Origin of the sequence: Methanobrevibacter sp. (genome assembly GCF_017406825.1) — an archaeon.
Classification (GTDB): Archaea; Methanobacteriota; Methanobacteria; order Methanobacteriales; family Methanobacteriaceae; genus Methanocatella.
In genome coordinates this window covers 1-56,337 of the sequence record NZ_JAFQXT010000043.1, presented here as the reverse complement: position 1 = coordinate 56,337, position 56,337 = coordinate 1, and the positions used below count along the sequence as shown (strand labels likewise).

68 protein-coding genes (1 of these 68 only partly in view) are annotated in these 56,337 nt (G+C 35.7%); 50 read left to right on the top strand and 18 right to left on the bottom strand.

Annotated features, from left to right (window positions below; translation table 11 throughout):
- Nucleotides 1–184 carry the end of a hypothetical protein gene (locus tag IJF99_RS07690; RefSeq protein WP_292793844.1) on the top strand. It extends 296 nt beyond the left edge of the window, so 184 of the gene's 480 nt are visible here — the last part of the coding sequence; its start codon lies off the left edge, out of view; its stop codon occupies nt 182–184.
- Here IJF99_RS07690 and nucS read toward each other — a convergent pair.
- Nucleotides 181–963, bottom strand: a complete 783-nt coding sequence (nucS, locus tag IJF99_RS07685; RefSeq protein WP_292793842.1) for an endonuclease NucS — start codon at nt 961–963, stop codon at nt 181–183. The two genes, IJF99_RS07690 and nucS, sit on opposite strands and share 4 nt — an antisense overlap.
- Before the next feature lie 122 nt (nt 964–1,085).
- Here nucS and IJF99_RS07680 point away from each other — a divergent pair, with 122 nt between their 5' ends.
- The 3 genes from IJF99_RS07680 to IJF99_RS07670 all read left to right on the top strand — a co-directional run bounded on the left by IJF99_RS07680 (nt 1,086) and on the right by IJF99_RS07670 (nt 3,362).
- Nucleotides 1,086–2,030 carry an alpha/beta fold hydrolase gene (locus IJF99_RS07680; RefSeq protein ID WP_292793840.1) on the top strand — a complete coding sequence of 315 codons (945 nt, stop codon included), beginning with the start codon at nt 1,086–1,088 and terminating at the stop codon, nt 2,028–2,030.
- Nucleotides 2,027–2,299, top strand: coding sequence for a DUF5750 family protein (locus tag IJF99_RS07675; protein WP_292793838.1), 273 nt, complete (start codon nt 2,027–2,029; stop codon nt 2,297–2,299). The genes IJF99_RS07680 and IJF99_RS07675 overlap by 4 nt, the downstream gene beginning before the upstream one ends.
- Nucleotides 2,300–2,414: 115 nt before the next feature.
- Nucleotides 2,415–3,362: a hypothetical protein gene (locus tag IJF99_RS07670; RefSeq protein ID WP_292793836.1), complete on the top strand. Its 948-nt coding sequence runs from the start codon at nt 2,415–2,417 to the stop codon at nt 3,360–3,362.
- A gap of 15 nt (nt 3,363–3,377) precedes the next feature.
- On the opposite strand, the gene nadA is transcribed toward IJF99_RS07670, so the two are convergent.
- The 3 genes from nadA to rnz are packed head-to-tail and all read right to left on the bottom strand — an operon-like array spanning nt 3,378 to nt 5,951.
- Nucleotides 3,378–4,295, bottom strand: a complete 918-nt coding sequence (nadA, locus tag IJF99_RS07665; RefSeq protein ID WP_292793834.1) for a quinolinate synthase NadA — start codon at nt 4,293–4,295, stop codon at nt 3,378–3,380.
- Entirely contained in the window at nt 4,288–5,043 is a 756-nt protein-coding gene (locus tag IJF99_RS07660) for a mechanosensitive ion channel domain-containing protein (RefSeq protein ID WP_292793832.1), read from the bottom strand. The genes nadA and IJF99_RS07660 overlap by 8 nt, the downstream gene beginning before the upstream one ends.
- Nucleotides 5,044–5,048: 5 nt before the next feature.
- Complete coding sequence (gene rnz / locus IJF99_RS07655) at nt 5,049–5,951, bottom strand: ribonuclease Z (protein ID WP_292793830.1); 903 nt, start codon at nt 5,949–5,951, stop codon at nt 5,049–5,051.
- A 69-nt stretch (nt 5,952–6,020) separates the two neighbouring features.
- Here rnz and nadC point away from each other — a divergent pair, with 69 nt between their 5' ends.
- Nucleotides 6,021–6,851 carry a carboxylating nicotinate-nucleotide diphosphorylase gene (gene nadC / locus IJF99_RS07650; protein ID WP_292793828.1) on the top strand — a complete coding sequence of 277 codons (831 nt, stop codon included), beginning with the start codon at nt 6,021–6,023 and terminating at the stop codon, nt 6,849–6,851.
- Here the strand turns inward: nadC and IJF99_RS07645 are convergent.
- Nucleotides 6,846–8,366 (bottom strand): DEAD/DEAH box helicase, encoded by a 1,521-nt coding sequence (locus tag IJF99_RS07645; RefSeq protein WP_292793827.1) that lies wholly within the window; start codon nt 8,364–8,366, stop codon nt 6,846–6,848. The genes nadC and IJF99_RS07645 overlap by 6 nt on opposite strands.
- Nucleotides 8,367–8,566: 200 nt before the next feature.
- Between IJF99_RS07645 and carA the strand changes: the two genes are divergently transcribed.
- From carA to IJF99_RS07610, 7 genes are all read left to right on the top strand, one after another.
- Nucleotides 8,567–9,649, top strand: coding sequence for a glutamine-hydrolyzing carbamoyl-phosphate synthase small subunit (carA, locus tag IJF99_RS07640; RefSeq protein ID WP_292793825.1), 1,083 nt, complete (start codon nt 8,567–8,569; stop codon nt 9,647–9,649).
- A 16-nt stretch (nt 9,650–9,665) separates the two neighbouring features.
- Nucleotides 9,666–12,842, top strand: a complete 3,177-nt coding sequence (carB, locus tag IJF99_RS07635) for a carbamoyl-phosphate synthase large subunit (RefSeq protein WP_292793823.1) — start codon at nt 9,666–9,668, stop codon at nt 12,840–12,842.
- Between the two features lie 133 nt (nt 12,843–12,975).
- Nucleotides 12,976–13,128 (top strand): hypothetical protein, encoded by a 153-nt coding sequence (locus IJF99_RS07630; RefSeq protein ID WP_292793821.1) that lies wholly within the window; start codon nt 12,976–12,978, stop codon nt 13,126–13,128.
- Nucleotides 13,129–13,542: 414 nt separating this feature from the next.
- Nucleotides 13,543–14,166, top strand: a complete 624-nt coding sequence (locus IJF99_RS07625) for an FtsX-like permease family protein (RefSeq protein ID WP_292793819.1) — start codon at nt 13,543–13,545, stop codon at nt 14,164–14,166.
- Nucleotides 14,154–14,357 carry a hypothetical protein gene (locus IJF99_RS07620; protein WP_292793817.1) on the top strand — a complete coding sequence of 68 codons (204 nt, stop codon included), beginning with the start codon at nt 14,154–14,156 and terminating at the stop codon, nt 14,355–14,357. The genes IJF99_RS07625 and IJF99_RS07620 overlap by 13 nt, the downstream gene beginning before the upstream one ends.
- Nucleotides 14,358–14,378: 21 nt before the next feature.
- Entirely contained in the window at nt 14,379–14,732 is a 354-nt protein-coding gene (locus IJF99_RS07615) for a hypothetical protein (RefSeq protein ID WP_292793815.1), read from the top strand.
- On the top strand, nt 14,681–15,352 hold the full coding sequence (locus IJF99_RS07610) for an ABC transporter permease (RefSeq protein WP_292793813.1): 672 nt from the start codon (nt 14,681–14,683) through the stop codon (nt 15,350–15,352). The genes IJF99_RS07615 and IJF99_RS07610 overlap by 52 nt, the downstream gene beginning before the upstream one ends.
- A 59-nt stretch (nt 15,353–15,411) precedes the next feature.
- Here the strand turns inward: IJF99_RS07610 and IJF99_RS07605 are convergent, their stop codons facing one another.
- Nucleotides 15,412–16,005 carry a zinc ribbon domain-containing protein gene (locus tag IJF99_RS07605; RefSeq protein ID WP_292793810.1) on the bottom strand — a complete coding sequence of 198 codons (594 nt, stop codon included), beginning with the start codon at nt 16,003–16,005 and terminating at the stop codon, nt 15,412–15,414.
- A 128-nt stretch (nt 16,006–16,133) separates the two neighbouring features.
- Between IJF99_RS07605 and IJF99_RS07600 the strand changes: the two genes are divergently transcribed.
- From IJF99_RS07600 to IJF99_RS07585, 4 genes are read left to right on the top strand one after another with little or no spacing between them, the layout of a single operon-like run.
- The gene (locus tag IJF99_RS07600) at nt 16,134–17,288 is read left to right on the top strand and encodes an amidohydrolase family protein (RefSeq protein WP_292793808.1); all 1,155 of its coding nucleotides are present in this window, start codon (nt 16,134–16,136) and stop codon (nt 17,286–17,288) included.
- Nucleotides 17,289–17,328: 40 nt separating this feature from the next.
- Complete coding sequence (locus IJF99_RS07595; protein WP_292793806.1) at nt 17,329–17,751, top strand: universal stress protein; 423 nt, start codon at nt 17,329–17,331, stop codon at nt 17,749–17,751.
- A 40-nt stretch (nt 17,752–17,791) separates the two neighbouring features.
- Complete coding sequence (locus IJF99_RS07590; protein WP_292793804.1) at nt 17,792–18,631, top strand: CBS domain-containing protein; 840 nt, start codon at nt 17,792–17,794, stop codon at nt 18,629–18,631.
- Nucleotides 18,632–18,641: 10 nt separating this feature from the next.
- Nucleotides 18,642–19,100: a hypothetical protein gene (locus IJF99_RS07585; protein ID WP_292793802.1), complete on the top strand. Its 459-nt coding sequence runs from the start codon at nt 18,642–18,644 to the stop codon at nt 19,098–19,100.
- Between the two features lie 168 nt (nt 19,101–19,268).
- Here the strand turns inward: IJF99_RS07585 and IJF99_RS07580 are convergent, their stop codons facing one another.
- The 3 genes from IJF99_RS07580 to IJF99_RS07570 are packed head-to-tail and all read right to left on the bottom strand — an operon-like array spanning nt 19,269 to nt 21,769.
- On the bottom strand, nt 19,269–19,922 hold the full coding sequence (locus IJF99_RS07580) for a TfuA-related McrA-glycine thioamidation protein (protein ID WP_292793800.1): 654 nt from the start codon (nt 19,920–19,922) through the stop codon (nt 19,269–19,271).
- A 4-nt stretch (nt 19,923–19,926) separates the two neighbouring features.
- A complete protein-coding gene (locus IJF99_RS07575) occupies nt 19,927–21,126 on the bottom strand; it encodes a YcaO-related McrA-glycine thioamidation protein (RefSeq protein WP_292793798.1) in 1,200 nt (399 codons plus the stop codon).
- 1 nt (nt 21,127) lies between these two features.
- The gene (locus tag IJF99_RS07570) at nt 21,128–21,769 is read right to left on the bottom strand and encodes a site-2 protease family protein (protein ID WP_292793796.1); all 642 of its coding nucleotides are present in this window, start codon (nt 21,767–21,769) and stop codon (nt 21,128–21,130) included.
- Between the two features lie 40 nt (nt 21,770–21,809).
- Here IJF99_RS07570 and IJF99_RS07565 point away from each other — a divergent pair, with 40 nt between their 5' ends.
- The gene (locus IJF99_RS07565) at nt 21,810–22,835 is read left to right on the top strand and encodes a M24 family metallopeptidase (RefSeq protein ID WP_292793886.1); all 1,026 of its coding nucleotides are present in this window, start codon (nt 21,810–21,812) and stop codon (nt 22,833–22,835) included.
- A gap of 34 nt (nt 22,836–22,869) precedes the next feature.
- Here IJF99_RS07565 and IJF99_RS07560 read toward each other — a convergent pair whose 3' ends face one another.
- Entirely contained in the window at nt 22,870–23,463 is a 594-nt protein-coding gene (locus IJF99_RS07560; RefSeq protein WP_292793794.1) for a 4'-phosphopantetheinyl transferase superfamily protein, read from the bottom strand.
- 140 nt (nt 23,464–23,603) lie between these two features.
- Here IJF99_RS07560 and IJF99_RS07555 point away from each other — a divergent pair, with 140 nt between their 5' ends.
- On the top strand, nt 23,604–24,458 hold the full coding sequence (locus IJF99_RS07555; protein ID WP_292793792.1) for an alpha/beta hydrolase: 855 nt from the start codon (nt 23,604–23,606) through the stop codon (nt 24,456–24,458).
- A gap of 1 nt (nt 24,459) precedes the next feature.
- Here the strand turns inward: IJF99_RS07555 and IJF99_RS07550 are convergent, their stop codons facing one another.
- Complete coding sequence (locus IJF99_RS07550; protein WP_292793790.1) at nt 24,460–25,503, bottom strand: acyltransferase; 1,044 nt, start codon at nt 25,501–25,503, stop codon at nt 24,460–24,462.
- Between the two features lie 149 nt (nt 25,504–25,652).
- On the opposite strand from IJF99_RS07550, the gene IJF99_RS07545 reads away from it, so the two are divergent.
- From IJF99_RS07545 to IJF99_RS07515, 7 genes are all read left to right on the top strand, one after another.
- Nucleotides 25,653–26,363 carry a DUF4013 domain-containing protein gene (locus tag IJF99_RS07545; protein WP_292793788.1) on the top strand — a complete coding sequence of 237 codons (711 nt, stop codon included), beginning with the start codon at nt 25,653–25,655 and terminating at the stop codon, nt 26,361–26,363.
- A 26-nt stretch (nt 26,364–26,389) separates the two neighbouring features.
- Nucleotides 26,390–27,157, top strand: coding sequence for a Cna B-type domain-containing protein (locus IJF99_RS07540; protein ID WP_292793786.1), 768 nt, complete (start codon nt 26,390–26,392; stop codon nt 27,155–27,157).
- A 69-nt stretch (nt 27,158–27,226) separates the two neighbouring features.
- Nucleotides 27,227–28,183: a bile acid:sodium symporter family protein gene (locus IJF99_RS07535; RefSeq protein WP_292793784.1), complete on the top strand. Its 957-nt coding sequence runs from the start codon at nt 27,227–27,229 to the stop codon at nt 28,181–28,183.
- A gap of 240 nt (nt 28,184–28,423) precedes the next feature.
- Nucleotides 28,424–28,615, top strand: coding sequence for a hypothetical protein (locus tag IJF99_RS07530; protein WP_292793782.1), 192 nt, complete (start codon nt 28,424–28,426; stop codon nt 28,613–28,615).
- Nucleotides 28,587–28,799: a hypothetical protein gene (locus IJF99_RS07525; protein WP_292793780.1), complete on the top strand. Its 213-nt coding sequence runs from the start codon at nt 28,587–28,589 to the stop codon at nt 28,797–28,799. The genes IJF99_RS07530 and IJF99_RS07525 overlap by 29 nt, the downstream gene beginning before the upstream one ends.
- Nucleotides 28,800–28,988: 189 nt before the next feature.
- Complete coding sequence (locus tag IJF99_RS07520; protein WP_292793778.1) at nt 28,989–29,915, top strand: type II secretion system F family protein; 927 nt, start codon at nt 28,989–28,991, stop codon at nt 29,913–29,915.
- The gene (locus tag IJF99_RS07515) at nt 29,915–30,097 is read left to right on the top strand and encodes a class III signal peptide-containing protein (RefSeq protein WP_292793776.1); all 183 of its coding nucleotides are present in this window, start codon (nt 29,915–29,917) and stop codon (nt 30,095–30,097) included. The genes IJF99_RS07520 and IJF99_RS07515 overlap by 1 nt, the downstream gene beginning before the upstream one ends.
- Here IJF99_RS07515 and IJF99_RS07510 read toward each other — a convergent pair.
- Both IJF99_RS07510 and IJF99_RS07505 read right to left on the bottom strand, forming a co-directional pair.
- Complete coding sequence (locus tag IJF99_RS07510; RefSeq protein WP_292793774.1) at nt 30,090–30,653, bottom strand: TMEM175 family protein; 564 nt, start codon at nt 30,651–30,653, stop codon at nt 30,090–30,092. The genes IJF99_RS07515 and IJF99_RS07510 overlap by 8 nt on opposite strands.
- Entirely contained in the window at nt 30,643–31,224 is a 582-nt protein-coding gene (locus tag IJF99_RS07505) for a TMEM175 family protein (protein ID WP_292793772.1), read from the bottom strand. The genes IJF99_RS07510 and IJF99_RS07505 overlap by 11 nt, the downstream gene beginning before the upstream one ends.
- 49 nt (nt 31,225–31,273) lie before the next feature.
- Here IJF99_RS07505 and IJF99_RS07500 point away from each other — a divergent pair, with 49 nt between their 5' ends.
- On the top strand, nt 31,274–32,686 hold the full coding sequence (locus IJF99_RS07500) for a lactaldehyde dehydrogenase (RefSeq protein ID WP_292793769.1): 1,413 nt from the start codon (nt 31,274–31,276) through the stop codon (nt 32,684–32,686).
- A 229-nt stretch (nt 32,687–32,915) separates the two neighbouring features.
- Here the strand turns inward: IJF99_RS07500 and IJF99_RS07495 are convergent, their stop codons facing one another.
- Nucleotides 32,916–33,638 carry a tRNA-binding protein gene (locus tag IJF99_RS07495; RefSeq protein WP_292793767.1) on the bottom strand — a complete coding sequence of 241 codons (723 nt, stop codon included), beginning with the start codon at nt 33,636–33,638 and terminating at the stop codon, nt 32,916–32,918.
- A gap of 170 nt (nt 33,639–33,808) precedes the next feature.
- Here IJF99_RS07495 and IJF99_RS07490 point away from each other — a divergent pair, with 170 nt between their 5' ends.
- From IJF99_RS07490 to IJF99_RS07475, 4 genes are read left to right on the top strand one after another with little or no spacing between them, the layout of a single operon-like run.
- Nucleotides 33,809–34,213, top strand: a complete 405-nt coding sequence (locus IJF99_RS07490) for a PRC-barrel domain-containing protein (RefSeq protein ID WP_292793765.1) — start codon at nt 33,809–33,811, stop codon at nt 34,211–34,213.
- 49 nt (nt 34,214–34,262) lie between these two features.
- Entirely contained in the window at nt 34,263–35,027 is a 765-nt protein-coding gene (locus tag IJF99_RS07485) for an aspartate dehydrogenase (protein WP_292793763.1), read from the top strand.
- Nucleotides 35,028–35,750 carry a tRNA(His) guanylyltransferase Thg1 family protein gene (locus IJF99_RS07480; RefSeq protein WP_292793761.1) on the top strand — a complete coding sequence of 241 codons (723 nt, stop codon included), beginning with the start codon at nt 35,028–35,030 and terminating at the stop codon, nt 35,748–35,750.
- Nucleotides 35,747–36,433, top strand: a complete 687-nt coding sequence (locus IJF99_RS07475; RefSeq protein ID WP_292793759.1) for a Mov34/MPN/PAD-1 family protein — start codon at nt 35,747–35,749, stop codon at nt 36,431–36,433. The genes IJF99_RS07480 and IJF99_RS07475 overlap by 4 nt, the downstream gene beginning before the upstream one ends.
- A gap of 27 nt (nt 36,434–36,460) precedes the next feature.
- Here the strand turns inward: IJF99_RS07475 and serA are convergent, their stop codons facing one another.
- Nucleotides 36,461–38,035 (bottom strand): phosphoglycerate dehydrogenase, encoded by a 1,575-nt coding sequence (gene serA, locus IJF99_RS07470; RefSeq protein ID WP_292793757.1) that lies wholly within the window; start codon nt 38,033–38,035, stop codon nt 36,461–36,463.
- Nucleotides 38,036–38,482: 447 nt separating this feature from the next.
- On the opposite strand from serA, the gene IJF99_RS07465 reads away from it, so the two are divergent.
- Entirely contained in the window at nt 38,483–38,821 is a 339-nt protein-coding gene (locus tag IJF99_RS07465) for a heavy metal-binding domain-containing protein (protein WP_292793754.1), read from the top strand.
- 7 nt (nt 38,822–38,828) lie between these two features.
- The gene (locus IJF99_RS07460) at nt 38,829–39,623 is read left to right on the top strand and encodes a hypothetical protein (protein ID WP_292793752.1); all 795 of its coding nucleotides are present in this window, start codon (nt 38,829–38,831) and stop codon (nt 39,621–39,623) included.
- On the opposite strand, the gene IJF99_RS07455 is transcribed toward IJF99_RS07460, so the two are convergent.
- Entirely contained in the window at nt 39,620–40,006 is a 387-nt protein-coding gene (locus tag IJF99_RS07455) for a hypothetical protein (protein WP_292793750.1), read from the bottom strand. The two genes, IJF99_RS07460 and IJF99_RS07455, sit on opposite strands and share 4 nt — an antisense overlap.
- 9 nt (nt 40,007–40,015) lie before the next feature.
- Nucleotides 40,016–40,948, bottom strand: a complete 933-nt coding sequence (locus IJF99_RS07450) for a transcriptional regulator (protein ID WP_292793748.1) — start codon at nt 40,946–40,948, stop codon at nt 40,016–40,018.
- Nucleotides 40,949–41,003: 55 nt separating this feature from the next.
- Between IJF99_RS07450 and IJF99_RS07445 the strand changes: the two genes are divergently transcribed.
- The 11 genes from IJF99_RS07445 (at nt 41,004) to IJF99_RS07395 (ending at nt 50,363) form a co-directional block, all read left to right on the top strand.
- Complete coding sequence (locus IJF99_RS07445; RefSeq protein WP_292793746.1) at nt 41,004–42,272, top strand: tRNA(Ile)(2)-agmatinylcytidine synthase; 1,269 nt, start codon at nt 41,004–41,006, stop codon at nt 42,270–42,272.
- A gap of 192 nt (nt 42,273–42,464) precedes the next feature.
- Complete coding sequence (locus IJF99_RS07440) at nt 42,465–43,376, top strand: DUF3100 domain-containing protein (protein ID WP_292793744.1); 912 nt, start codon at nt 42,465–42,467, stop codon at nt 43,374–43,376.
- The gene (locus tag IJF99_RS07435; protein ID WP_292793742.1) at nt 43,366–43,857 is read left to right on the top strand and encodes a hypothetical protein; all 492 of its coding nucleotides are present in this window, start codon (nt 43,366–43,368) and stop codon (nt 43,855–43,857) included. Before IJF99_RS07440 ends, IJF99_RS07435 begins: the two co-directional genes overlap by 11 nt.
- Nucleotides 43,858–44,009: 152 nt before the next feature.
- Nucleotides 44,010–44,909: a DUF3100 domain-containing protein gene (locus IJF99_RS07430; RefSeq protein ID WP_366931261.1), complete on the top strand. Its 900-nt coding sequence runs from the start codon at nt 44,010–44,012 to the stop codon at nt 44,907–44,909.
- Nucleotides 44,902–45,393 (top strand): hypothetical protein, encoded by a 492-nt coding sequence (locus IJF99_RS07425; protein ID WP_292793737.1) that lies wholly within the window; start codon nt 44,902–44,904, stop codon nt 45,391–45,393. Before IJF99_RS07430 ends, IJF99_RS07425 begins: the two co-directional genes overlap by 8 nt.
- A 70-nt stretch (nt 45,394–45,463) precedes the next feature.
- The gene (locus IJF99_RS07420; protein ID WP_292793734.1) at nt 45,464–46,873 is read left to right on the top strand and encodes an MmgE/PrpD family protein; all 1,410 of its coding nucleotides are present in this window, start codon (nt 45,464–45,466) and stop codon (nt 46,871–46,873) included.
- Nucleotides 46,874–46,878: 5 nt separating this feature from the next.
- A complete protein-coding gene (locus IJF99_RS07415; protein ID WP_292793732.1) occupies nt 46,879–47,781 on the top strand; it encodes a peptidase in 903 nt (300 codons plus the stop codon).
- Nucleotides 47,782–47,785: 4 nt separating this feature from the next.
- Nucleotides 47,786–48,658 carry a fumarate hydratase gene (locus IJF99_RS07410; protein WP_292793730.1) on the top strand — a complete coding sequence of 291 codons (873 nt, stop codon included), beginning with the start codon at nt 47,786–47,788 and terminating at the stop codon, nt 48,656–48,658.
- Between the two features lie 56 nt (nt 48,659–48,714).
- Complete coding sequence (locus IJF99_RS07405; RefSeq protein WP_292793727.1) at nt 48,715–49,509, top strand: citryl-CoA lyase; 795 nt, start codon at nt 48,715–48,717, stop codon at nt 49,507–49,509.
- Between the two features lie 4 nt (nt 49,510–49,513).
- Complete coding sequence (locus IJF99_RS07400) at nt 49,514–50,023, top strand: nitroreductase family protein (protein WP_292793724.1); 510 nt, start codon at nt 49,514–49,516, stop codon at nt 50,021–50,023.
- 1 nt (nt 50,024) lies between these two features.
- The gene (locus IJF99_RS07395) at nt 50,025–50,363 is read left to right on the top strand and encodes a hypothetical protein (RefSeq protein ID WP_292793721.1); all 339 of its coding nucleotides are present in this window, start codon (nt 50,025–50,027) and stop codon (nt 50,361–50,363) included.
- Here the strand turns inward: IJF99_RS07395 and IJF99_RS07390 are convergent.
- Nucleotides 50,356–50,682, bottom strand: coding sequence for a hypothetical protein (locus tag IJF99_RS07390; protein ID WP_292793718.1), 327 nt, complete (start codon nt 50,680–50,682; stop codon nt 50,356–50,358). The genes IJF99_RS07395 and IJF99_RS07390 overlap by 8 nt on opposite strands.
- A 63-nt stretch (nt 50,683–50,745) precedes the next feature.
- Between IJF99_RS07390 and IJF99_RS07385 the strand changes: the two genes are divergently transcribed.
- The 7 genes from IJF99_RS07385 (at nt 50,746) to IJF99_RS07355 (ending at nt 56,255) form a co-directional block, all read left to right on the top strand.
- Entirely contained in the window at nt 50,746–51,096 is a 351-nt protein-coding gene (locus IJF99_RS07385) for a hypothetical protein (protein WP_292793716.1), read from the top strand.
- Nucleotides 51,097–51,260: 164 nt separating this feature from the next.
- Nucleotides 51,261–51,575: an HrpE/YscL family type III secretion apparatus protein gene (locus IJF99_RS07380; protein WP_292793714.1), complete on the top strand. Its 315-nt coding sequence runs from the start codon at nt 51,261–51,263 to the stop codon at nt 51,573–51,575.
- An 11-nt stretch (nt 51,576–51,586) separates the two neighbouring features.
- Complete coding sequence (locus tag IJF99_RS07375; protein WP_292793710.1) at nt 51,587–53,590, top strand: V-type ATP synthase subunit I; 2,004 nt, start codon at nt 51,587–51,589, stop codon at nt 53,588–53,590.
- A gap of 64 nt (nt 53,591–53,654) precedes the next feature.
- Nucleotides 53,655–54,140, top strand: coding sequence for a V-type ATP synthase subunit K (locus tag IJF99_RS07370; protein ID WP_069573492.1), 486 nt, complete (start codon nt 53,655–53,657; stop codon nt 54,138–54,140).
- A 13-nt stretch (nt 54,141–54,153) separates the two neighbouring features.
- Nucleotides 54,154–54,771, top strand: coding sequence for a V-type ATP synthase subunit E (locus IJF99_RS07365; RefSeq protein WP_292793703.1), 618 nt, complete (start codon nt 54,154–54,156; stop codon nt 54,769–54,771).
- 15 nt (nt 54,772–54,786) lie between these two features.
- The gene (locus IJF99_RS07360) at nt 54,787–55,941 is read left to right on the top strand and encodes a V-type ATP synthase subunit C (RefSeq protein WP_292793700.1); all 1,155 of its coding nucleotides are present in this window, start codon (nt 54,787–54,789) and stop codon (nt 55,939–55,941) included.
- Nucleotides 55,938–56,255, top strand: a complete 318-nt coding sequence (locus IJF99_RS07355; RefSeq protein ID WP_292793697.1) for a V-type ATP synthase subunit F — start codon at nt 55,938–55,940, stop codon at nt 56,253–56,255. Before IJF99_RS07360 ends, IJF99_RS07355 begins: the two co-directional genes overlap by 4 nt.
- The last annotated feature ends 82 nt before the right edge of the window (nt 56,256–56,337 follow it).

Here is a 56,337-nt window from a genome sequence, read left to right as displayed (position 1 = left end):
CCTTGAAGAATTGGAAAGTCTGGATCTTTTAAGTGATGATGAAACTATTCCTCTTGAAAATGAGGAGTATCTTATTTATAAATTGGAAAAGGACTGTCATGTAACAACTTCAATTCCTGCAAATGAATTCACTAAACAGTTTTATGAAGCGGAATTGAAAAGAATTGAAGAGGCTTTAGATTAAAAGAAATCTAAAGTCACTTTCTTATCTCTTTTTAACTCACGAGGAGGTTCGACAGATACGAATTCAATACCTTCCTCTTCAATCATCTCCAAGGCGTCATCCATTATTGATGGTGCAACAAGCAAACCCCTTATTTTTTTCTTTTCAGCCTGACATTCCCTTAAGTAATCATTATCTGTGTTTTCCATATCCTGAATATATCTTCTAAGCTGTTTTACTGCTGTTACGCCTGCTTTACGTGCCTTAAGCTCCAAAATCATTAGATTGTTGTCACTGTCCTTTCCTAAAATGTCAATGAATCCATGCTCAACGCTATATTCCCGGGTGGTTGGTTTAAACCCCTCTTCGATAATATGAGGTTTTTCCATTATCATGTCGCTCATGTCCTTTTCATATCCTGCCTGTTCAAGCTCTTCGAAGTCCTCAACATTAGCATAGTTGATAAATTGAATCTGCTTTATCTCAACGGTCAACAATTCTTTAGGGGTTCTCCTGTGACTTTCCAGGAATAGGTTATCATTTTTAATGTAAGCTCTTGTTCGTGATTTTGGCGGTTGCCAGTTTACAGGCTCTACCTTTTTTTCCTGATGTATCAAAAACGCACCATCCGGCTTAATCATTATTATGCGTTCCCCCCAGTTCAATTCACTCAGGGCTCTTCCTTCATAATTTACTTTACAGCATGCAAAAATAAGTATTGTGGCTCTTTTTCTGAGAGCTTCTTCGATTAAATCATATGCTTCTTCGCAATTAGGTTTTTCTAAAATTTTATATTTCATCACAATTTACATTGTCTAGTTTAATTTAAATATTTTGTTCATTAAAAGAATATACAAGGTATTCTGGAGGAATTTAAATTTACGACGAGGAATATTTTGAAAGTCAAAACGAGTATTATACCATGGATTCTTTTGAATTTGAAAATGGTAAAGTTTTAAAAGATGTTAAAGTCGAATATATGACATTTGGAACTCCGAAGTATGATGGTAATGGAGTAATTGAAAATGCAATCATATATTGCCATGGTTCATTGGGAAATTATGCATCAATGAAAAAGGTGGCGCCACTGGTGGGCGAAGGTGATGTTTTTGATGAAAACAAATATTATTTCATTTCTTTAACAGCATTGGGTTCTCCAAATTCATGTTCTCCATCAACCACCAACTTAAAAAGTAAATTTCCAAAATATACCATATTGGACGTAGTCAATTTTCAAAAACAGTTCCTTGAAGAAAAATTCGGCATCAATCACGTATTGGGTATGATTGGCAATTCAATGGGAGGTTTTGTCGCCTTGACTTCAGCCATCAATTACCCGAATTTCGCCGATTTCATAATAACCGGAGTTAGCAGCTATAAGGTGGCCGGGCATGATTTCATTCTTTCAAAATTTGTAGATGAGATTATCACCTCTGATCCCGATTACGCTAAAGGCGAATTGACCTATTCGTTAATCAGAACGTTAAGATTGGCCAATCTGGCTGAATTCAATTTTGGACTTTCAAAGGAAGCTTTAAGGGCTATGTCTAATGATGAGTTGGCTATTGAATTCGAAAACTATGGAAATGAGATGCTGGAAACAGATATCTATGACCTTAAATACTGTAATGAATCCTGCATGAACTATGATGTGGAATCTGATTTGAATAAAATCCAATCCAAGGTGCTGATTATATCATGCAAACAGGATCCTCATTTCCCGACCAGTCTTGATGGAATTCCAATGGCTGAAATGATTGAAGGGTCAGAATTGATTGTAATGGATTCTGAATTGGGTCATTTATGTTTCAATGAACTTGAATCCATATCTGATGAACTGAAGGGGTTCATGGAGGATTTTTCATGATTGTCGAAATCACGGACTATGGTTCAGGGGAAGTCAATTTTGTCGAGTATTCAGTTTTTGGATTATCCGGCGAACAGATGAGTTTTCTTGATGAAAATCTGGATGAAAAAACATGCATTGTTGATGATAAGCTGCTAATTAAAGCATATTTCGATGAAAATTTATATCCTTTCGCCAGCGATGTCGCTCAATTCAGATTGGATGATTTCATCGCACGCGAAGAAATAGAAATGAGCGTCTTCCTATTGAGTTTTTTGGAAGATATGTAAAACTTTTGTTATTCTTCGGTTAATTTTCCATCTAATGGATTTAAATACTTTAAATTAATATTATTACATAGGTGATATTATTTTTAATGTAGCAACTGAAAGCGGAATTCATGTTATGGACTCTTTTAGATTTGAATATGGCAGGGTTCTTGAGAATGTTGCAGTTCAATATGTCACTTACGGTTATCCAAGATATGATGAAGACGGGTTTATCACAAATGCAATCATATTTTTCCCTACTTTTCAGGGAGTCTACTCCTATTTAAGGGAAGCCCACAAATATATAATGGACAATAGTGATTTTACAGACGAATTCTTTTTCATTGTAATTACTTCATTAGGTATTCCGGATTCCTGTTCCCCTTCAACAACAGGCCTGGATTATAATTTCCCATCCTATTCCTGTCTTGATTTGGTGAATTTTAAAAGGCAATTTCTCGCCGAAAAATTCAAAATCAAAAAAATCTTAGGTTTGATAGGTGAGGGAATTGGAGGATATCAGATCTTAACATGGGCATGCGAATATCCCGACGAAATGGAATTTATCACAGTTGTCAATTCTTCCGCTAAGCTTTCAGGTTATAAGTTTATAATATCAAAGATTTTCGAAAATATTATAGAATCAACAGAGGATTATTATACCGATGGCTACAGTGCTTCCAAAACAAAAAGCATTATTGCAATAAATTCATTATTGTTCGCCCACACCGCTTCTAAAAAAACTTTCAACAATCTTGACAATGATGAAATATCAGTTATTTTTGAAGATTTCAATGATGAATGTATTTTCAATGATTTATACGATTTTAAATTTAGAAATGATTGCGATATGCAATTTGATGTTGTAGACCAGCTGTCCAGTATCAAGGCTAAATCATTATTCATAGGCACTAATGATAATTATTATCATTCTGAATTAGACACAATGCCTTTCAGAGAACTGGTTAACGGCGCCATTGTTGTAACACAAAAAGATGAAAAGGACGACTACTATTTCAACAATGACGATTATTTTTACATTGGAGAAAAAATAATCTCTTTTTTAGTAAAATTTAAAAAATAGAAAAATAAGAAGAAGCTATTTTGATACATCAAGCATATGCTGTACTGCTTTTCTAGATTTATCAGCAACTTCTTTTGGTAATGTGACTTCAGGAGCTTCGTTAATTAATGAATCCCTTATTTTTTCAAGGGTATGCAATTTCATGGTCTTACAGATTGCTCCTTCAAGCAAAGGATATAATTTTTTTCCAGGAACTTCTGAGTTGATTCTTGTAATCATGTCTATTTCTGTTCCGATTACAAATTCTTCCTTGTCGCTTTCAGCAATGTGTCTTAACATTCCCCCGGTTGACATCACGACATCACATGCTTTTTGAACTTCAATGTTGCATTCAGGATGGCAGATTATCTCCGCATTAGGATATTCCTTTCTTTTAAGTTCAACATCTTCAACATGGAACAGTCTGTGAACATAGCAGTGGCCGTCACTTGGAACAGGGATTATCTCTTTATCGATTTTTTCCGCAACATGGGTCCCCAGGTTCTTGTCAGGTCCGAATAGTATCTTGTCATGAGGCAAGCTCTCAGTAACTTTTACTGCATTAGCAGAGGTGCACAATGTGTCAGCATGTTGTTTTGCTTCTGCAATACTGTTCACATAAAGGATTACTCCCGCATCAGGATATTCTTCTTTGGCTTTCAGCAACTCTTCTTCAGGAAGCATATGCGCCATAGGACATTCTGCCTCAAGTGTAGGTATGACAATTTTCTTATCTGGATTTAATATGAACGCTGTTTCTGCCATGAAGTCTACTCCGCAGAAGATTACCAAATCTTTATCCTCAATTTCAGAAGCTTTAATGCATAATTCTAGTGAGTCTCCAAGAAAATCCGCGATTTCTTGAACTTCTTTTGGTTGGTAGTTATGTGCGAGGATTATAGCATTCTTTTCCTCTTTTAATTTCAAAATTTCATCTTGAAGTGCACTATTCATCTTTTTCACCTATTCCATTAACGTATTTCCTAATTTCATTAGTGATTATTATTTTATATTTGTCTTTATCATTAAAGTCTTTTACCCAAAAGGATACTTTTACCTTGCTTTGTTTAAAGCTGATTTCCCTTCCATAAACATTTGGTTTAGGATTATCGGATATTTCAGGGTAACTTTCCATTCTAGTTATAATATATTCTCTAAAATTCACGACATCAATGTTCAACGGCAGCCCTGCCATGATATCCACCCTATACATTTCAGGGAGTTTGTATTGGAGATATTCATTGTTTGTCAACGTTGAATTGGGGACATGGTTTTTAACGCCGTAATCATCAGTGATTATGGTTGACCTAAGGGAAATTTTCTCAACATAACCTTTCATGCCGTTTATTTCCATAGTGTCTCCGACTTTGACACTTTTTCCTAAAATCAGTAGGATTCCTGAAAATAGATTTGAGATAATGTCTTTTGCCGCAAAACTCAGAGCAATACCTACAATACCTAAACTTAATAGGGTTCCTGCAAGATTAATTCCAAAGAACTGTAAGATTGCCACTAAAGCTATGAAATAGATTAAATAACATATAATGTCTCTTACAAGATAGATTGCGGTCATGTCTTTTTTATATCTCTTCATTTTATTCATTAAGAATGCAATTAATCTAGTTAGAATAAACACAGCTATTATAATGGCAAAAATGGAGATAAATGTTGTTGAGGGGTCATTGATTATTGTAGGTTCCATATTAATCATCTAACTTCAATTTCTAATAAATCATAAGCCAATTCGGTATTTTCAAAGATTTCTCGAGCTTCATCCAGCATTTTGTCTTCATACTCTTTGGTGTATCTTGTACTTATGTGGGTCAAGATTAGCTTTTCGCTATTTGATTCCCGAGCAATATATGCAGCATCCACTGAAGTGGAGTGAGCATGCTCTTCCGCATTAACTTTATCCTCTTCTACAAAAGTAGATTCATGAATGAGTAATGTTGAGTCACGAGCAAGCATAATCATCTCTTCGCAGGGTCTTGTATCTCCTGAATATGTGATTTTAGCTCCTTTTCTTGGTTCTCCAAGTACCTGTTCCGGTTTAATTATTTTTCCGTCAACTTCAACTTCTTCGCCATTGTGCAAACGTCCGAAAGCAGGACCGACAGGAACTCCCAATTCAATTGCCTTTTCTCTTAAAAACCTTGGTTTTTTCTTTTCTTCTATTGAATAGGCTAATGTGGGGACATTATGTTTAACCCTTTCGGCTTGGATGAAATATTTTTCATTATCCTCGATTATTCCGGAGTCTATTTCGATAAATTCAATAGGATATTCAATTGTACAATAACCCATGGAATAAATGGCATTTTTCACTTTATCCAATCCTTTTGGTCCGTAAATTGTTAATTCGGATTCTCTGCCATTCAAGCTCATTGACTGCAAAAGTCCGGGAAGGCCTAGAATATGGTCTCCATGATAATGTGTGACGAATATCTTCGATACTTTCATTGGGCTGATATTGCTTGACAGCATCTGTTTCTGAGTCGCTTCACCACAATCAAATAATATGGTCTCGCCAAACGCCTTAATGGCAATTGACGGATGGTTTCTTTCAATCGAATGAACTGCAGATGAAGTTCCTAAAAATGTTATTTCCATAATGTAATCACGTTTATATTTATGAATTACTATATATTCATAATAATATTAAATAATTTAGGTGATTTTTTGGATAAAATTATTGAATATATGCTATCTGAAGATGAAGGATTTGGAGATGTTACATCCAATGCCGTGGTAGAAGAGGGTAAAATTGTTAAGGCATATATTAAATCTAAAGATGAAGGAATTCTCGCAGGTATTGATGTCATTCGAGATTTGTTTGAAGAATATGGCGTCAATGTTTTGTTCTGGCTTAAAGACGGGACAAAAATATCAAATAATGATGTGCTTATATCACTTAAAGGAGACGCTAGAACCATTTTGCTTTTAGAGAGAACTGCCCTAAATCTGCTTATGAGAATGAGTGGGGTGGCAACCGCCGCCTGTCACTATGTGGATATTGTTAAGGACTTCGATGTTAGGGTGGCAGGAACACGCAAAACTTCTCCGGCAATAGGAAAATTCGATAAATATGCTTTAAAGGTTGGCGGAGCAGATCCTCACAGGTTCGGATTGGATGACATGATTCTGATTAAGGATAATCATATCGCGACATGCAAATCCCCTCTCGATGCACTTTTAAAGGCAAAGGAAAATACAAGCTTTTCTAAAAAAATAGAAATTGAAGTAGAAACACTTGAAGATGCAATAGATTGTGTTAAAAATGGGGCGGATATTGTAATGCTTGATAATATGGGGCCTGATGAAGTTAAAGAAGTAATTGAAGAACTTGAAGCATTGAACATTCGTAAAAATTCATTAATTGAAGTTTCAGGAGGAATCACTCATGAAACAATTTTGGATTATGCTTCCTTAGGTGTGGACATCATTTCAATCGGTGCCCTGACACATTCCTCAAGAAGCCTAAATTTCAGTTTGAAGATAGAAGAATCATAATCTTAGGGTTAAAACCTCTTTCAATTCCTCATTTGTCATTTCAGTAAGGAAGGTTTCATCATTGCTGATTGATTTTTCAGCCAGATCAACTTTTCTTTTGCTTATTGCATCTATGGCCTCTTCTAGGGTTCCTTTTGTAATGAGCCGATACACCATCACGTCCTTATCCTGTCCGATACGGTGAACCCTGTCGGTTGCCTGATTTTCCACAGCAGGATTCCACCACAAATCATAATGAATCACATTTCTGGCGGCGGTCAGATTCAAACCTGTTCCTCCAGTTTTAAGTGTTGCAACAAATATCTTATAGTTTTCATCCTCTTGGAATGTGTCGATAATTCTTGTTTTCTCTTTCATTGATTGTGACCCGTGCAGGAACAGCACGTCTCGTTTAAACTTTTTAGAGACAAGTTCTTTAATGAGCTTGCCCATTTCAACGTATTGTGTAAATATTATCACTTTCTCATCATTGTCAAGAATGTTTTCCAGAATATTGATCAGCAGTTCCATCTTTCCCGATTCGGAAATCTTAGGATTTTTAATATCCAAAAACTGCGCGGGATGATTGCATGTCTGCTTTAATGCGGTCAATATCTTAAGGATTATTCCCTTTCTTTGAATCCCCTTTGAATTTTCTATATCAAAGAAAATCTCTTCTAGAATTGCAGTATATAATTTCACTTGCTTTTTGGTTAAACTGCAGTAAATGTCATTGACGAATTTTTCAGGCAATTCCTTTTTGATGTCCTCGTCGGTTTTTAAGCGTCTCATTACAAAGGGTTTGGCTATTGTTTTCAGGTTTTCCAAAACTTCCTCATCTTCCAATTTTTCAATCGGAATAATATAATTTCGTTTAAAATCATCTTTAGTTGACAAATATCCTTTGTTTACAAAATCAAATATGGACCAGTAATCCATTAATTTGTTTTCGATTGGAGTACCGGTTAATGCAATTTTGGTTGAAGCCGGCACTTCCTTAATTGCTTTTGTCTGCTCGGTATTCGGATTTTTAATGTTTTGAGCTTCATCAATAACGCATAAAAACCAGATTCTGTCTAGAAACATGTCCAAATCAAGTCTCACAACTCCATAGGAAGTCAAAATGATATCATAGTTTTCTAATGGAAATGTCCTGTTGGATCCGTGATATATAAAATAGGTCAAATCCGGTGTGAATTTCTTTATCTCATTTTCCCAATTTGGTATCAGTGTGGGCGGCACAATGATTAATGTTGATTCATCTTCCAGCTGGCTGTTTTCTTTGAAATATAATATTGTGGACAATACCTGGATTGTTTTTCCAAGACCCATATCATCAGCCAATATGCTTCCGAATTTGAATTTAATATTTTGAACTAGCCAGGAATAACCGATTTTTTGATAGGGCCTCAAATCACCGGTTAATGATTCCGGGGGATTATAAACCTTGGCCTGATTGACCAACTTTTGAAATCTCGCATAGTCCTTTGGATTTTTCAGATGTCTTTTAGCTAATTTTTCAACATTAGTGCCCATATTCACTCTCTTTCAGATTTGATGTGTATAATTTAGTTTATAATTTAATATTAATTTAATTGTTCATTCATTTATCGTATTTTTTTTTCAAATTTTTTGAATGAATTTCTTTAAAATCTCTAAAAAAACAAAGTTTAATAATATATTAAAATAAAATATAATAAAGATAGTAAATTTTTATATCTTATTATGGTGATTAAATGGTAAAAATAGCTAAATTGGCTTTGGAAGATGGAACTATTTTAAAAGGTGAAGCATTTGGTTATGAAACCACCAAATTAGGAGAACTTGTTTTTTCTACAGGTATGGGTGGTTACACCGAATCTTTAACTGATCCGTCTTTTAAAGGAGAAATATTAATGTCCACTTATCCTTTAGAGGGCAATCATGGGGTAAGTGAGGAATGGTATCAATCTGATAAAGTTCAGGTTGAAGGATTTGTTTGTCGTGAGGTCTGCCGTGAACTTTCTAATTTTGGACCTCAAAAAACTTTAGATGAATTTTTAACAGAGTTTGAAACTCCGGGAATAAGCGGAATTGATACTCGTGATTTAACTTTAAAAATCAGGGAAAGAGGTTCACTTAAGGCAGCCATTACAACTGAAGACATTGATGATGAGGAACTGCTTGAAATGGCAAAAGCCCAGCCAAGCATTGAAGACGTTGATGTGGTGCCGTTGGTATCAACAAAGGAAATAAAAATATTCAATGAAGACGCTGAAAAGAAAGTTGCTTTAATCGACTGCGGAGTCAAAAGGAATATCATCAACTCATTTTTAGAAAGGGATATTGGAGTACTATTGTTCCCGTATGACACTGATTATAAGACTATACTTGATTACTCACCAAACGGTTTGATGATTACATCAGGGCCTGGAAACCCGGATAGGGTTACTGAGACCATTGAAACCATGAAAAAACTATCCAACAGATTGCCAATCTTCGGAATCTGTATGGGCCAGCAGTTAATTGCCAAGTCTTTCGGTGCAAAATCATATAAAATGAAATTCGGGCACCGTGGTGAAAACCAGCCGGTAAAAGATTTAAACACTGGAAAAGTATTCATCACATCCCAAAATCACGGATTCACAATTGATAAGGAATCTTTAAAAGAAACAGACTTAGTATTGACTCATGTTAACTTAAATGATGGAACTCCTGAAGGTATTTCACATAAGGAATTGCCAATGCGCTGTATACAGTACCACCCTGAAGCGGGACCGGGTCCAAATGATACAAGAAATACTTTTGACGAGTTTAGCCAAATGATGGATGATTATTAGAAAGAGGGATTACATTATGCCAGTAGATAAAGATATTAAAAAAGTATTGATAATCGGGTCCGGACCTATCCAAATCGGACAGGCAGCTGAATTCGATTATTCAGGTTCACAAGCATGTAAATCATTAAGAGAAGAAGGTATTGAAACAGTACTTGTCAACAGTAATCCTGCTACAATTCAAACAGACCTTGGAATGGCCGATACTGTTTACACTGAACCATTAACTCCTGAAGTTGTTGCAAAAATTATTGAAGAAGAAGATATTGATGCTATTTTACCAACTATGGGTGGACAAACCGGATTGAATATTGCAACAGGACTTGGAGATCTGGGATTACTTGAAGGAATCAAAGTCATCGGATCTGACGTTCAGACAATCAAAGATGTGGAAGACCGTGACTTGTTCGCAAACCTCATGGAAGAAATTGGAGAGGAAATTCCAAAATGTCATGCTGTTGAAAGTGTGGATGAAGCGCTGGAAGCTGTAAAGGATATCGGTTATCCTGTAATTGTCAGACCGGCATTCACATTAGGTGGAACCGGTGGAGGAATCGCCCACAATGAAGAGGAATTGATCGAAATTGCTAATCACGGATTGGATATGAGTTTCATCAATCAGGTTCTCATAGACGAATCAGTTCTCGGATGGAAGGAAATAGAATTTGAAGTAATGAGAGACAAGGAAGATACCTGTATCATCGTCTGTACAATGGAAAACATTGATCCTATGGGTATCCACACAGGAGACAGTGTTGTAGTCGCTCCGATTCAATGTTTATGTGATGAAACCATCCAAAAAATGCGTGACGCATCCATTAAGATTATCAGAGCATTAGGTATCCGCGGAGGATGTAACATTCAATTTGCCCTAAACCCCGAAACCGATGAATATAAGGTAATTGAAGTAAATCCTCGTGTATCAAGAAGTAGTGCGCTCGCATCCAAAGCGACAGGTTATCCTATTGCTAAAATTTCATCCAAAGTAGCATTAGGTTTGACATTGGATGAGATTAAAAACGACATCACAAAAGAGACTCCAGCTTCTTTTGAACCTGCAATCGATTATGTAGTTATCAAAATCCCAAGATGGCCATTTGACAAATTTAAAGGAATCAGCCGTCAAGTTGGAGTACAAATGAAAGCAACAGGTGAAGTAATGGCTATTGGAAGAACCTTTGAAGAAGCATTCCAAAAAGCATTAAGATCACTTGATATGGGCTTTGACGGATTTGAATATGTTGAATACACAGAAGATGATCTAGCCAATCCGACTGATTTGATTTACTTCCAAATCTATTCTGCAATCAAGGATGGAATGGACATTGATAAAATCCGTGAACTTACCAAAATTGACAATTTCTTCTTATACAAAATCAGAAACATAGTTAACTTTGAAAACAGCGTAACTGCCGAAAAACTAAATGATGAGGAGTTCTTAAGAAAAGCAAAACAGATGGGTTGTTCCAATAAACGCCTGGCAGATTTATCAGGCCAGACTGAAGAATATGTCAGAAACCTGCTTTCAAGATATAACATCAAACAGTCATATAAGATGGTAGATACATGTGCTGCTGAATTTGAAGCAAAAACTCCTTATTACTACAGCAGTTATGATGAAGGTAATGAATTAATCTCCACCAACAAGAAAAAAGTTGTAATTTTAGGTGCAGGACCAATCAGAATCGGTCAGGGTATTGAATTTGATTACTGTTGCGTACACTCTTCATTGGCTTTAAAAGAAGATGGAATTGAAACAATATTAATCAACAACAACCCAGAAACCGTAAGTACCGACTATGACATTTCAGATAAGCTATTCTTCGAACCGTTAACCTTTGAAGATGTAATGGGTGTAATCGAACAGGAAAAACCTGACGGCGTCATTGTGCAGTTCGGTGGTCAGACTTCAATCAACCTGGCAGTGCCGCTTGCAAATGCAGGAGTTAAAATACTCGGAACTCCATATGAAAGTATTGACAGGGTAGAAGACAGAGAACTCTTCGCAGAGCTTTTAGAAAAATTACATATTCATCAGGCTCCATATGGGACCGCAAACTCATTTGAAGAAGCAAAAGAAATTGCAGAAAGAATCACATTCCCTGTTCTTGTACGTCCATCATACGTTATCGGTGGAAGAGCAATGGAAATTGTTTATGACATGAATGAACTCGAGGAATATATGAAAGAAGCCGTAAAGGTATCACCGGACCATCCAATCTTAGTGGACAAATTCCTTGAAGATGCAATTGAACTTGATGTGGACCTTTTATGTGACGGCGAAAACGTATTCATTGCAGGAATCATGGAACACATTGAAGAAGCAGGTGTCCACTCAGGTGATTCCGCATGTGTAATACCTCCTCAAACCATTCCAAAACATATTCTGGATACCATCCGTGAAAACTCCACCAAATTAGCTTTGGAGTTGGATGTCAAAGGTTTAATGAACATTCAATATGCCGTAAAACTTGATGAAGAAATGGTTTACATTATCGAAGCAAACCCTCGTGCAAGTAGGACAGTTCCGTTTGTAAGCAAGGCTATCGGAGTTCCACTCGCCAAGGTTGCAACATGGATCATGCATGGTGCCAAATTGAAAGACTTCGGTTTAACAAAAGAAATCAAAATAGACCATGTGGCTGTAAAAGAATCAGTATTCCCATTCCTGAAATTACCGGAATCTGACACTGTTCTTGGACCTGAAATGAAATCCACCGGTGAAAGCATAGGTATAGATGAAAGTTATGGAATGGCATTTTATAAATCTCAGCTATCTGCAGGTATGGAATTGCCTAAAGAGGGTAAGATATTCATCAGTGTCAAGGAATCTGACAAGAAAAAAATCAGACCAATCGCTGAAAAAGCGGCTAATTTAGGATTTGAGATTATGGCTACTGCAGGCACAGGCGATGCAACCGGTCTTGATTCAGTCGAAAAGGTCTTAAAAGTATCACAAGGTTCACCTAATATCAGAGATGCTATTTTAAACAAGGAAGTTGATTTAATCATTAACACTTCTGAAGGTAAGCAGTCTGCTAAAGACGGTTATATCATCAGACGTTTGGCTATTGAATTAGGTATTCCTTATGTTACCACTTTGGCTGGTGCAAGAGCTGTTCTAAATGCTATTGCGGCTGTTCAGAATAATGAAATCAATGTCAAATCTTTAAATGAATATGTTGATGGGGAATAATTGTTCTCAATCACATACTCAGAATGTGAGGAATCCAGCATTCCTTACCATTTTTTTTTATTTGCTTGTTATGCTTTTAGTTCAATAGGGTAATTTTGGTTATAGACAGTATAATCGAAAGTGTGGTGGTTTAATGAACTCTAAAAGTAGTATTAAGTTTCGATTTGAGGTTAATCTAATAAATAACGACATCTTGAACAATATTTTCAGTAAACTCGATTCTTTATTGAATATCCGTTTTGATGAAAATTCAAATCCTTATGTTTTTGCCAACAATGAGATTTGAGTTCATGGATTTTTCCGGTATCAATCAGGAGGATATCGAAGGTAAAATAGATTCCTTTTTTTCATTTACTTTTACAGAAACTGTTGATGTATCTTTGTATAAATTTCTGGTTTTAAAAAATGATGGCCGGTTGGATATTCGCCACAAATATTGATGATGATTTTGTTGATAATGTAGATAATCTAACCCAAACCATTGAAGTCAAAGGCAGCTGGTATTAAGTTCGCAAGCCGACTTTTCGGATAATCCTGAGGTTGAGCTGCATTTTATAGAGGACAATACCATATCCAAATTCTATTTAATTGAAGGAAAATAATTCAATCCAAATGATGAAGAGGGAGTATGGTTGGATAAGAGTTTTGCAGATGCAGAGGCCTTAAATTAGGATATAAAATAACCTTTGAATTCAATGGCATGGAAATTGAAAAGGAAATAAAAGGATTAGGTTATTCTCCTGAATACGTTTATAGTGTGCCTTATTATGGAATAAAACCAGACCATAAAGTATTTGGTTTTGCTTACATGTCCTATAAGGTATTTCCAATGGACAATGTTCCGTATAATGTTTTAAATGTTAGATTTGATGGAGACACAAATGATTATGGAAATCTGTTGGCCAATAAATTAGGTGATGATTATAATTCATTCTTGCCAAGGCAAGACCATGCTAGTGTAAGCGTTTACCAGAATATGATTGACCAATTTAAAATGATATCAAGTCTTCTCCCATTAGTTTTTATTCTAATTTCAATGTTGATGCTCTTAACATCAATGAAAAGAATAATTTCCCATCAAAGGACTCAGATAGGCATTCTTAAGGCTAATGGTTTTAAAAGTAGAGATATTCTGATTCATTATTTATCCTATGGCGTCATAGTGTTATTGGGATCTATATTGGGGTTATTTTTGGGTCCGATTTTCATACATGGTGTAGCTTATCCTCTTTGGAAAAGTTATTTGTCTTGCCTTACTTTAATCTGGTTGGAAGCGCGAACTTTTTATATATTATCGTTTTCATGGTTTTATTGTCAATTATAGTAATCTATTACTCAATAAGAAATATTGTCAATGAGCACCCTTCAACAATAATAAGGCCAAAAGCGCCAAAGGCAACAACTTCCGCTTTCATTGAAAGATTCAAATTTTGGCAGTACATGTCATTTAACTTCCGTTGGAATTACAGGGATGTCAAAAGACATAATTTCAGAGCAATCATGACAGTTTTATGAGTGCTGGGCTGTACCGTGCTCTTGATTTATGCATTTGGATTGCATGATGGAATGGCCGGTGCGGAGCATTGGGAATTTGATAAAATCAATCATTATGAGTCAAAACTAATTGTAGATAATGGCGCAAGCGCATCCCACATCAATAATGTGGTTAAAAAAGTCGATGGGGACAGGATAATGGAATCCGGTATTGAAATAGAAGCAAATTCCACTAAAAAATCGGCTTCGCTGCTTGTTCTGAATGATACGGATTTGATTACACCGACAAATATACATCAGATGAGATTGAAATTGGCGATGATGAATTTGCAATCTCACAAAAAATGGCTGATTTGTTGGGTGTGGGCATTGGAGACATTGTCCGGTTCCACATAATGGGTTCCGATAAATGGGTCAGTGCAAAAATCGATAAAATCTATGGTCACCCTTCACTTCAGGGGATAATCATTTCTCCTGAAAAATTAGATGATTTAGGTTTGAATTTTACTACAACAAGCATTCTTACTTCAAAACATGTTGATGAAGATTATAATGGCATCAAATCAGTTTTCTATCATCAGGATATGATCGATAGTTCTAGAGAACTTAACCAATCACTGTGGGTAATGATTTTTGATTTGATTGGATTTGCAATTATCCTGGCATTGATTGTTCTATATAATCTAGGTCTGCTTAGCTTTCTGGAGATGGAACGTGATATCGGAACGCTCAAGGTTTTAGGTTTCAGTTCGGCTTCTTTAACAAAACTGTTGCTGACACAAAGTTTAGCGTTCATAATCATCGGAGGTTTGTTGGGCATTCCTATAGGGTATCGTGTTTTAGAAACGGTTTGGTCATCTTCAAGCGAGCAATTCTATATGGTGCCTTCAATATCATTGATGAACGTATGCTTTACATTTTTAATAATTTTGGCAGTGTCAATACTCATAAATATTTATTTCTCTTTCAAAATTAGGAAGCTAGACATGGTGGATGCACTTAAAATCTTGGAATAGTTCTAGGTTATTTCAGGAGCCATATCTGCATCTGCAGTCTCACCAGCCAGATAATGGTTTCAATTATTATATAGGTAATCTTTAATGTTAATACCGCAGGATGGACATTCTTCAGCATTGGCCTTTAATTTGCTTCTGCAGTTAGGGCAGTAATTTAATTCAACTTTATATGTTTTAGTCGGATCAATAACAATATTGACTTCAATTCTCTGTGTGATGTTTGTTTTTAGGACACTCATGTCCCAATTGTTGTCCATTAACATTTTCTTGTAATAGAACGCTTCAGTCATGGTGTCATAATTGCCGATGACATCATCACCTTTCTGAATGTAAAATTTTCTAATTTTATGGTTGAAAAGAATTTCCCCTTCCCTTTCCTTTTTGTTAACTTTGGTTCCTTTTATCCTGCCTTTCGGCCGCTTTTCAGGAAATGGAGGCAATTCCATATTTTCATATTTGTTTTCAAGGTCGCATTCAACAAGCAAATCGTAATCAAAATTACAAAAGAACAATGCATCTCTTTCATATAATGCATCGGATAATTTCCTAAACTCTCCATAGTCTTTATTATTGTATTTAACCCGGTATACATCACCTGTTTTTACAATGTTCCTGTAGAAGTATCTTATTTCTTGAGAGTTAATAGGAATCACCTTTATGGTTTAAAAAGAAAATTATTATCGTAAATCATTTTTCACGATTTCTGATTTATAGTATTATTTTTGGATTAAATAAATGTAATGAAAAATTATTTTAGTTAAAAAAATTAGAGTTAAATCTGATGTTTACTATCTCAAATGGAATCATATTGAAAGGTCAAGATTTAATTCCGGTTCGTGAAAATATTGTCGTTGAAAATGGCAAAATCATCGAAATTTCAAAAGAAGCGAAGGAAGGAAAAATTATTGATGTAGATGGTGCGGCAGTTTGCCCTTCTTTTATTAACGGCCACACACATATTGGAGATTCCATAATCAAGGACGAAGGTTATGGCCTTTCTTTAGGCGAGATGGTCAGGCCTCCAGATGGTGTTAAGCATGTTGCCCTGTCAAATGTGGAGGATGATGAGCTAATCGAAGCAATGAGGCAGTCAATGCAGGAAATGATTGACTCAGGAACAACACACTTTATTGATTATAGGGAAGGGGGAGTTAAAGGAGTTAAACTTCTAAAAGAAGCTTCAAAAGACCTTCCAATCAAACCAATTATTCTGGGCCGTGATGATAGTTTTTACGGTGATGACCCTGATTTAAGCAAAGTTAGAATTGCAGTTCGCAAACTTTTAAAAGTCGCTGACGGCATAGCGCCAAGCGGCTTTGGTGAAATCACAGCTGATGTTGCCGATATAATAGTTGAAGAATGCAATAAGTGCGGTAAAATATCATCAATCCATGTGGCTGAATCCGAATCTAATCAAATAGGGTCCTTAAATAATACTAACAGTACTGAAATCGCCAAAGGAGTTAAAAGCAATTTCAATCAGCTGGTTCACTTAACAAATCCCAAATCCGATGATTTGGAATTAGTGGCCGATTCAAATCAGAATGTTGTTGTTTGCCCAAGAGCAAATGCAACTTTAAGCGTTGGCGTGGCTCCATTAACTAAAATGCTGAGCTTAGGAATGAAACCATTGCTTGGAACCGATAATGTGATGCTCAACTCACCAAATATGTTTAGGGAATTGGAGTTTGCCTTAAAAATCATGTCTGTTTATTATAAAACTTATATCAATCCAGTTGATTTGGTAAAAATGGCAACAACCAATATTTGCGGATTTGAAATCAACAATATTATTCAAAAATCTGTAATTTCAGAGGATAATTATGCTGAATTCATTGTTTCAAAATCTTTTTCTAAAAATCCCTACCTTAATATATGTAATCGCATAGAAACGAAAAATATATTATATACCATTAACAAAAAAGTTAATGTATAATATCATGGGTATAATCTATACGATAATGGGTGAGATTTAAATGTATAACAAAATATTAGTCCCAACTGACGGGTCTGAATTTGCAAAAAAAGCTCAAAAGCATGCTTTATTCTTATCTAAAGTTAGTGGAGCAGAAATAATTGCTGTGAGCGTTACGGAAAATAATTTTGTTAATGGACTCCCATTAGATGATGAAGTATACCAGTTAAATCAAATCCTAAAAGAGAGATCTGAAGAAAATCTCAAGGAATTTGATGAGTTAAATGAAGAAAATTTAAAAATTACTCATGTGATTAGAGAAGGTTCACCTGCTAAAGTTATTTTAGAGGTTGCAAAAGAAGAAGAAGTTGACTTAATTGTAATGGGTAGTTCTGGTAAATCTGGCTTCGATAGATTTATTATGGGTAGTGTGGCTGATAAAGTTGTAAATTCAGCGAAATGTGCAGTACTCGTAGTTCATTAATTTTACCATTTTATTATTAAAGTTTACAAAAGGTGTTTTTATGTTAGTTAAAAGAACAATGTCTAAAAATGTTGTCAGCGTTTCCGTTCCGGGAAATCGTGAAAAAGTTTTAGACTTAATGAGAAAAGAAAACAAAGCGGTACTTCCTGTAGTTAAAGAAGATACTGATATTTTAGTAGGACTAGTAACTCGTTCTGATTTAATTAATAATCCTGATGAAGAACAAATTGCAATGTTAATGACCAGAGAATTAATCACCATTAAGCCTGGTGATGATGTCGTAGACGCAGCTCGTGTCATGATGGAAAACAATGTTAGAAGAGTTCCTGTAGTTAATGATGATGGTGAACTAGTCGGAATTATCACTTCCTTCGATTTAGTATCAAAAGCTTTAACTAAAATCGAAGTTGATGATGCTGTTGAAAATTATATGATTACTACTGTCCCAACTACTTGGGAAAAAGCTCCATTAAATGTAGCTTTTGAAACAATGAATCAATTTGGACTAAAATCTATTTTAGCACTTGATGATGATGCAAAATTATCAGGTATTCTAACTGAAACTGATTTTATCTCTGAAATTGAAATTATCTCTGAGAGAAGTGAACACAGTTCCACTGTCGGAACCGAAGGGGACAAATGGTCATGGGACAGCACTTCAGTTCTCTACATCGAGAAAAACAGTTTGAAATTTGCTGACAAAACTGTAAGTGATGTTGCTGTAAGCAATGTTGAAGTAGCTAATTCCAAAACCAAAGTTTCTGATTGTGCTAAAAAAATGAAATCCTTAAACATCGAACAAATTCCTGTTATTGGTGTTGAAGGGGATTTGGTCGGACTTGTAAGAGCAAGCGATTTAATTAAAGCATTAGTCAAATAATTGGGATAAGATGGCTGTTAGTCCGGTTTTAGTTGTTAAAGTAGATGATAGTACAGTTCGTGTTCGTGCAAGATTATATGATGATTTTTCCGAACACGCAATTGTATTGAATTCTGTTTTAACTTATTGGTGGACTAATAATATGCCCCCGGCTATAAAATTTTTAGAACTTCTTGATTCAGTCATTAAAAGAACTATCAATGAGATAATGCCTCATAAGGTATTGAAATTGAAATATGATGTTAAGGCTAATGGGGTATTGGAAAAAGCTTCTGAAATTGAAATTAATCTAGTGTCTGTTTCTGCTGATGATGTGGGTTTTAAAATCGATGGAAACAATATTTCCTTAAATGGAATTAGAAAAGTTGAAGAAGATTTTGAAGCTCATGAATTTTCAACTACTTTTGATCAGTGCATTGAAACACCTGATATCGTTTTGAAAAAATACATGGAAATGAAAAAAAATTAATGTTTCATTTTCATCTCACTTTTAAAGTTTATTATTTTAACATTCCTTTCGATTAAATTGCTGTTGATGATGATATTTCCAATTTAATCAATCATTATTTTTATTAAAACATTGAATATTAATTCTCAAAGTGAAACAATTTAATCAGTATATATGCATTCTTTGAAATTAGTTTATTTCTGCCTTAATTGTTTCAAGCAATTCTTTAGCATCCTCTTTTTTGATGTCCGGTGAGGTTCTAATAAAATCAATGAGTTCACTCTTCCTTTCGTTATCTAAATCAGACTCACTTATTGTTCTTGCATAATTTCTTTGAGGATAATATGTTTTTTTAGTGATATCCAATAACTCATCTTTTTCGTCGCTGGTAATGATGCCTTCGGATACGGCATTTGTAAAAACATATTTCATATTGATCAATGGAACGGAAAGTGCTTCAAGAGTCTCGCTGTCAAGCATCACGGCAACATCATCATCCGAATCAACTTCACCGGTAGTGTACTGGGAATAAACATAACCCACGCCGGTCATTCCCAATGTATCCAGTTCGGATGCTCTTAAAGCTCCCATGCTTGAAGCGCCATATACTTTTATTCCCTCATTAATAACATTCAGAATTTCCTTGTGGCCCACTGCAGAGTTCTGGTGAAACACTCCGTCAATAATGGCAATGATGTCGGGATGTTCCTTCAGTGCCTGGCTTAAGTCCCCTCTTTGAATTGGTCTTTTGTAGACTACTTCAATGCTGTCGGTTGAGTCCAAAATCTCTTTTGCCTCATCAAAAGGAATTGATAATCCTGCATAAACTATAATCTTCATCATTTTATCATACTTTCAGGAATCTGTATCCTGCTCTTGAAGGGTCAAGTGCAAAAAGTTCCATTTCAGGAATAACGACTCGAACAACGCTGACATCAAGTTCAGGCCGTGTCAAATCGTAATATAATATCTTATCAATATCATTTGCCAATAATTCTTCTTTAACAATTTCCAAATCTTTTGTAATTGAAGTTGTTGCATTATTCTCGATACTTGAAAGGCTGATTTTTTCATCTTCTTCTCTAAAGTAGTATTTATTTATCCTTTTCATCCGTTCGTAACCGGCTTCACGGGCAAAATCTGCTCTGACAGTGTCTTCACGAGCACCATTAATTTGTGTTGCCCTGCTTTGAGCCACTTCCGTTAAAGCTCTAAGGATTGCAACTTCAGGATCCAGATGTGTCCCCATGCCCAATGTTAAAAGTCCGGCATCCTTTGTAACGGTGTCGTCAGCTGAAGCCGCAATGGTAGGGACGTTGATATCGGCAGTGAAATCCATTAGTTTGATTTTTATTCCTTCGGATTCAAATTTATCTATGGTATCATTAACAATATCACTTTCGATACTGTCCAAATCAATCTGAGCATAATTTTTATGAGTTAACTCGAAAATGCTCCAAGCGTCGCGTTCAATTACTTCAAAAATCCCATGCAAAATAGCCTCTTCCAATATATTTCCTGAAGCAAGGCCATTGGTATTGGATTTGAATAGGCTTTCAGAATCATTATTGATGTAGGGGTGGTAAATTGCATTTGTAGGAATGTAGTAATCTTTATCTGTTATTATGTCTTTTGCAAGGCTCCATTCTAATTTCATTGAATCCAGATTTTCTTTCTTGAAGTCTTTAGGCAGATTTAAACTTTCGGGATTTATGTAATCCCCCAAATCTGAAATCTCATTTAGAGTAGCTATTGTGGTTTCATCACTTTCGTGTCTTTCGGCGGAATATCTCTCAAAGCCTTCCATCATTGCGGATGCCTTTGCATGGTCTCTAGTAATTCCCTTCCCGCCGTAAATGCTGATGGCACCTTCTTCAGCAGTTGGCCTGATTGCGGTATAAATAGGAAGACCTATTCTATCCAAATCAGTAATGTCTGCAATACGGGTGATTCCAGCTACTTTCAGTTTCTCTTCGTTAATTTCTATTGTTTTTGAAGGAGCAATTACTCTGTGAGTTCCTTTAAAGTATGTCAATTCGTCTGTCATTTTACATTCCTATAATTAATCTAACAATATTTTCAACACCGATTGTCATGGATGCCAAGGTCAATATTGCTGCAATGGCTATTGTAACAATCCAGATTCCAATATTCCAGTTCAAAACTTTTGATCCGTCCAGGTTTCCAATCGGAAGCAAATTGAACACGGCCAAAAAGCTGTTTACTGAATAACCGACAGAACAGATTATAAATATCAATAATGAAGTTTCTGAGGTAAATGCGGAATGATAAACTGAAGTGGCAATTGCCAGGAATACTAATGCGAGAATTATATTGACGATAGGTCCTGCAATTGAGATTTTGCCGTTTATCTCATCAGTCATATAGTTTGCATAGGTGTAGACTTCACCAGGCGCTGCAAATACGAATCCGAAAAAGGAAGTGATGAGTGCAAATATTAATCCTTGTGGCCATAATTTGAATTCGGCCCAGTAACCATATTTCATTGACACGAATTTGTGTCCGAGTTCGTGTAGGATAAAACCGGCTCCCACACCAACCATTACAATCGGCAAGATTGATAATACTGCATTTGTATCTCTTCCACCATTCACTATTGCAAAACAAAGTGAAATGACGAAAAATGCAATTATCAAGTCTCTTACTTCACTGCTTGTAAATCTAATCATAATGTTAAAATATCTAATTTTATATATAAAGTTTTTTCTAATATTAATTATGGACTTGCATGTTAACAATATTTTGAATGATTTGAAAAATGACGGCTTTCAGGCTTACCTGCTTACACAGTTCACAAATGTCGAATACATATCAGGTTATAGGCCGACCAGCTTCGCATTTTGCATAATTAAAGAAGAACCAATAATTTATGCATCTGGAATGGATATGGAATTGGCTAACAGGGATTCCAGCATTGAAGTTAAGGAATATGAATCTTTTGAAGGCATTGTTAAGGAATTGAAACGTGAGGGCATTAAGAGATTGGCAATCGAGCCAACTTTACCATTCAGCTCTTATGTTAGATTCAGGGATGATTTTGAAATAGATTCCAAGACTTATATAGATAAACAGAGAATGATCAAATCTCCTCAAGAAATTGAGAAAATCACACAGGCAACTGAAATCGCCCAGAAATCATTTTTACAATTGGACATTCTGAATAATGATGGAACTGAAAGGGAAATCGCTTTTGATTTGAACCGTTTAATGATTGAAAATGGGGCATCCAAGGAATCATTTGACACGATTGTTACAAGCGGTCCGGATTCAAGCCTTCCACATGCGGTTCCTCAGGATAAACAGTTGTCACAACCTATTCTGATTGATTGGGGAGCTATTTATGGAGGATATTGTTCCGATAACACTCGTACAATGGTTTACACAGAATCACAGCATGAAATCTGGGATATTGTGGCTGAAGCACATGACAAAGCAATAAAAGCCATTGAACCGGGTATCAAATGCTGTGAAGTGGATAAAGTTGCAAGGGACATAATTTCAGATTATTGCTATGGGGATAAATTCATCCACTCGACAGGCCATAGCTTGGGGCTTGACATTCATGAAACCCCAGGATTTTCATTACGTGATGAAACAGCTGTTGAAGAGGGCATGGTCATAACTGTCGAACCGGGGATATACCTTGAAGGTGAATTCGGAGTCCGTTTGGAAGACACTGTAAGCATATCAAAAAAAGCCGAGGTTATTGGAAATCTGCCATTGAAAATAGATTAACATGAAAGACCTAATCTATTCACTACATCATTAGTTAATATAACTCATCAATAGTGTAGTTTTCAGCGTTTTTCACATGGTATTTTGAACAGATTGCTAACTTATAATCATCAATGTCAAATAGGTTAAATTTTAAATCGTTTTTGTCATTTTTTAGTTTGATTTCATCATTAATCATTATTTCAAACTCGTCCAATCCAATATTAAATCCTAATCCTGTATATTTCATGTAACTTTCTTTTAAAACCCAATATCTGAAGAATTCTTCAGAGGAGTTTTCGGATTTCATTATGTTTTCATATTCCGTGTTGAAGAAGTACTGTTTGGCAATGTTCAAATCAATTGCAGGGTCGCTGTATTCAATGTCAACACCGACTTCCCCATCTGATATTGCGCAGGCAACGAAGTTTCCTGAGTGACTTATGTTAAAATAAACATTTTCAAAGTTTGCCACGTATGCCTTGCCGTATTTTCCGGTTCTAAAAATGGGGGATGCGATATCTTCTTCATCCAATAGTTTTTTCAAAAGCAGATAGGCTCCCTCACTAAGCTTTTTATCTTTGAGAAATTTGAAATTATCAACTTTTCCTTTCCTTTCCTCGGATAACCGTTGGTATGATTTGGCCAAATTCTAATCACCAACATCGCAATAAGCCAGTTTAACCCTGTTTATCATTATTCATAATATCTGTTTAAAGTTTAAATATTTTTTTAAACAAGAATATATTGTAGACATAGTTTAGACAGTAATTTTCCAAGGTTATTCCAATGAGTGCAGATACATCACTAATTGCAAAAATTGAAGGATTCATTTTAAAGTCCACAAAACCTGATTATATGGATTTTCAGGATAAGATAAATGATTTTTTATCTAAAAAACAGCAGGATGATGGGCCGGTTAAAAGTATTTTCAAAAGCATTGACATCCATGGATTCCAGGTCTTCACTTTTGGAAGTGAAAATGCGGGAAATACAATCCTCTTTATGCATGGCGGGGCTTTCATAAATGAAATCAATTATCAACATTTGTTGTACTGTCTTTTACTTTCCCGAAAGTTGGACGCATTTGTACTTGCACCCGTTTATCCGCTCGCCCCAAAACACAATGCAGCCGAAACATTCGACATGATGAGTGAATTCTATAAACGCCTAATAGAAAGGGAAAATCTGATATTGATGGGAGATTCGGCAGGAGGCGGATTCATACATTCGTTCTGCCAGTATATCAAAACAATAAACCTCCCGCAACCAAAAAAGATTATAACCTTTTCGCCATGGGTGGATATTTCAATGAGCAATGCTCCATATGACAGTGAGGATGATCCTATTTTAGGCGAAGTCGGGCTTAAGCAAATCGGCAAATCATGGGCAGGCAATCTTGATACTAAAGATTTCAGGGTCAGCCCCTTATTCGGAGACAATACAAATCTCCCAAGGACACTAATTTTTGCAGGGACTAATGAAATATTTTACGAGGATATCGAAAAATACGTTGAAAATCTGAAAAAGGATGGCGTTGATGTAAAATTCATCACAGGCGAAGGGTTATTCCATATCTATCCAATGTTTCCAATTCCTGAAGCAAAAGAGGCATTCAAAGAAATAAAAAAAGAGATTATGTGAATTATCTCATGTATAATATATATTTTCCAAATCTTGGGATTCTATAGATTATTGCAGCTGCAATATAACTAAAGAATATTAATAAAACCCAAAGAATTAAAGCTTTAACAGGCTCTGTATACGGCAGTTGGACTATAACTGGGAGTAAAGGCAGTCTGAATAAGTTGTGTATTAAAAATACTGCAAATGAATATTTGGACAATACTGAAATCAAAGGAAATGCCCTCACATGTTTCATTCTGGAACACAATTCAAATAATGCAAATGATCCTGTTAGAATGAAGGGGAATTCATACCATAAGAAGAAGTTATATCCTCTGATGTATGAATAGTATTGGAACACTACACATATTGCAAATGACACGATGGCCAGTAATCCAAGCTTATTTGAGGAATATTTCTTAAATAAATCTTTTTTGACAAGGTATCCCAAAATAATGTAAATCCCATAAACTCCCCCACTGAATCCGAGGCAGTATTGTATGGTTACATTTTGAACGCCATGCATATCGCATAATACTGTAATGAACGGCAGCAGGAATGCCAAAAATGCAAATACGATTGTGGCCTGATTTATTGTCTGCGGACTGAAATTCTTAAGCGCATTTGAAACAAACGGCATTGAAAGATACATTCCAATAATCATGGGCATGTACCACATGTGGCTGAAAAACAGGTTTCCGGCTTCTGTATAGTTGACCTGTCCGCTTCCGACAGTGACAAACTGCAGGCTAATCGCGTAGATTGCGGCCCAGATTATTGTAACAATTATCAGTCCTTTACAATTTTTTTCCCAAAACTTACGGATTCGCTCATCGTTGTATGTCCTATCGAGTAACAAATAACCCGTAATCATTAAAAAGAATGGGACTCCAATACGTCCAATAAATAGTGATACAAATTGGAAAATCCTTGAATAGATAGTGTAATTCATTATTGCATCTGATGAGATGATATAAATTCCATCGGTTGCATGAATATACAAAACAGTCAGAATTGCTATGGCACGTACAAAGTCAATCCATTCCACTCTATTTTTACCCATTGATTTATGTCTCCAAATGTTTTTTTATATATTATTTATTTTTTTTTGAATATTCTTAAATTTTTCTTAATAGTTTAAATACAGTTATGAATATAAATAAAAATAACTCAAATTTGAGTTTTTTTCATTCAATCAAAAGGTGACAAAAAATGGAATTGATGGAAATATTTAAAGATGCTTTGGCATATCCAGTAAATAATATCAAAGCATTATTGATTTATGCTGTTTTGGGTATAATTTTAGGGATTGCAACCATAGGTACTGTTACTGCAATCTCAGTAAGTTATGCTGCCGAAAATATATTGGCACTTATTGGGTCAGGCATTCTTGGAATTATTGTTGCACTTATTATAGGATTTTTGATTTCCGGTTATGAATTGGATATTGTAAAATATGGTATTCAAAGGGATGAAGGTGCTCCTGCAATAGATTTCATAAGACAATTCATCAATGGGGTCAAATACTTTGTTGTAAGTATTGTGTATATGATTATTCCAATCGTCGTTGCTTCACTTTTGGCGATTTTCTTCCAAAATTGGATTTCCCAATTAATCTTAGTAATTTTAACAATAATCTTTTCTTTAGCTCTAATAATGGCTCAATGCAGATTGGCCAAAACCGAAGACTTAGGTTCTGCTTTGGCAATTGGCGAAGCAATTGGTGATATAACCAGAGTAGGTGTTGTTAAACTTATTTTGTTTATCATCGCTATGTTCATAATTCTTTTCGTTTTATATTTCATCGTGATGCTTATTGCTCAGTGGAACTCTACAATCGGTGGTATCCTAATGGGTATTTTAGGTGTTTACACTACTTTCTTCATGGCCAGAGCAACAGGTTTATTGTACTCTGAGGTATGAACGTATTCTAATCATAGAGGGATAATATGAATAAAAAAATATTAATGATAATGTTAATTGCAATAAGCTTAATAACTTCGGTGGGAGTTATTTCAGCGGCTGACGATTCAATTTCCATTCCTGTTAAAATAGTTTGGAATGGTGTGGACGATACACCGGATCATGTTGTTGTACAGCTTTTAAAAGATGGAAAAGTTGTCGATAAAGTCACTTTAAGTGATTCAAATTCCTGGAAAGCGGTCTTCAAAGTAGATGACAATGGAAACTATAAAGTTAATGAAATAATCTCTGATGATTATTCATCTCAAATAAGTGGAAATGTTAAAAATGGTTTTGTGATTAAAAACAGTAAAATTGTTTTAGATGATGTTTTGGGCGTACTTGACGACGAATCTGAAATGGATGATGTAGTGTCTGACACCAATGATACTGTTATAGGCGATGATGAAGCGCCTTCTGCTGACGGTTCTGGAGAAGATGCTGCTGATGGCAGTGCAGATGATGATGCTGATGGCAACTCAACCGATGATTCTAACTCTACTGATGATTCTAACTCTACTGATGATTCAAATTCAACTGATGATTCTAACTCAACCGATGATTCCACTGATGATTCAGATGATGGAAAAACAACTACCACTAAAACAAAAACCACAACTACGACCAAAATAATCAAACAAAACAAAAAACCGGTTAATGCTACAAGTAACCATAAAAATACTGGTTTCCCAATTGTTGTTTTGGTTATTGCAGTGTTTGTAGCGGCATTTATTCCATTCTCACGTAGGAAATAGTTAAAGTAGATGGCCCGCCATCTACATTTCTTTTATTTTTTTTACATTAATTTTATTTAGAGAATTATTATGAAACTGGTTTTTAAAGCTATTGAAAAATATTTTTTCATAATTATCATATTGGCGGCTGCAATATCATTACTCTTCCCTAATGCCTTTCAATGGGTTTTAAGTGAAGTGAATGGAGTCAATATCATAAATTTGCTTTTAAGCATTGTCCTTTTCACTATGGGCACTACATTAAAATTAGAAAACTTTATCAATGTTTTCAGACACCCTCAGGAAATTGCGCTGGGAATATCCATTCAATATATCTTAATGCCTCTTTTAGCATTGTCTCTTGCGAGCTTATTTTCCCTTGATGTAGGTTTGACAGTCGGAATTATCCTAGTCGGAACAGTTCCTGGAGGCACGGCATCTGATGTTATCACGTTCCTGTCAGGAGGGGATGTTGCATTATCCGTTTCGCTTACTGCAGTGTCTACTGTGATTTCACCTGTTTTGACACCTATGATTACACTCTTGTTAATAGGCAATCATATTAATTTCAATCCACTGGACATGTTCATATCCATTGTTCAAATCGTGATTATTCCAATCGCATTAGGTTTGATTTTAAATTATAAATTCCCTGCTTTCTGTGAGAGATTGAAAGATTATTTGCCGGCAATATCCTCAATTGTAATTTGTCTGATTGTTGCAGGCGTAATGGGTGCAAATCAGCAGGCAATATTAGGGTCATTTGAAATAATTATGGTTGTTGTTATTTTACAGTATTTCATTGGAATGTCATTCGGATTCGTTGCAGGATATCTGACTGGAATGAATAGAAAACAAATGATTACGGTGGCCATTGAAATCGCATTTCAAAATTCAGGGCTGTCAACCAGTCTTGCAAAGACACATTTTCCAGGCTTAACTCAGGCAACTGTTCCAGGAGCCCTGTATTCTGTCTGGCAGAATTTCGCAGGATCGATTCTGGCACAGATTTTCAAAAAATATGTAAATGATTCATATATGGAATAACTCCTGTGCCATCAAATAATTTTTAGGCGTAAGACTAATTTTTAAATTTCTTGATTTTTCGTTCAAGGATAAGTAGTGGAGTTAAATCATGTAAGATTTCATAGTCAAATAGGTAATTTTATTAGTTATTGTTAACCTCAAGGATGAAAACGGAAATCCGATTACCGGTGTTAAGGTCAGCATAAGATTACATACAGTTGCTGGGTTGACAAAAACGGAAATGCAAAGTTAGTCATAAGGTTGAGACCAGGCACTTACACCGCTAAATTATCCTTTGAAAACAATAACTACGTCAAAACAACAAACAAAACCAAAATAACTGTTAAAAAGGCAACTCCTAAACTGACTGCAAAGGCAAAGAAATTCAAACAATCAGTAAAAACCAAAAAAATACTCTGTTGTCTTGAAGGACAATGTAGGAAAGGCATTTAAAAAAGCCAGATTAACCTTGAAGATTAAGGGAAAAACCTACACTGCAAAAACAAACAGTAAAGGTAAAGCAATCTTCAAGATTAAGAAATTGACCAAAAAAGGCAGATTCAAAGCAACAGTTACTTTCAAAGGCAATAATCTCTACAATAAAGTAGTCAAAAAAGTTAAAATAACTGTCAGGTAGATGGATTATTCCATCTCCACTTTTTCTTTTTTTTTAAATCTCTTAAAGGATTGGCATCAACTGTTTTTCGATTTGCTAAATGTCCATTCATCAAGTCAAATTTCATTTGCTCCAATTTTGTTTTAGCTCTGAAAAATTGTCTTTAAAAGCAACCAATATTTTATATCCTTTAAAGTCCAATCAAATCTTATGAAATTAAAAATAATCAATGATTTAGCATTAGTTATTGACAATATTGTTTCTAAAAAATATTTATCTAAAATACAGGAATTTTTGTTAAGTGGTGCGATTTTTACAGATGCTTCACAATTTTTGGCCATGCTCATAATTGTTATTCTGGTAAGTGAATTGATTTTAGGAATCTTGATAAACATTTTAGGTTTGCCAATTTCTGTTCTGATCCTGCCGTTATTTGTACTTCCTGGATTGTTCACATATGTTGTCGTACAACAGGAAAGGAGGGCACAGGAAATCGAGAGAACAGCACCGGATTTTTTAAGACAACTTTCAAGCATGCTGCAGGTAGGTTTGAGCTTTGAAAATGCTATGGAGGACATGTCACAATATGGCGAGGGACCTATGTACGACGAGATGCGCAGGACAATCCTTGAAATCCGCATGGGTCGCAATTTCGATGATGCATGGAGAGCAATGAGCAAACGCCTGAAATCACGGGAGCTGGAAAGGATATTCGGCATTATTTTAGATGGCCGCAAAAGCGGATCAAGCATATCGAAGGTGCTGTCCGATGTTTCCGATGATTTGCGGGAATTGCTTGCACTCAAAAGAGAGAGAAAATCCACAGTAATGATGTCTGTCATGTTTCTGTTGATATCTGCAGTCATTGCAACGCCATTTGCGGTTGGAATGGTGAGTGTGTATTCGGGATTCATTCAGGGTTATGGAATTGAATCTCAGATAATTCTAACCGCGCCAATTGCAGGGGAGTTGTATTTAATTATTCATTCTGTTCTTGTGGCGTTCATCATCAGCATCATAATGTATGGCGAGCTTAAGAAGGGAATTAAGTTTTCATTGCCTATTGCCGTTGCATCATTTGCAATATTTTATTTCATATCAGCATTCGGCGGAACACTGCTTATGGGAGGATTATGATGGATAATAATGGTCAGGCAGCAGCGGAATTTATTTTACTGTTTGGCGGAATACTTGTAGTGGTTTTACTTGTGATTTATATGTACAATAATTACATAAACGATTTGTCCGGTGAAATATCATCAAAAGAAGTAAATGAATTCAATACGGAGTTGAAATCGTTGGGAAAATATTTCAGTTAGTTAGTTTTGGAATTATCCAAACCCCAAAAATTGAAATCAGGCAGCATAACATTATGGCTGGAGGAAAAGCAAAGTATCCGATTACCATTCCAATCAAAACCAAACCTATTGTAAAATACATAGGATAATTGTTGCTTAAAACGACTTGAAGAGCGATATTTCCGGGATCCGCATCTTTTAAGAAATTGCCTATTGCCAATGAGAATATTGCGGTTATAATAAAAATCAAACCATATAAAAATTGTGGGAAAAATACATAAAAGTTTTCAGCAACGAACGTTGTCAGGTAAGGCAATAAAGAAAATATGAATAATGTAATTCCCATTGTCCAGATGACATTAGGGTCGATTTTATTAACGATACTGAATACGTTATTGTTGAAATTCCAGAAATTGAAACAGACCATGAAGCTTATTGCATAGATTATAAATTCATATTTGATATCTATAAGGGCTTGCCAGCTTCCATTGCTTGCAAGCGGAATCTCCAGCACGATAATTGTAATTATGATGGCTAAGACGGCATCTATCAATGCTTCAAATCTTTCAGTTTCCATTACTGTCCCTCCTAATCAGTCTGCCAATTGCAATCCATAGGATAATTGATATTAAGCAGGTAATGTAAATCCCCGGACGATATATTGTGTATGTCAAAACAAATCCAATCAGAATCAAGACCAATGGCAGATTCATATAATAGGAATCATGATTGATTTCCTGCAGATTTTTGTTATAGGGATTATTCCTGTAAATGGATTTAGTGGCTAATGTATTCAGGATGTGGGTTGCAATGAAAATTAATCCAAACATTGTTTCGGCAGGAATTGAATTAATGTTATTTGCAAGCCAAATTGTAAAATATGGTATTAAGGATATTACAAAAGTCATAATTCCATAAATCCAGACTGTCGTATTGTCTATGGTCTCAACGAGCTGGAACAGGTTATGATTGGCATACCATAAGTTATATAGGATTAGGAAACTTATGAAATAAGCAACATACATAGTATTAAGCTCTAAAAAAGCACTTAGGGTTGGACTGGCAGGTTGCGGAATTTTTAAAACAAGCACTGTTATTACAATTGCGATGATTGCATCGATAAATGTTTCAAATCTTGTCGTTTCCATAAAACAATATTTATTATTTTTAGTATAAAATATTAATCAAGGTGATAAAATGGACATGTTGATAGGCGGAAAACATATTTCAGGTGAAGATTTGGCGGAAATTAAAAACCCATATAATGGTGAAGTAATCGATACAGTTCCGATTGCTCATAGGCAAACTGCAGATTTGGCCATAACAGAAGCAAATAAAGCAAAAGAATCATTACTGGAAATGTCTGCTTTTAAAGTTTCAAATAAACTGTTGAATGTGGTCAAAAAATTGGAGGAAAAACGTGAGGAATTTGCCAAATCGTTGACATTGGAAGTCGGAAAACCTATTAATGAATCATTAGTTGAAGTGGACAGATCCATTGAAACTTTAAGATTGTCCGCTGAGGAAGCTAAAAGAATATATGGAGAAAGCGTACCGCTGGATGCGGGATTGAACGGCAAGGGATTTTTCGCATTTACTCAAAAGTTGCCTGTAGGTGTAGTTGCAGCGATAACCCCGTTCAACTATCCTTTGAACCTGACAATTCACAAGATTGCACCTGCCATCGCATGCAAAAACACAGTAATTGTAAAGCCGCCAACCGAAGCGCCACTCACAGTAATGAAATTCTGTGAGCTGTTGAATGAGGAATTTCCTGACGGGGTTGTAAATGTTGTTACAGGTTACGGATCTGAAGTTGGGGACTATCTGGTATGTTCGGCGGATGTTGATAAGATTTCATTTACTGGGAGCGTAACAACAGGAATGATGATTTCACAAAAGGCGGGCATGAAAAAGGTTACTTTGGAACTGGGCGGAAACGATCCTGTAATCATATTAAAAGATGCGGATCTTGACAAGGCAGTTAAAGGCATTGTCAACGGTGCATTCCTAAATGCGGGACAGGTCTGCATGGGTGTTAAAAGGGTGATTGCTGAAGATGATATTGCTGATGAGCTTGCCAGCAAATTAGTTGATGAGACTGAAAAATTGGTTAGGGGAAATCCTATGGATGCTAACACTACTTTAGGCACTCTAATTAGTGAAAAGGCAGCGATTCAAGTTGAGGAAACAGTAAGGAATGCTGTTGAAAAAGGTGCTGAAATCTTAACTGGGGGAGTTCGTGATGGCGCATTCTATTCTGCAACAGTAATGGATAATGTTTCTCGGGATATGGATTTGGTTGTAAGGGAAACATTCGGACCAATCGCGCCGATTATTCGTGTTAAAGATTTGGATGAAGCGATAAGTGTTGCAAACGACACCGAATATGGATTGCAGGCAGGAGTATTTACTTCCGATTATTCATCTGCAATGAGATGTGCCCAGGAAATTGAAGCAGGAACAGTATTCGTCAACAAACAATCCACATTCAGAACAGATAACATGCCGTTTGGAGGATTTAAAAATAGTGGTGTTGGAAAAGAAGGAATAAAATACGCGGTTGAAGAAATGACAAAAACAAAATTGATAGGATTGAATTTAAGATAGAATTGATTGTACTATTTGGATTGATTTCTTACGCCAGGCTTAAAGCAATTTCTGTAATTAGATTAAGTTTTTTTCTGTAGAGGCAATATCTTAATGTTTACATGATGAATCTTAAGTCTAAATCCATTATTGAATGTGTTATCATCCACATGAATATTCACGAGCAAGGAGTGTTCTCCTTCCCCACTTAAATCACAAAAAACTTCTAATCCAATATTGGTTGATTATTTTATTTTAAATAATTCTCAACAAGGTTACGTGTTTCATTTAAGGATTCCATCGGTATGCCTTTTGGCATTTCACCAAGGTCTCCTCCAACATCTTTAAGAATGCTTCCGTTCATTCCAAGAAACATTCCTTCACTTACAATGTCACTGAATGATTGTGGAGGCAATAGGGATACTCCTACTTTATTGTCATCTTTCACGTTCAAATCATTGGTCACAACTGTTATTGCACGTTTTCCGAGGTTGACATTACAAAGCATTAGCTTATCGTTTTTCGGGTGTTGTGTAACGCTCATTATCTCTCCGACTTTAATGTCCACGCCCATAATCGGGTCATTTATCGGACCTAAAGCCAATCTGTTTTTCAAACCTAAGATCGTATCGAGGAAGAATCTCACTTTGGCAATGTTTTCCTGGGTTTTTTCACGGTCTTCTTTTGGAGCATTGCTTAAGAATTTTTTGTTCCAGTCGTCTCCTCCCAAACATTCAATAATCTTTTCAGTTTTTTCAGTTAATGCTGCAACATCAGGAGAATTAACCAATTCATCTCCTTCTAAATAAGAATAAGTTAAGGATTGAAAATCACTATTCATCTGTTTTCCCAATTCAATTGCTTGCTTTTTATTCCAGCTTCCCCTAAAAGAAGCAGTTGGAATAAGATTCAGGTAATTTTCTCTTGCTTTGCTTGCCACTAGAATTCTGTAATCTTTTGTTGTATCCCACATTTAAAGCCCTCTTTGTTGTCTAAAATATATTTTTATTTTGGAATTTAATAAGTTTTTTGTAAAAAACTCATTTTTTTTAAATTTATAAAACATAAAGTATTTATATTAACAATTAAATAAAATTATACATATTTATTTAATATTTATATTCATAATAATGTGGTGTAAACATGGTAGAAGTTTCAAAATTACGCAGTTTAGATATTTATACCAACACTGGTCACTATGTTGGTCGTGTAGAAGACGTTGTTCTTAATATCAGATTAGGAACTATCTCAAAATTACAAGTTAGAGCTATTGAACAACAACCAAAACCTGCAGGGTTCGTAAATTCATTTTTAGGAAGCATTCGTGGAGAAGTTCCTGAAGACAACAATATGAGATCTTTCCAAAGTGATTTATTAACCGTTGACTTTGATAAAGTTCAAGCTATCGGGGATATTATGCTAATCAATCCTAGGGATATTAAAAAAGTAAACCCTGAACCACCAGTCCCTGAAGTTGCAGCTCCAAAACCTGAAACCCCACAACCACAAGGCGAAACTCAAAGCCAATTCGACACTGAAAGATTATAAGTAATCTTTCATATATTCTTTTTTTTAAACTTTTTTTAGTGTGATAACTATGAAAGTAGGTATTATAGGATGCGGTGCTATTGCTAACATTATAACCACCAGCATAGTTCCGGAAAATAATGGAATCGATATTGCATATTTTTTCGATAAGGATATTGAAAAAGCTGAAAATCTGGCAAGTTTGGCCGGAGGAGTGGCAGTACTCAACTTTGATGACATGATGAATGATGTTGACCTGATTCTAGAATGTGCTGCGCCAGTTTCAGTTAAGGAATATGCGCCAAAGGTTTTAGAACACGGTATTGACATGATTATAATGAGTATCGGCGCATTGATGGATAATGAATTCTATAATGAACTTGAACAGTTAGCTAAAAATCATGGTGCAAAGATACATCTTCCTTCAGGCGCTATCGTGGGCTTGGATGGAATCAAAGCTGTTGCAAAGTTCGGTCTTAAAAATGTCACTCTCACAACAAGGAAATCTCCAAAATCCCTTGGAAAGGACATTGATACTGAAGAGATATTATTTGAAGGAAAAGCTTCAGATGCAGTAAAGGAATTCCCGCTAAATATAAATGTGGCGGCAACCATAAGCATTGCCTGTCAGAAGGATATTGATGTTAAAATCATTGTTGACCCAAAAGTCGATAGGAACGTTCATGAAATTGTGGTAAAAGGTGATTTCGGCGAATTCAAAACAAGAACAGAGAATCTTCCTTGCGAATCCAATCCGAAAACAAGCATGCTGGCAGCACTTTCAGCAATCAGATTGCTCAAAAGCTTTAATGAAACCATCAGTGTGGGAATGTAAATGAAAGAGTATGAAGTTTATTCATCCTTAAAAGTTCCAAAAAACTCAAAAATTATAGTTAGACTGGATGGCAGGGCTTTTCATAAGTTGTCTTCTGATCTGGACTTGGAAAAGCCTTATGATAGAACTTTTTATGAGGCAATCGTAAAAGTTTGTGAGGATTTATTCAGCGAATTCTCACCGATTTTTCTTTATGCCTTTTCTGATGAGATAAGCCTGCTTTTGGACAATGTTCCTTTTGACGGCAGAGTTGAAAAGATCAATTCTGTTGTACCCAGTTTCGCATCCGCATCTTTTGTAATGAATTATGATGTTGATTTTAGAAAGCCTCCTTCTTTCGATTCAAGAATCATTCCAATCAATGACGAAGATGTCTTGAAATATTTCAAATGGAGACAGGATGAGGCCTGGAGAAATTGCGTAAACTCATATGGAATTTCATACCTCAAAACTAAGTATTCAAATAATGAAGCCAACGATAAAATAAAAGGTATGAAGCTAAATGAAATTCATGAATTATTGTTCCAAAATGGAATTAACTTGAATGACATCGAAACATATAAAAAGCGCGGGATAGGAATATATAGGAAAGATAAGAAAGTTGAAGGTTTCAATAAAAAAGAGAAAAAGAATCAAACATCCTATAGAAGTTACGTTTACACAGATTGGGAACTTCCGATATTCAGTGAAGATTTCCTTAAAGATATCGGAGCGATAAAATGAGTTTCATCTCTAAGCTATTTGGAAATGACAATGAAGAGTTTGGAGAGGTCCGTGTTGACCGTGAAGTTCTCGATTCAGTTATTTATTATTCAAAAAAAGCATATCCAAATGAATTTTTAGCATTTTTCGATGGACAAATAATCGATAAGGTACTCTACATCACAGGTTTGATATTCCTTCCGGGTGAAACTTGCGAAACTGGAGCTGTAGTGCACACTGAATTAATGCCGATGAATACAAAATATATGGGATCTGTCCACAGCCACCCAGGACCAAGTGCAAGACCATCGGACGCGGATTTGAAGACTTTCTCAAAACATGGATACTTTCACATGATTGTCTGTCTTCCTTATTCTTTAGAAACTTTTAAATCTTACGACCGTTACGGTCAGCATATGGATTATACAATAGGGGATTACGGATATCTGGCCGATGATAATCCGGACGAATTTTTCGATGCAAGTGATGTGGTCACCGATGATGATGAGTTCAAACCGGGATTTTTCGATGAGGAAGATGATGAATTTTTCAAAACACTCGATGATGAAAGGGTTAATCATTATGAAGAATTCGAAAAGCAGAATCGTGTTCAAGTGATATCCAATACCCAAATGCCTCAGTTGATTAGAATCGAGTTAAATCCTGATGGCTCTGTTAAAAGAATAATAAAAAAAGAAAAATAAAAAACAATTATGGTGAAATTGTTTTTATTATAAGTTTAATCCGATAGCTTCATAAACATTATCTAATTCTCGGATTTCATTAATAACGTCTTTTGGAATTTCCTTATCTAAAGTTAGAACCATGATGGCTCTTCCGCCTTTTTCATCTCTTCCAACTTGCATAATTCCAATGTTAACGTTATGTTCTCCTAATTTGGTTCCTATTTTACCGATACTTCCAGGAACATCTTCATATTTTGCAATGAACATGTTTCCTTTAGGGATAACATCTACCCAGTAGCCGTTCACTTTTAAAATTCTTGATTCGTGTAAATGAGTACCTTCAGCAGAGAATGTATCGTTGTCACTGACTGCAATGACATTAATTAAGGAGTCATATCCTTTATCGGAATCTTTTCTGCCTTCAGTAATGCTTATTCCTCTTTCTTTTGCAACAAGTGAAGCATTTACTTCATTAACAGGAGAACTTAAGAATGGGTTAACAACACCTTTGATAACGTTTCTGGTTAAGATTTCAAGGTTATCGATTTCAGCCAGTTCGCCGCTGTAGATAATGCCGATTTCCCTGATTTTACCGTTCACTCCTTGTGATACGAAACTGCCTAATTTTTCACATAGTTCCATGTATGGGGTCAATTCCTGATATGTGTTATTATCGATACGTGGCATGTTCAAAATGTTTTTAGGGTTGTTTCCTTTGATTAATTCAATAATTTCATCAGCCACAATTATGGCGGCATCCCTTTGTGCCTCTTTAGTTGAAGCAGCAATATGAGGAGTTAAAACGATATTGTCCAATTCGAATAATTTTGAGTCTTCAGCAGGTGGTTCGTCTTCGTACACATCCAATGCAGCTCCACCTATTTTATTGTTTGCTAATGCATCATATAATGCTTCTTCATCAATAATTCCGCCACGAGCGCAGTTAACAATATATGTGGTGTCTTTCATGATTTCAAATTGCTCGGTTGAAATTGAATGTTCAGTTTCCGGAGTCAATGGAACATGTATTGTGATGAAATCAGCATTTTTAAGAACAGTGTCCAAGTCAGTCAATTCAACACCCATCTGTTTTGCAACTTCTTCCGGAAGGTATGGATCATATGCCATGGCATCCATTCCAAATGCTTTGCATCTGTTTACAACTTGTGAACCGATTCTTCCCATACCTATTACACCGAGGGTTTTGTTTCTAAGTTCAACGCCCATGAACTTTTTCTTTTCCCATTTGCCTTCTTTAACGGATTTGTCAGCAATGGATATTTTACGGGCCATGCTTAGGATTAATCCCATGGTATGTTCTGCAACGGTCACTGAAGTTGATTCAGGAGAGTTTACAACCATTATACCTTTTTCAGTTGCAGCGTCAATGTCGATGTTGTCCACTCCAACACCTGCTCTTGCAATTATTTTCAAATTGTCCGCTTTTTCAATGATGTCTTTGGTTAGTTTTGTCCTACTTCGTACAATTATTCCACCATATTCGTGGATGGTATCAGCCAATTCTTCAGGAGTGATTTCAGTGTCTACAACAACGTCAGCCACTTCCTTCAGATTTTCGATACCTTTTTCATTAATAGCATCAGCAATAAGTACTTTCATTTTTTCACCATAATTATTGAATATTTAATCATAAATATTAGTTAAATATCTATTTTTTATTATATTTAAAATATATTATATTTCATACATTAACCACTATTTTGCAAATTTTAAAAAAATATTACTTCTTTTTAATTAAATGAGATTATTTAGCTTAATGTGTGCAATATTACCTTAACTTATTAATTTAAGGCATTGAACAAATGGAATTGGTGGGATTAATTTCAAAAATTTTTCTATAATATTTAAAATGTTGAATAAATAAAATACAATTAGCGATGAAAAATTAATTATTTTTCCAATGAAAAGTTAACAGTAATATTCATTGTTTGAACCCCTTGAACTATGGATATGCCTAAGATAACCAACGGGTTTAAAAAACTTAGGAATCCTCCAGTTTGAGGTTAATATAGTTTAAGATGACTCAAGTAATAATCGGTGATTTTTATGGTAAGTATGGATGAATTTCCAATTTCAAGTGCAAATTACATTGTAGGATACAAGATTGTTGAGAATAAAGGATTTGTATATGGTTTGACCGTACGTGCAAGAGGCCTTGGTGGAGATATAGGAGCAGGTCTCAAAGGAATTCTAGGTGGAGAAATCAAACAGTATGTTAAAATGATGGAGGAGTCAAGAGAGGAATGCATCGAACGATGCATTGAACATGCAAAGGAATTAGGTGCAAACGCAATCATTTCAATGAGAATGGACTCTGACAGCATATCCCAAAATATGCAGGAAGTTTTAGCATACGGAACTGCTGTTGTTATTGAAAAAGAATGATGATAATATGTTTCTTGAGGATTTTGAGTATAAAGGAAAAGTAATTCCGCAATGCATTTTAGGATATGGTCCATTTATGGCTGAGCTTTATTATGGGCACAGATCAAGACTTTACTTGGATGATTTATACAACAATCCTCAAAACACTTCCGAGGTTATCATGGAAGCATATAATCGGGGTGTACGTGCTATAAACCTGGTAAATGATTCAAAATTATTGCAGGCCTATGATATTGCACTGTCTGAAGGATGTGAGATGAAAGTAATCGCAACTATAGGCAAAAGCGATGTCGATTATCTGAATCCGAATTATGAAGTTGCAAAGGAAGCCGACTGGGATGAGGATATAGAGCTGTTCAGCCAATATGACTGTCCCTTAATGATTGTTGATGAATTCATAACCGACGCATATGACTGGAGGTTAACCTCAAAGATTTTAAATAGGATTAATGATTCAGGTTCCCTTTCAGGTCTTTGCACTGCATTTCCATCAAGAACTTCAGATTTGCTCGCCGATAATCTGGATATGGATCTGTTCGATTTTTATATGATTCCATATAACAGCCTTTCCTATATGATGGATATCAGTGCTTTCAATGCTTCTCAAAGACAGGAATTCATCGAAAAAATAGCTAATCTAAATAAGAAAATCATCGCCACAAGAATACTTGCGGCAGGAGTCCTAAAACCAAAAGAAGCATTCACATTCTATAAGAATGCCGATTTTGTGGATGCGATTTGCATGGGCGTTGCCAAAGTTGAAGAGGCACGTGAAGACTTTGAATTGTTGAAGGAATATTAAAGTTTTACAACTTCATATTCTTCAAATGGAACGTGTCCGTCCTGTTCAAGGGATTGGTTCAAGTCAGCCAGTCCGTTAATCAGGTCTTTTATATTTTTATTTGAGGGTTTCTTGCCGGTAATCTGCAGATATTGTCTAGGGGAAATCTCACAAAGTTCACATTCAAAATTGCAGCATCTGTCCTTTTCTTCACAGCCATATCCTTCCTGTTCCTCATCGGTTCCTATTACAATATCATCAAGAATTCTGGATACGCGTTCGTCTGATGCAAACATTGCTATTTTCTGGGTTTTTCCACAAATCCCAATAGCTTTTTGACCTTTAAAGTTACAAACCCATTTAATAGGATAGTTTTCCATATCAGTTATTTGCAAGTTTTCCATATTACCACTTTAGTTTTCTTTTCTTTCTCTAATCATCTTCAATAATTCTTTTGAATTTTCAAACTCTTTCAATTCCCATGATTTGATGACAGGTACGGTTCCAAGGGATTCTTTTATTTTTTCATTGTTAATAATGAATACTGGTTCTGAAGTCGTAACCATTGATAAATCTTTTAATGGAATGGCCATTCTTTTCAATGTTTTTTCTGTTCTGTTTTTCTCGACATTGGCTATTAATGGGGAATGTTTATCAGAACTTTTCATTTTTGCAACGGCATCAAATGGGCTTTTATTCGTGGATATCACGCCATATCCAAGTTTTGATAAGTCATTAACATCATCGCTATATTCAATGTTTTCCTTTTGGGGTTGCTTCAACAGATCAATGTCCAATGTCACTTTGGTATTCAGGATCTCTTCTAAAATCATTGCAGTTTCCGTATTCGCCCTGACAATTCCATTTTCGTATTTGTACATTGTGGCGCGAGATACATGCGCAAGACTTGCCAAATCCTTAAGGGACATTGAGTATTCTTCGCGGTATTGTTTGATGACATTTCCGTCGATTTTAACAAAGTAACCTCCGCGGTCAGCCAGTATTTCAGGGTATTCACCATATGCAATCATATTTTTCAGGGTTTCAAAGCCGATTGTCGGAATTTCATATCTTTCATAAATCACGCCTTCCTCCAAAAAGCCGTTCCTTGATTTTTCACCGATTATGATTGGGGAGGCAAGAAATATATTTGCCAATTGTTTCATTTCATGCGCATTATGTTCATTAATGCTGTCAATGTTTTGAAATGTTTTCAGAAGTAAAATCTGTAAGTTTTTTCTTGCTACAATATCAAAAGAACCCTGGTCATAAATGTCTGAGGTTTTAAAACCATTTGAGGTTAGTAAGTTTTCAATATTGTGTAATAGTTGGCTTCGGGTTAACATAGTAAATACCTCTCTTAAACTATATATTAATTTAACATTAAATATATTTTAGTAGGTGATTTTGATTAAGTATTTATACATTGGAATAGACGATACGGATTCTCCGGATGGGATGTGCACAACATATCTCGCAAGCCAGATTATCAATAAATTCAGGGATAATGGCATAGGTCTAGTTGATTATCCCAGGCTGATAAGATTGAATCCATTTGCCAGACATAAAACCCGTGGAAACGGAGGGGTTGGATTAAAAATCATAAATGATTCAAAAGCCGATTTGGCAAAAGAAATCGTTCTGGAATCTGTTGAAAAACTGTCCATGTTTGACTGTGACAATACAAATCCCGGCGTAATCTTTTATGAGGGGGATATTACAAAGGAAATGGAAGATTATGCATTCAAAGCAATTTATGAGTTCATAACAATTGATGAGGCTGAGGAGTTTGGCAAATCCGTTGGATGTGAAATTCATAAGTTCAAAAAGGGAAGAGGAATCATCGGATCCATTGCAGCAATCAGTTTGCCTTTATCCGATTGCACCTATGAATTACTTGCCTACCGGGCACCTGAAAACTTTGGAACCAAACGCCAGATTGACTATGAGTCTGTTTATGAGATGGACAGGAAGACATTTCCGGACACTTTTGAAAATATCGATTATTCTGAAGATTATATTGCAATCGAACCGAAAACTCCATGTCCTGTTTTGTATGGAATCAGGTCAAACACTCCTGAAGCTCTAAATGAAGCAAAAGGTATTGTTAAAGTATCTGAACCGATTGATGATTGGTGTATTTTCAAAACAAACCAGCACACCGATATGCATATTCAGAAGGCTTCAAAAATTTCGGACATGAAACAGTTCGGGTGTTACTGTGTTTGCGGAGAGGTTAAAAACAAGCCTACAATCATTGATGGAGGCCATATGTTCTTTTATATCCGTGACGAGTCCGATGAGATTGAATGCGGAGCATATGAACCAACCAAAAAATTCAGAAAGACGGTTTCTCATTTAAGGCCTGGAGACATTATTGAAATTTATGGCGGAATCGGCGAGCAGCACACATTCAACATTGAAAAGTTCAGGGTTATCAAGTTGAATGATGTGGAATATAAGAATCCTGTTTGCGAGTGCGGAAAGAGAATGACTTCAGCCGGCAAAAACAAGGGATTCAAATGTAAAAGATGCGGAAATAAAATTGAGTCAGATGAAAAAGTTCCTATTATAATTCACCGTGATTTGAATAATGCTCAATTTTATGAAACACCGGTTTCTGCTAGAAGACATTTGTCAAAACCTCTTTGCCGTTATGATTTAAGGTAAATACTTTTATTTGATTCTTTGTTTCAGATTTTAGCCATTATCTTTAAAAATCTTTAATTCACTTTTTGTGAAATAATAATTAATTTATAACGATTCTTATTCTTATTTTTAGAACTTTTGAGAACTAAGTCTTACTAATTTATATACTATTTTTATGATAGATAAATTCAACAAGCATATTTATTATGTGGGGTGGGAGAGGGTATTATTTCAAAAAAAGACACTTCAACGAATGAAATTCAGCACATATATCGTCAAAAGACAGATAAACGTATTTTAAAGAAAAATCCTTGGAGAGATTACGGATTGCACCTAACTGTACTTTTTGTATCCATTTTTGCAATGATCATCGGTCCAATAGAAATTCAAATTTCAAAAGGTGTCGAAGTTTTAATAATGCCTTTGCTTTACACGATGGTTCTAGGATTAATATTCTACTTGGATAAGAGAATTTTCTGGATACAAAGAAAGCAGTCCAGAGTTGCCGAAGGTGCAATGATGCTGTTTATCGGTATTTTAATTGCCAAATTAGCGGTATCCAGTGGCCAGTCAATACATCTGTTATTTGAAATGGGTCCTGCTTTGATGCTTCAGGAACTGGGCCACCTCGCCACAATTCTCATCGCTCTTCCTGTTGCGCTGCTTTTAGGTTTTAAAAGAGAGGCAATTGGCATGACCAATTCAATAGGCCGTGAACCTGAAGTTGCCGTTGTCGTTGATAAATTCGGGTTCAATTCTCCCGAATCCAGAGGAATCTTTGCTTTATTTATTGTCGGAACCATAATAGGAACAGTTTTTATAAGTTTCCTAACAAGCATCAGTGTCTCCGTTTTACCGCTCCATCCTTTCGCATTTGCAATGGCGAGCGGTGTTGGAAGCGCTAGTATGAATGCGGCTTCATTAGGACCTACCCTTGCCGCATTTCCACATTTGGAAACTCAAATCGAAGCGTTTGCAGGGTTCAGTAACCTGCTGTCATTTTCAATTGGAATCTACATTGTAATATTTATTGCATTGCCTCTAACTGAAAAGTTATATGAAATTTTAGAGCCAAGAATCGGAAGGGACTCTTCCTTATATGACGGGGATGATAATGATGCCTGATCTCATAGACGGTACTGAAAATGTTTCTGTACAAGGTATTTTCAATTGGATTCTGCTTCTGGCCATCTTTTCGATAATAACTGCAATTGGAAATTATTTGGGATATCGGCATCCCATGTATGATTCACTCGTTGGAATGGGTATCTTATCGTTGTTGACCTTTGTCGGCGTATGGATGGAGAGAAAACTTCCTTTCAACATTTCATCCATTATTTATATCAGCGTAATCGGGATTGCCATTTCATTTCCGGGAATGCCTACTGCGGATTTCGTTAGCTATTACGTATCAAATGTTGAGCTTATATCAGTGGTAACAGTATTCTTGGCATATGTGGGTATTGGTATGGGAAAAAGCTGGAATGAGTTTAAAGCTCTCGGATGGCGTTCAATTATCATTACTGTCCTGGTTATTTCTTCCACTTATCTTGGAGCGGCTGTTGTGGCTCATATTGTTTTGATTATGACTGGAGTTCCGGCATAATTTTTTTCTTATTTTGTGAAAATTAATACTATTTTTTGTTCGTATAAAGTGTATTTTTTCGGTTTTTATGCTATCATTTTATATATCATGTTTTGAAAAGTTAATAATTGTATTATTGATTATTGTAATTAGTTAACTAATAATCGGAGCGGATTATTATTCCTGATAAGAAACAAGACACTCATGTTGAACATATTTACCGTGAAAAAACGGATAAACGTATTTTAAAACGAAATCCTTGGAGGGATATTCGTTTACATGGTACAGTTCTTGTTTTGGTAATAATTGCAGAGTTGATAGGCACCATCACAATTCCAATCACCAAGGATGTTGCAATTACAATCATGCCCTTAATCTATACAATCATTCTGGGACTTGCTTTTTATCTAATCAAACCAATAAAATGGATTCATAGAAAGCAGGCACGTATTGCTGAAGGGGCGATGATGCTTTTCATTGGTGTTCTGATTGCAAAATTGGCAATTTCCAGTGGTCAATCAATCGGTTTAATATTTGATATGGGTCCTGCTTTAATATTGCAGGAAATGGGGCACCTGGCAACTATTTTAGTACTTCCAATAGCATTGCTTTTAGGATTTAAAAAGGAAGCCATAGGTATGACAAATTCAATTGGTAGGGAACCGAACGTTGCAGTTGTCGTTGATAAATATGGATTCAATTCTCCCGAATCAAGAGGGGTGTTTGCAATATTTATCATAGGTACCGTAATAGGTACAATATTCATCAGCTTTTTAGTAACATTATCACTTTCCTTCTTGCCGCTGCACCCATATGCGTTTGCTATGGCAAGTGGTGTGGGAAGTGCCAGTATGAATGCGGCGGCCATCGGCCCGACTCTCGCGGCATTTCCTGGAATGGAAACCCAAATTGAAGCATTTGCAGGGTTCAGCAATCTATTGTCATTCTGTGTTGGAATTTACATTGTAATATTTGTAGCGCTTCCATTAACTGAAAAGATATACGGTTGGCTGGAGCCTAAAATCGGCAGAGAATCCATAATGCCTGACAAGGAGGATGAAACAGATGCCTGATTTGATTGACGGATCTGAAAATGTATCAGTTCATGGTATTTTAAACTGGATTATATTGCTTACAATATTTTCAATCATAACTGCAATCGGCAATTTCTTAGGTTATAATCATCCTATGGAAGGTTCTTTGGTTGGAATGGCAATATTGTCACTCATTACTCTTGCGGGAGTATGGCTGGAAAGATATCTTCCTTTTAACATATCTTCAATTTTATACATCAGCGTAATCGGTATCGTACTGGCGTTTCCGGGCATGCCGACTTCTGAATTTGTTCTTCATTATGTCTCTCAAGTGGAACTATTATCCATCGTAACAGTATTTTTAGCATATGTGGGTATTGGTATGGGTAAAAGCTGGGATGAATTCAAGGCATTGGGATGGAGAGCAATTGTCATTACCATGCTGGTCATTGCAGCAACTTATTACGGTGCAGCTATCGTGGCGCATATTGTGCTTGTCTTAACAGGAGTGCCTGCTGTTTAAATTTACTTTTCAATGGAAAACTTAAACTCTTTAATACTACTTTTTACATATATATCTTCAAGGTGGGGGTATGTTTTTACAAAATATTTCCAAATTTATTTCGAACTATCGCTATGAACAGGCAACCGTGGAATCAATAACCACTGTCAAGGCGGCTTTTCTAGACTTTTTCGGTGTCACTTATAGGGGTGTGGCCGAAGAGGCTCCAAAAATAGCCTTAAATACAGTTGGAGAAATATTTCATGGAAGTTCCGATTCTAATCTGAAGGCATCTGTAATCGGGACAAATGTCAAGGCGGATGTTTTGCATGCAGGTCTGGTAAACGGTGTTTCTGCACATGTATTGGAATTGGATGATGGTCATAGGGGAGCCCAAATTCATTTGGGATCTGTAATTTTTCCAACTGCCCTTGCAATTGCCGAAGCTTATGACTTGACAGGAAGAGAATTTATTGAAGGGGTCATGGTTGGCTATGAAATAGGAATTCTTTTGGGAAAAATTGTCAATCCGGAACACAGAAACAAGGGGTTTCACACTACCGGGACAATCGGAGCTTTTGTTGCAGGAAGTGTAGCTTCCAAACTCCTTAAACTAGATGAAAAACAAATATTGAATGCTTTAGGTTTGTGCGGAACTCAGGCGGCAGGATTATTGGAATCAGACCATGGCGGATCCATGGGAAAATCATTGCATGTGGGCAAGGCGGTTTACAATGGAATGCTTTCCGCTTACCTTGCAAGAAACGGATTCACCGGAAGCGAAACAATATTTGAAGGTAATGAAGGATTCTTAAAAACAATGGTGGTTGACAATGAAAAGTATAATCAAGAAAATTTCTCATTTGAAGAAATTTTAAAAGATGTCGGCAAAGTAAGGATTAGAGACATCTACTTTAAAAAATACCCATTCTGCAGACACCTGCACTCATCAATAGACACAGCATTGAAATTGAAAGCAAGCATAGGTGAGGAATATGACCATATTCAGAACGTGGCAGTTAAAACATACTCTGTTGCAGCAGACCATAACAATTTCAATCCTAAAAATATTGAAGAGTTAAGGCAAAGTCTTCCTTATGCTGTTGCAATTTCGCTGGTTGTTGGCGATGTGAGCGTCGATGGCATCAATCAGTTAATTGAATTCGGTCTTTTGGACAACTATTCCACAGTAGATAAGGTAAACAGCATTAAGCATATAGTAAATCATATGATTGTTGTTTCGGATGATAAATTAAACGAGCTGTATCCTGATAGAAGACCGTCAAACGTTATAATTAAATTGGATAAAAGCTTTAGAAATGGAGTTTTCCAAAACATCACAATGCTTCCAAAGGGCGATTTTGAAAATCCATTCGAATTAAAAGACCTGATTGATAAATTTAAAGGGTTAAATCCCCAATATAACATAAATAACTTAACAGTCATTGATTCACTTGAAGATTATACAATGAAATATGTTGTTCGCAAATTAAACGAGTAGATATTATGGAAAATACAAAAAGATTCCTTAAAAAAATTGGTATTGATGAGGTTTTCGCAGATTATGCATCATCTAAAAGATTTGATGATGGTGGACAGTTTCGTTTTGAAGTTCCAGGAATTCAATCTCCAAAAACCATGAAGGCGCTTCTTGATGAAGCCGGTAGAAATGACATTTTCATTCATCGTGTAACACAAACCAAAGGAATAATGATGCTGACCGATGAGGAAATCATTGTAATGGTCAATCTGGCAAAAAATTATGGATGTGAACTATTTTTAGCTGTAGGTCCAAGAGCGACATATGATACTTCCGCTACAGCCCATACAAAAGAAGGAAGCAGAATAGGCTATAGATTAAGAGGTTATGATAATCTTGTTTATGCAATTGAAGATGTAAAACGAGCTACTGGTCTCGGAGTTCGCGGAATTTTGCTTTATGATGAGGGTTTGCTTTGGGTTTTAAACCAAATGCGTGAAGAATCAGAAATTCCTGCTAACGTTCATTTTAAGTTGTCCGCTCATGCGGGTCATTCAAATCCGGGGTCTGCTAAACTGCTTGAAGAAAACGGATTGGATTCGTTGAATCCCGTTCGTGATTTGCAGATTCCAATGATTGCGGCAATTAGGGATGCATGTGACATGTCTTTGGATTTGCATACTGAAAATCCGAAATCAACCGGAGGATTCATCAGGCATTATGAAGTCCCTAAGTTCATTAAAGTGGCTGCACCGGTTTATCTGAAAACCGGCGGTTCTGTTGCGGCCAACCATAATTGGGACACAACTGAGGCCGAAGCGATTGCACGCATTAAACAAGTAAAATTAGTTAAAAGGATGATTGATGAATATTGTCCTGATGCCATTGCTTCACCTGACAAATCCAGTGATTTGGCAATTCCCGAGTGATTTTATGGATATTATAAATAATATTTCTAAAGCTATTATAGAAGCTTCAACCACACTTTCAAAAGATAAACATGATGCATTGAAACATGCAATCGAGATGGAAGATAATGATAATGCCCGCTGGGCCTTAAAACAGATTTATGAAAATTACCTGGTTGCTCAAGAAAATAAGTTCCCCTTATGTGACGATACAGGAATTCCTCATGTAATAATTGAAATGGGTGAAGAAAGACAAATCTCCGGAGAGCTTTTGAATCAGATTAATGAGGGAATAGCTTTAGGTTTGAATAATCTGCCGGCCAGGCCAATGGCTGTCAAAGGCAATCCAATCGAGAGAATCGAACAAAGCAGGGGGTTATATGATGAGCCCGGAAAACTTGCACCCGCATCAATATTGATTGATTCGATCAATGACGAATCGACCTATAAAAGGGATATAAGTCCTGATACGTTGAACATACACTTCCTGCTTGAAGGGGGAGGTCCTGAAATCAGGGCAAAAACTTTCAGGGTTTATCATGAACGTTCATTTGAAAATGTAATCGGTACAGCCTGTGACTGGTTGGAATCATCACTTGCCATGCTGGGCTGCACCCCGTCAATTCCGTCAATCGCGGTTGGAAGAACCCACTATGAAGCAACTTCCCTGCTTCTCAAATCAATCGCTTATGGCAATTTGACAAATCAAAATGATTATGAGCGTGAGATTTCAGATAGATTAAATAAAACTGGAATCGGACCCTTGGGCTTAGGAGGTAAAACAACAGTTTTAGGCTGTTATTTAAATATTGGAAATCAAAGGGCAAGTGGCGTCAGAATCGTTTCTATCCGGCCGTCCTGTTTTGTCGAGCCCAGAGTTGCTACGCTTGAATTGTAAAGTTTATATATTATTTCAATTATTATTTTAATTAAAAAGGATAAAGGTTTAAAAAAATGCAGGAAAATAACTTCAAAGTAAATCCAAAATCTTTAAAAACTGCCGTTTCCCGTGTTGAAGAGAATAAAATTGTAACTCGAGGATACAACCAAAGAGATTTAATTGAAAAAATTAAATTTGGAGATATGGTATTCTTGCTCCTTAAAGGAAGATTGCCTTCACTAAAAGAGAGCAAGATATTCAATCATGTTCTGGTTTCTTTTTGCGATCATGGTGTGACTCCGCCAAGCACTCAAACCGCACGATTAATCACTTCTTCAGGTTCACCCATGAACTCAGCGGCGGCAGGCGCATTTTTATCTTTCGGACATAAGCACGCAGGAGCCATTGAAAAAGCAATGGATTTATATCAATCTAAAATTAATTCAGTTCATTTGATAGATGACCCTGACATTGACAATAAGCAGATTGCAAGTTTGGCAATTGAAATTCATAATGAATATATACTTAAAAGTAAAAAAATACCCGGTTTTGGCCACAGATATCATAATATAGATCCAAGGGCAGATAAATTAATAGACCTGGCTATCAACGAGGGATTCATAGGGCCTCATGTTAAACTGGCATTGGCACTTCAGGACTTGGTTTTCGAAAAGAAAAGTATAAGATTAAACGTTGATGGAGCAAATGCGGCAATATTATCAGATTTGGGTTTCGACCCAGAGTTGGGCCTTGGAATATTCATGATCGGCAGACTTCCGGGAATCATAGCTCATATTCATGAGGAAAGTATGGAAGAAGAGGAATTTAGAAGATTTTGTGACATTGAAGATATTGAATACATGGGATGATAAAATGGAATTTAGTGATGTAATTAATGAAAGATACAGCGTAAGAGGCTACCTGGATAAGGAAGTTGAAAAAGAAAAACTTGAATATGTCTTAAAAGCAGCAACAATTGCACCAACAGGTGTTAATGCACAGCCATTTAAAGTCTATGTAATAGATACTAAAAAGCACAAAGAAGAACTTTCTGAAATTTATGGGGCAAAATGGTTCGTCGAAGCCCCTTATGTTTTGTGCGTTGTCGGAATTAAAAATCAGGCATGGACCAGGCCGTGGGATCAGAAAAACATTGCAGACATTGATGCAACAATAGTGATGGACCACATGATTCTTGCGGCTACAGATGTCGGTCTTGGAACTTGCTACATTGGAGCATTTAAGAAAAACAAGGCTCATCAATTCTTAAACTTGGATGAAAATGAAGAGGCAGTATTGTTCACTCCATTAGGTTATGGCAATGCTGAGCCAAGAGACACTCCAAGAAAAGAATTGGACGAATTCGTAGTGTATATGGATTAAAATGGATTTATTTATATTGCATGCAGGTAATTCCAAAGAGATGGAAGACATTTCAGAGGAATTATCTCAAAACAAATTTAAAAAGATTGAAGAGCGGGATAACTATATCCTGATGAAAAGAAGAAGGTACGGTAATCTTTTAATCCACGCAATATGTTTAATAACCGCGTTGGGATTTATCGGACTGGTCATTTTCATCAACGTTGCATATTTCGCTTATTCTTTCTTGTGGGCTTCTCCGAACGTATTGATCACAACAGAAACTGTTGGAGATAATGGGGAAGCATTGGAATTTAGTGATATGGATGAAATACTGAAAAAAGCCACTGCACTCATATAATTTCATCAACACTATATTCTTCTATTTTTCTAATCAGTAAGGGATTTTTACAATTAAGGTATTCCGATTCCTCACCTATTTTTGCGTTGATAAAGACTTCATTTACCGTAGGTTCGCTGAATAATGTGAATATGTCAGCTACAAATTCATCATAATCTTTCTGAGCGGTTTCATCACCAAATCCTAAGCGAGGAATTTCATTTGTCCAGATGTCTTCGCCGGGAGAGAATTTCTTATCGGTTAGTTTGCCATCTTTGATTTCACCGTCCAATGTCAGCGAAAAGTTTTTGTTTAAAATTATCCAAACAGCTCTTTCCATGATTAATGATTTCGATAAAATGATATAAATATCATTAAGTTTAAAATAAGAATTAGTGTTATTATGGCAAATGTTAAAATGTTTAAATTATTAGGGGTATTGTTGGCATTGATGCTAATTATTTGGGCTATTGCACCGTTTTTAAGACATCAGGCAATTACAGTTGATGTTATGGCTACCGCAATTATACTGATTTTGATAGCTGTTGCTTACTTCATCATATTGTATAACCCTAGTTGGACTAAAGCGGTATTCTTTTTTGAGGGTATTGTGATAGCTGTAAGCGGGTATATGTTACTTGATTATCCGTATAGTTTAGAGTTTGTAATTGTGGGTTTAATCATAATAGTAATAGCAATTCTTGCTTATTTACAAAAATTGCCCCCTAGTATACTGAAATGGTTCTATAGATAATTTAATTATCTTTTATTTTTTTTTAATTTAATTTTTTCATGCAAATTATATATTTTATGTAGTTTTTTTTATTCAAAATATAATTTTACGAATTCTAATCAAAATTTTATAGTAAAAGATATATATATTGCACAACAAAAATATCTACACCATGGTGATTAATTATGGCAGAGATATCAGACGCAATCGCAATGATAAAAAAAGCTGAATCCGATGCTGAACAACTCATTATTGATTCAGAAGCTAAATCACAAGATTTAATTGCTGAATCCCGAGTTAAAGCTGAAGAAATTATTTCCTCAGCTAAACTGCAAGCAGAAGATGATGCGAAAGATACTGTTTTTGATGCAGAAGATAAAGCTAAAAAGGAAGCTCAATCTATTGCTGAACAGTCCAAATTGGATGTAAAATCCATAAAGGACAAAGCTATGGCTAATGTAGATGAAGCAGCTTCCATAATTGTCAAAAATATTTTGTAGTGTGAGATTATATGTTCAAGACAGCTAGAATGCGTAAAATTAGAATAGTTACACTGGAAAAGTATGTAGCTCCTACAGTGGACGCTCTCCACGAATCAGGGCTTATACAAATCAGTGATATTTCTGATAGCATTCAGCAAGATCCTGAATTAGCGGAATTAGTTACTCCCGCCAAATCCACTCCTTACACAGGTAAATTATCTTCACTTCTAATGAAAACAAACGGTATATCTGAACTATTAGGAAATTCTTTATCAGAAGGCCATGGGTTAAAAGACTTGGCAATGTCTTTTATAAGTCCGGATTTACCTGTTCAAAAAGAAGTAGAAAGATTGGATACTGCAGCTTTCATTGAAAAAGCTGAAGACACTCTTGGTCAAGTGGAAGCTAAGACAGGAGTGATTGAGGAAAAACTATCCGCACTCGACGCTGAAACAAGTGAACTACAGTCTAATAAAAGTTTGGCTAATCGCTTATCTAATTTTGACATGAATTTAGCTGACTTAAAAGATTCAAAGTACACTTCTACTACTGTTGGAAGGATTAATGCTGAATCTGCTTCAGAAATCAAAAATGAATTAAGTAAATTGACAGACGAATTAGATATTTTTACTGTTCCTGCGGATGATAAAGAAAGTGAAATTATTGTCGTAGTAACATTAAAAGAATTAAGTGATGATGTTTATTCAACACTTCGTAAATTTGACTTTGAGAAAATTGATGTAGGTGATGTTGAAGGAACTCCTCAACAGATTATTTCAAGCGCTGATGCAAGATTGTCAACCATTGAATCTGAACGTGCTTCAGTCAAAACTGAATTAAGAGCAGTTGCGGAACAATGGGACGATGACATATTAGCTCTCAAAGAACAATTAGAAAATGAAAAAGAAAAGAACGAAATTCTTTCTTCATTTGTTCAAACTAAAGATGCTTATGTACTTGAAGCATGGGTACCTGTAAAAGATACTGAAAAAGTTGAACAGATTGTTGAAAAAAGTTCTGACGGACATTGTGCCTTTGAAACAATAGAGGTTGAAGGTACAGATGATGAAAATGTTCCTGTTTTACAACAAAATGGATGGTATGCAAAACCTTTCGAATACCTGGTTGACATGTACTCACCGGTACGTTACAACGCAATGGATCCAACAATATTTGTTGCAATAACATTCCCATTCTTCTTCGGTTTCTGTTTAACCGATGCAGTTTATGGTTTAGTTGTAGCACTTATCGGTGTAGTGTTATTAAAAGGAATAGGTAAAGTTAGAGAGTCAATGCATTCATTTGGTTGGATTTTAATCTGGTCTGGTCTGTGGGCCGTTATACTGGGTTTGATAACCAACGGTTTCATTGGGGACTTCCCTGAAAGAATAGCTGGTTTCCGTTTACCAACTGTATTTGCTCCAGTTGAAGCATTCGTTCACCCTGATACTATTTTGATAATAGCTATCTTCATTGGGCTTATTTACACCAATATAGGATTCATATTAGGTGCAATTAACAACTTAAGATACGGAAATGTAAAAGATGCTATCGGTTCTCAAATTTGTTGGTTTGTATTTGAAGCTGGAATTATATTGCTCGCTTTAGGATTCATGATGCCTGCAATAGGTATGATAGGCATGATCCTTGGAGGAATATTAATAATTGCAACTATCGGAATGTTAGTATGGGCTAACGGAGCATACGGTGTAATGGATATCTTCGGTTACATGGGTGATGTTTTATCCTACGCTCGTCTTTTAGCATTATGTTTGGCTACTGGTGGTATTGCTATGACAGTAAACATCCTAGCTCAAATGTTAAACAATATGGTTCCTGTGGTTGGTATTGTTGTTGCAATCATCGTATTTATCGGTGGTCATATTGCAAACTTCGCTTTCCAAGTATTAGGTGCATTTATTAACGCTTTACGTCTTAACTATGTAGAGTTCTTCTCACAATTCTTCATGGAAAGTAAAGGCAAATTCGAAGCTTTCAAAGCAAAAAGAACATTTACAAAAATTAAAAATTAAAAATTTTTCATTTATATCTTAAATTAAATTTAAAAAATCAATATTATTTCAAAGGTGAATAAATATGGTAGAAATTGCTTTAGGTACTGCTTTAGCAGCTATTGGTGCTGGAGTAGCAATTGGTTTTGCCGGATTAGGTTCCGGTTTAGGTCAAGGTATGGCAGCTGCTGGTTCTGTAGGTGCAGTTGCAGAAGACAATGACATGTTTGCAAGAGGTATTATTTTCTCTGCATTGCCAGAAACTCAGGCTATTTACGGTTTCTTGGTTGCAATCTTATTATTAGTATTCTCAGGATTATTAGGTGGAGGACAAGGATTACCTACTGAAGCGGGTATTGTTGCTATCGGTGTAGGTGCATCCATTGGTTTCGCTGGTTTAGGTTCCGGTATGGGACAAGGTATGGCAGCAGCATCCTCTGTAGGTGCTATCGTAGAAGACAATGATATGTTTGCTCGTGGTATTATTTTCTCTGCATTGCCAGAAACTCAGGCTATTTACGGTTTCTTGATTGCTATTTTACTTATGGTATTCGGTGGAATCTTAGGTTAAGGAGGCATTTTATATGAGCTCAGGCACAAGTAAAATTGTTTCAAGCATTATGTCTGTAGCCCAAGAGAAAGCTGATTTAATCATTCAAGATGCTAATGCAGAAGTTTCACAAATAAATGCAAAAGCTGAAAAAACTGCGGAAGCTGAAAAATCAAAAATCTTAGAAAATGGTAAAAAACAATCTGATATGAGATATCAGCAAATTATCTCTGAAGCTAAGATGAATGCTCGTAGAGCAGAATTAGGCGCTAAAGAAGAAGTTATCGAAGCTGCTTTTAATCAAGCTGTTGGAGAATTGAAAGTCAAAGCTTCTTCCGGCGACGACGAATACGAAGACTCATTAGGTAAAATGATTAAGGAAGCTGCTGATGAAATTGGCGGTAATGATTTAATCTTACAATTAAATGAAGCTGATACACAGAAATTTAAAAACGACTTATCTTCACAAGGTTCAGACTCCTTCGAGTTAGAAGGCATCAAATTTACAATAGGCGAACCTATCGACGCAATCGGTGGTGCAATTTTAAAAACCACTAATGGAGATATTGAAGTAAATAACACAATCGAAGCTAGATTAGAAAGATATAAAAGTATCTTACGTAGTGAAGTTGCTGAAATATTATTTAAATAATTAGGAGGATAAATTATGGCAGATGGAATTGCTACCTTAATAAGTTCTGTAGGACTTACACAAGAAACTTTTCTTGTGTTCTGTATTTTAGCAGTGCTTATTGTCGGTGCAGTAGTTGTAATCATTACATCCAGACCAATTTTGGACATTTATCCTTATCTTAACCCAAGTGCAAGAGTGAGAGCTAGAAAAGGAAGATTATTTGATGAAAAACAGATTTCCGAACTCGTTGAAACCAACGATGTTGAAGAAGTTGAAAATTATCTCAAAGGTATTCCTGAATATGCTGATGTTCTAGATGAATATCCGCTTGATAAAGCTTTAGATGTTGAACGTGCCAACACTTATGATTTTGTTGCAAGAGTGGCTCCTGAAGATATTAAAGATCCTTTTGTTGTAATGTCTAAGAAATCAGACATTGACAATATTAAAAGTCTTTTAACTGCTAAGGAAGTCGGTCTTACTCCTGATGAGACAAGAGAACTCTTAATTCCTTGTGGATCATTATATGATGAATTGGAATCATTGGTCGATGCTGAAAGTGTTACAGATATTGTAACAAGTTTGGACGGCACAGAATATTCAGCAGCACTAGAAGATGCTCTTCCACAATATGAAGAAACTAATATGGTTCTTCCTTTAGAATCTGCTTTAGATAAATATTATTTAGGCAAATTATTACGTTCTTCTGATGTTCCTTCAGATGAAAACAAACAGATATTATACTCATATGTTGGAACTCAAGTTGATGTATCTAATCTTAAACTGATTATAAGGGCAAAACAAGATGGCCTTGATTATGACGCAATCGCCCCTTATATATTAGAGGAAGGATACCAATTACGTGATTGGAAACTAAAAGATTTAATGGAATCTCCGGATGTTACAAATGTTGTTTCTGGTTTGGAAGGAACAAAATATTCAGATGCTTTAACAGATGTGATGCCGGTATATAATGAAACTGGTTCAGTTGCAGTATTTGAAAAAGCATTGGACAGTTACACTTCAGATTATTCTAAATCTTTAGCTTCTAAAAAACCGTTAGGTATTGGTCCAATTATTGGTTATTTAAGTCAAAAAGAAAATGAAATTAAGAATTTAAAAATTATTGCAAGAGCAAAAAGAGAAGCAGACTTCCCTAATTCTAAAATCATGGAGATGTTAATATGAGTTCAGTAGCAATTATAGGTGATATTGACACTGTTTCCGGATTTAGATTAGGTGGTGTCAAAAAAGCAGAAGTAGTTAATACTCCTGAAGAAGCTATCGCAGCTTTTGATAAATTTTTAGATGAAGAACTTTCAATTATTATCATTACTCAATTAATGGCGAATGAAATAAGAGAGCATATTAATAGGAAAATTGGTTCTGATGTATTACCAATGATAATTGAAATACCTGATAAAGATGGGTCCTCAGGAGGATCATCTGATCAAATAAATGACCTTATTAAAAGAGTTATCGGGGTAGAGATGGTTAAATGATTATCGAAGGAAAAATTATTAAGATTGCTGGGCCTGTTATTATCGCAGATGGTATGAGAGGGGCTCAGATGCTTGAGATGGT

Excerpts from the sequence above, each read along its gene's own strand:
- nucS (WP_292793842.1), bottom strand. The coding sequence starts at position 963 with ATGAAATATAAAATTTTAGAAAAACCTAATTGCGAAGAAGCATATGAT.
- IJF99_RS07680 (WP_292793840.1), top strand. The coding sequence starts at position 1,086 with ATGGATTCTTTTGAATTTGAAAATGGTAAAGTTTTAAAAGATGTTAAA.
- IJF99_RS07675 (WP_292793838.1), top strand. The coding sequence starts at position 2,027 with ATGATTGTCGAAATCACGGACTATGGTTCAGGGGAAGTCAATTTTGTC.
- IJF99_RS07670 (WP_292793836.1), top strand. The coding sequence starts at position 2,415 with ATGGACTCTTTTAGATTTGAATATGGCAGGGTTCTTGAGAATGTTGCA.
- nadA (WP_292793834.1), bottom strand. The coding sequence starts at position 4,295 with ATGAATAGTGCACTTCAAGATGAAATTTTGAAATTAAAAGAGGAAAAG.
- IJF99_RS07660 (WP_292793832.1), bottom strand. The coding sequence starts at position 5,043 with ATGGAACCTACAATAATCAATGACCCCTCAACAACATTTATCTCCATT.
- rnz (WP_292793830.1), bottom strand. The coding sequence starts at position 5,951 with ATGGAAATAACATTTTTAGGAACTTCATCTGCAGTTCATTCGATTGAA.
- IJF99_RS07645 (WP_292793827.1), bottom strand. The coding sequence starts at position 8,366 with ATGGGCACTAATGTTGAAAAATTAGCTAAAAGACATCTGAAAAATCCA.
- carA (WP_292793825.1), top strand. The coding sequence starts at position 8,567 with ATGGTAAAAATAGCTAAATTGGCTTTGGAAGATGGAACTATTTTAAAA.
- carB (WP_292793823.1), top strand. The coding sequence starts at position 9,666 with ATGCCAGTAGATAAAGATATTAAAAAAGTATTGATAATCGGGTCCGGA.
- IJF99_RS07630 (WP_292793821.1), top strand. The coding sequence starts at position 12,976 with ATGAACTCTAAAAGTAGTATTAAGTTTCGATTTGAGGTTAATCTAATA.
- IJF99_RS07625 (WP_292793819.1), top strand. The coding sequence starts at position 13,543 with ATGGAAATTGAAAAGGAAATAAAAGGATTAGGTTATTCTCCTGAATAC.
- IJF99_RS07610 (WP_292793813.1), top strand. The coding sequence starts at position 14,681 with ATGGCTGATTTGTTGGGTGTGGGCATTGGAGACATTGTCCGGTTCCAC.
- IJF99_RS07600 (WP_292793808.1), top strand. The coding sequence starts at position 16,134 with ATGTTTACTATCTCAAATGGAATCATATTGAAAGGTCAAGATTTAATT.
- IJF99_RS07595 (WP_292793806.1), top strand. The coding sequence starts at position 17,329 with ATGTATAACAAAATATTAGTCCCAACTGACGGGTCTGAATTTGCAAAA.
- IJF99_RS07590 (WP_292793804.1), top strand. The coding sequence starts at position 17,792 with ATGTTAGTTAAAAGAACAATGTCTAAAAATGTTGTCAGCGTTTCCGTT.
- IJF99_RS07585 (WP_292793802.1), top strand. The coding sequence starts at position 18,642 with ATGGCTGTTAGTCCGGTTTTAGTTGTTAAAGTAGATGATAGTACAGTT.
- IJF99_RS07580 (WP_292793800.1), bottom strand. The coding sequence starts at position 19,922 with ATGATGAAGATTATAGTTTATGCAGGATTATCAATTCCTTTTGATGAG.
- IJF99_RS07575 (WP_292793798.1), bottom strand. The coding sequence starts at position 21,126 with ATGACAGACGAATTGACATACTTTAAAGGAACTCACAGAGTAATTGCT.
- IJF99_RS07570 (WP_292793796.1), bottom strand. The coding sequence starts at position 21,769 with ATGATTAGATTTACAAGCAGTGAAGTAAGAGACTTGATAATTGCATTT.
- IJF99_RS07555 (WP_292793792.1), top strand. The coding sequence starts at position 23,604 with ATGAGTGCAGATACATCACTAATTGCAAAAATTGAAGGATTCATTTTA.
- IJF99_RS07550 (WP_292793790.1), bottom strand. The coding sequence starts at position 25,503 with ATGGGTAAAAATAGAGTGGAATGGATTGACTTTGTACGTGCCATAGCA.
- IJF99_RS07545 (WP_292793788.1), top strand. The coding sequence starts at position 25,653 with ATGGAATTGATGGAAATATTTAAAGATGCTTTGGCATATCCAGTAAAT.
- IJF99_RS07540 (WP_292793786.1), top strand. The coding sequence starts at position 26,390 with ATGAATAAAAAAATATTAATGATAATGTTAATTGCAATAAGCTTAATA.
- IJF99_RS07535 (WP_292793784.1), top strand. The coding sequence starts at position 27,227 with ATGAAACTGGTTTTTAAAGCTATTGAAAAATATTTTTTCATAATTATC.
- IJF99_RS07520 (WP_292793778.1), top strand. The coding sequence starts at position 28,989 with ATGAAATTAAAAATAATCAATGATTTAGCATTAGTTATTGACAATATT.
- IJF99_RS07515 (WP_292793776.1), top strand. The coding sequence starts at position 29,915 with ATGGATAATAATGGTCAGGCAGCAGCGGAATTTATTTTACTGTTTGGC.
- IJF99_RS07510 (WP_292793774.1), bottom strand. The coding sequence starts at position 30,653 with ATGGAAACTGAAAGATTTGAAGCATTGATAGATGCCGTCTTAGCCATC.
- IJF99_RS07505 (WP_292793772.1), bottom strand. The coding sequence starts at position 31,224 with ATGGAAACGACAAGATTTGAAACATTTATCGATGCAATCATCGCAATT.
- IJF99_RS07500 (WP_292793769.1), top strand. The coding sequence starts at position 31,274 with ATGGACATGTTGATAGGCGGAAAACATATTTCAGGTGAAGATTTGGCG.
- IJF99_RS07495 (WP_292793767.1), bottom strand. The coding sequence starts at position 33,638 with ATGTGGGATACAACAAAAGATTACAGAATTCTAGTGGCAAGCAAAGCA.
- IJF99_RS07490 (WP_292793765.1), top strand. The coding sequence starts at position 33,809 with ATGGTAGAAGTTTCAAAATTACGCAGTTTAGATATTTATACCAACACT.
- IJF99_RS07485 (WP_292793763.1), top strand. The coding sequence starts at position 34,263 with ATGAAAGTAGGTATTATAGGATGCGGTGCTATTGCTAACATTATAACC.
- IJF99_RS07480 (WP_292793761.1), top strand. The coding sequence starts at position 35,028 with ATGAAAGAGTATGAAGTTTATTCATCCTTAAAAGTTCCAAAAAACTCA.
- IJF99_RS07475 (WP_292793759.1), top strand. The coding sequence starts at position 35,747 with ATGAGTTTCATCTCTAAGCTATTTGGAAATGACAATGAAGAGTTTGGA.
- serA (WP_292793757.1), bottom strand. The coding sequence starts at position 38,035 with ATGAAAGTACTTATTGCTGATGCTATTAATGAAAAAGGTATCGAAAAT.
- IJF99_RS07465 (WP_292793754.1), top strand. The coding sequence starts at position 38,483 with ATGGTAAGTATGGATGAATTTCCAATTTCAAGTGCAAATTACATTGTA.
- IJF99_RS07460 (WP_292793752.1), top strand. The coding sequence starts at position 38,829 with ATGTTTCTTGAGGATTTTGAGTATAAAGGAAAAGTAATTCCGCAATGC.
- IJF99_RS07455 (WP_292793750.1), bottom strand. The coding sequence starts at position 40,006 with ATGGAAAACTTGCAAATAACTGATATGGAAAACTATCCTATTAAATGG.
- IJF99_RS07450 (WP_292793748.1), bottom strand. The coding sequence starts at position 40,948 with ATGTTAACCCGAAGCCAACTATTACACAATATTGAAAACTTACTAACC.
- IJF99_RS07435 (WP_292793742.1), top strand. The coding sequence starts at position 43,366 with ATGATGCCTGATCTCATAGACGGTACTGAAAATGTTTCTGTACAAGGT.
- IJF99_RS07425 (WP_292793737.1), top strand. The coding sequence starts at position 44,902 with ATGCCTGATTTGATTGACGGATCTGAAAATGTATCAGTTCATGGTATT.
- IJF99_RS07420 (WP_292793734.1), top strand. The coding sequence starts at position 45,464 with ATGTTTTTACAAAATATTTCCAAATTTATTTCGAACTATCGCTATGAA.
- IJF99_RS07415 (WP_292793732.1), top strand. The coding sequence starts at position 46,879 with ATGGAAAATACAAAAAGATTCCTTAAAAAAATTGGTATTGATGAGGTT.
- IJF99_RS07410 (WP_292793730.1), top strand. The coding sequence starts at position 47,786 with ATGGATATTATAAATAATATTTCTAAAGCTATTATAGAAGCTTCAACC.
- IJF99_RS07405 (WP_292793727.1), top strand. The coding sequence starts at position 48,715 with ATGCAGGAAAATAACTTCAAAGTAAATCCAAAATCTTTAAAAACTGCC.
- IJF99_RS07400 (WP_292793724.1), top strand. The coding sequence starts at position 49,514 with ATGGAATTTAGTGATGTAATTAATGAAAGATACAGCGTAAGAGGCTAC.
- IJF99_RS07395 (WP_292793721.1), top strand. The coding sequence starts at position 50,025 with ATGGATTTATTTATATTGCATGCAGGTAATTCCAAAGAGATGGAAGAC.
- IJF99_RS07390 (WP_292793718.1), bottom strand. The coding sequence starts at position 50,682 with ATGGAAAGAGCTGTTTGGATAATTTTAAACAAAAACTTTTCGCTGACA.
- IJF99_RS07385 (WP_292793716.1), top strand. The coding sequence starts at position 50,746 with ATGGCAAATGTTAAAATGTTTAAATTATTAGGGGTATTGTTGGCATTG.
- IJF99_RS07380 (WP_292793714.1), top strand. The coding sequence starts at position 51,261 with ATGGCAGAGATATCAGACGCAATCGCAATGATAAAAAAAGCTGAATCC.
- IJF99_RS07375 (WP_292793710.1), top strand. The coding sequence starts at position 51,587 with ATGTTCAAGACAGCTAGAATGCGTAAAATTAGAATAGTTACACTGGAA.
- IJF99_RS07370 (WP_069573492.1), top strand. The coding sequence starts at position 53,655 with ATGGTAGAAATTGCTTTAGGTACTGCTTTAGCAGCTATTGGTGCTGGA.
- IJF99_RS07365 (WP_292793703.1), top strand. The coding sequence starts at position 54,154 with ATGAGCTCAGGCACAAGTAAAATTGTTTCAAGCATTATGTCTGTAGCC.
- IJF99_RS07360 (WP_292793700.1), top strand. The coding sequence starts at position 54,787 with ATGGCAGATGGAATTGCTACCTTAATAAGTTCTGTAGGACTTACACAA.
- IJF99_RS07355 (WP_292793697.1), top strand. The coding sequence starts at position 55,938 with ATGAGTTCAGTAGCAATTATAGGTGATATTGACACTGTTTCCGGATTT.